The sequence below is a fragment of the Mesorhizobium sp. RIZ17 genome (genome assembly GCF_051127865.1).
GTDB lineage: Bacteria > Pseudomonadota > Alphaproteobacteria > Rhizobiales > Rhizobiaceae > Mesorhizobium > Mesorhizobium humile.
In genome coordinates, this window is the sequence record NZ_CP147861.1 from 1022501 (window position 1) to 1077818 (window position 55318).

Consider the following 55318-nt stretch of genomic DNA (forward strand, 5'->3'; position numbering starts at 1 on the left):
ACAGACGACACGTGCGCCGTGCGCAGAACGCATGATTGGGGATATCGGCCCCGGCATGCCGTTTCGTTGACTTCAACCGCCGTGACAGGCAAATGTCATGGCCGCAACGATAACGACAAGCCGTTCGCCCGGGGAAGAAGCAGCCTTTCTGGATGCCAGACACGGAAGATGTCATAGCCGAACTCGGCAACGAGCCGCCGCTGATCGCGGACGGCCGCAGCGGTCCGCCGGACCGCCGCGAGGTCTCGGCCCGCTGGCTGTCGGGCACGTTCCTCACCGGCGTTACATCCAGTGTTTTGATGGGCGTAGCCTTGTTCGCCGCGCTTGATGGCCGCCAGCAGCTGGCGACCCCGCCCGAAATCGCCGAGCTCATCAGCCTTGCAGGCGGCGGCGATGATTCCGGCGAGCAGGCAAAGACCACCAGGCTGGTCGCGCCGCGCCAGATCGCCCGCGCAAAGGACCGGCGGCGCATGGAAGTGTCGATGGTCACCAAGGTCGGCGATCGCGACGTTATCCACACCATGCCTTTCGTGCAGGTCAAGATGGCGCTCGCCGCCGGCCACACAACCAACCGCCCCTACCCGCCATTCGACCCGATGCAGGTGTTTGGCGACGACAGCGACGACAATGCGCAGCCGGCAATGGCCACCGCGGTCGCCGGGCAGATCTACGGCGCCAAGGTCGAAAGCGAGATGAGCCTGAAGACGGTCGATTTCCCGATCGAGACGGCATCCTTCGACGAAAAGAGCGACCTTTCCGCCGACGAGGTGGAAAAGGTGGTGCGGGACGCCCGCAACGGCTTGAGCGACGGCGCCGTCCAGGTGGCGGCGCTGCATTATGTCGATCCGCAGCGATTCGGCGATGCCTTCGCCGAATCGATGGCCGGTTCCTATGACGTGAAGATCACGCAGGAAAACGTCTCGGTCGCGCCGCGCGCCACGCCGGACGATCAGACCCCGGCCTTCGCCGAGGAAATCATCCCCTTCACCAAGGATACCGATATCGCCGAGGCCTATGCCGATTCGGGTTACACGGGCGATGACGCCACCGGCATGGCGGAGGCGATCGGCAAGCTCCTGAACGCCCCGGCGCTGAAGGCTGGAACCGTGCTGCGCGTCGGCCTCGAAGTGCGCGGCGATGTCGCCAAGGTCGTGCGCACCAGCGTTTACGACAAGACCACGCATATCGTGACCATCGCCCTCGACGACCGCGGCCAATATGTGCCGGCGCAGGAGCCGGAGGCCAATCCCGAGCTTTTGACGGCGTTCGACGATTCGCAGCCCGTCGTGGTCCGCGGCAACCTGCCCAATATCTATGACGGCATCTACCGCACCGCTTATTCCTACGGCATGTCGAAGGCGATGACGCAGAAGCTGATCAAGCTTCTCGCTTCCGACGTCGATTTCCAGTCGCGGCTTTCGCCGGCCGACCGCCTCGAAGTGCTGTTTTCGCAACCCGATGGCGACGACCAGACCTCCGACAATTCCGAGCTCCTCTATGTCTCGGCGACCTTCGGCGGCCAGACGCGCAACTTCTACCGCTTCCAGATGCAGGACGGCAGCACCGATTATTTCGACGAGAATGGCTCGAGCGCCAGGCAGTTCCTGCTGCGCAACCCGCTGCCCAACGGGCGCTTCACCTCTGGATTCGGCGCGCGTCGGCACCCGATCCTTGGCTATGTGCGCATGCATACCGGCACCGATTGGGCCGCGCCTATCGGCACGCCGATCATCGCCGCCGGCAACGGCGTCGTCGAAAAGGCCGGCTGGGCCGGCGGCTACGGCAAGCAGATCATCCTTCGCCATGCCAATGGCTACGAGACCTCCTACAACCACCAGAGCGCTTTCGCCAAAGGCATCGAACCTGGCGTTCATGTCCGGCAGGGTCAGGTCATAGGCTATCTCGGCCAGACCGGCCTCTCCACCGGCCCGCATCTTCACTACGAGCTGATCGTCAACGGCACCAAGGTCGACTCGATGCGTGTGCGTCTGCCGGTCGGCAAGGTGCTGAAGGGCGACGATCTCGTGGCTTTCAAGCGCGAGCGTGAGCGCATCGATGATCTTCTGAAGCAGGAAGACGGCAACTCGCTGAAAGTTGCCAGCGCCAAGACCGATTCGCAGCTTCCGAACTAAGGGTGTCTTGATATTCAGGTGATGCCGGCCTGACCTGAATCTCAATGCACCTTAATCACGCGAATCGTTTGTCTGCCTCGGCCAGGGCGATGCCTGTCCGGGAACCGTGAACCAGGCGGTGAGCGAAGAAAGCACGCAAAGCAGCGTCGTGATTGCCGCGACCGCGGCGAAAGCCGAATCGCTTGCCGCGACTCTCGCCGCGTCGAGATTGGCGGCAAGCCCGGATGCGGGCGGCTCGCCGAAACCGGGTATCCCGGAGACATTGCCGGTCATCCGAGCGTAAACCCAGGCCGCCAGCGAGCCCATGGCCGCCACCGCGATCAGGCCGCCGACGCGCGAGACCGCGTTGTTGATGCCGGACGCGGCCCCGGTATCCTTGTCCTCGACCGACGTCATAACCGCCGTCGACAGCGGCGACACGACCTGCGCCATGCCAAGCCCCATCAGCGCCATCAGCGGAAAGGTCCCAGCCCAGAAATCGTGGATGCCGAAATGGGTGAGCAAGGCCAGGCCGGCGAAGGCGATGGCCACGACCATGCTGCCGCTGGCGATCGGGAAACGCGGACCGATCCTATCGGACCACTGGCCGACCGGTCCGGACAAAAGCGCGATCGATGCCGACAGCGGCAGGAAGATGAAGCCGACCTCGGCCTCGCTCAGCCTCCAGCCGGCGATCAGAAGCATCGGCAGGTAGAACAGATTGGCCGACAGCGCGAAGTAAAGGAAGAAGGTCGCCAGATTGGCGCCGGCGAAGGCCCTGATTCGGAACAGGCCGAGATCGATCATCGGGTCGCGCCGCCTGAGCTCGTAAAAGATGAAGGCAAAGAGCAGCACCACGCCGGCGACGATCGCCGGGCCCGACATCAATCCCGCGCCTTCGGCATTCATCGCCGTCAACCCGTAGGCGAGCAGGCCGAAAGCAAGCGTCGCCAGCGCAGCACCCCCAAGGTCGAGGCTGCGTTTTTCGGTCGGCTTGTCGGCCGGCACCTTGGCCAAAAGCAGATAGATCGAGATCAATCCAAGCGGCAGGTTGATGGCAAAGATCGCGCGCCAGACCCCATCGCCGAAAGTCGAGAGCACGAAGCCGCCGAGCACGGGACCGAGCGCCGTGGTCAACGCCGAAGCGGCAGCCCAAATGCCGATCGCCCGGCCGCGCTCCTTCTTCGGATAGGCCTTGGCGATGATGGCGAGGCTGCCCGGCACCATGATCGCCGCTCCGATGCCCTGGATGGCGCGGAAGGCGATCAACACAGCCGGATCGGGCGCCAGCGCGCAGGCAAGCGAAGCCGCGATGAACAGCGCGATCCCGGTCACGAAAGCACGCCGCAGACCGAACCGGTCGCCCGCGGCGCCCCCGGCCAGGATGAGCGCCGACAGCGTCAGCGCATAGGCGTTGGAAATCCACTGCGCCTGCGCCAGGCTGGCGCCAAGATCCACGCGCAACGCCGGCATGGCGATCGCCAGGATCGAACCGTCGATGAAGCCGAGCGCCGAGGCGAGGATCGCCGCGACCAGCACGAATTTTCGCTGCGTCTGAGGACAGAACGTACCGTTCGCCCGCGCGGGCGAATGCGAATCGGTTGTGGTTTCGTTCGCGGATGACATGAAGCTCTGCTTAGCCCCCTCGCGTGAGCGCAACAACAAGCCAGAGTATCGCTGTTCTTGAAACCAGAGACACTAACCGGGTGGCGAGGTGGGCTCATTCCTGATGCAAACCGCCGATCGCGTGCTAGGTTCCATCACCACGCATGGAGGGGAAGCCATGAAGCGGCCGCTTGAACCGTCGGCGGAAGGACGCGGACGCATCGTCGGCATAACCGACGGCGTCTTCGCCATCGCGCTGACCTTGATCGTGCTGGAGATCAGGGTGCCCTCGCACGAGGCGGTGCATTCGGAAAGCGAATTGCTCGTCGCGATCCTCGCGCTGGCGCCACGGTTCCTGACCTATGCGCTAAGCTTCCTGACGTTGACCATCTTCTGGTTCGGCCAGCAGGCGCAGCATGGCCTGATCGCGAAATCGGACCGGCGGCTCGCGACGCTCAATCTGTGCTTCCTTGCCTTTATCGCGCTGCTGCCTTTCTCCACCGACCTTCTCGCCGATTTTCTGGATTTCAGGGTCGCGGTGCTGGTCTATTGGCTGAATCTGCTGATGCTGGGCGTCACGCTGTTTTCAAGCTGGTGGTATGCCGACAGGAACGGCATGATCGCCGAGGAGGTCGACGCCGAGACGCGCCGCACCGTCTACAATCGCATCGTCAAGGCGCAGATCCTTTGGGCGATCGGTGCAGCGCTGTGCCTGATCACGCCGCTGCTCGGCATCGTCTTCATCCTGCTGGTACAGTTGATTTACGCCACCGCGCCGCGCAGCGCACTGCTGCGCCACATAATCGGCTGAAGGGCCGCCGACAACTCCACCGCGGCGCCGGACGAAGGCGGCCTGGCTATCCGTGGCCGTCGCGAACGCGCTGTTCCAGGGCGAGCGTGCGCTTGGTGATATCGTCCAGTTCGAACCCTTGCGAGAGCATGAACGCTCCCGATCCGGTGTCCGGATCGGCCGCAAGGCGATGTGTTTCCTTGAGATGATGGCGGAGCCAGGCTTTCTGTTCCGTTTGCAGCCTTGTGCGCCCTGCACCGCTCTCGCGATGCAGCAGCGTCAGATAGGCGGCATTCAGCCTGGCATCCCACTTGCCGATTTCCGCCTTCCCGCAGTCCAGCATTTCATCCGTGGCGCCGTTTGCGCGATCGACGCATGCCGCCATCTCGTCGTCCGACTGCGCGTATGCGGATTGGCCGACCATCAAAAGCAGGCCGGCAAGCGCATATCTCGCGATCACCGGAGCTCCTCAGGTTTTGCACCGACGTCCACGTCGCCGGGCGGATCCTGCTGCGCAATGTTGTCGGCCGAAGGGCCGCCTAAGAACTCCACAGTGACGCCCGGGGACACCAGCTTGGCAAGCTCGCGCGCATCCCAGTTGGTCAGGCGCACGCAGCCATGGCTCTCGGTCTTGCCGATCTTGGAGGGATCGGGCGTGCCGTGGATGCCGTAGGTCGGCTTGTCGAGGGCGATCCAGACCGAGCCCACCGGACCGTTCGGCCCCGGCGGGACGGTCAGGATCTTGTCGTTCTGGCCCTGCTTGAAATTGATGTTCGGATTGTAGGTGTAGTTCGGGTCGAGCGCGATGCGCGAGACGGCATGAATGCCGGTAGGCGAAGGCGTGTCGGCCGAGCCGATGGTGGCCGGATAGGCCGCGACCAGCTTGCCCCCCGCATCATAGGCGTAGACTTCCTTCTTGGTCTTGTCGGCGACGATGCGCGCCACCGGCGTCGACACCAGCCTGCCGAAATTGGCGACCTTGATGATCGTGCCCGGGCGATTGAAGTCCAAGCCCTTGTTGATCGACTTCAGATAGGTCTCGTCCATGTGGAAGCGCTCGGCCAGCGCCTCGGTGACCGAGGTGTAGCACATGCAGTCGAGCTTGGCCTTCTGGCTGTAGTCCTCGGGGATCGAGGCGAGATAGTGGCCGGCCGCATCCTCCGGCGTGATCGTGTAGGAGGCAAAGGCGTCGCCGCCGGATTGGGCAAGCGCCGCCTGGATGCCGACTTCATCGGTCGATTTCAAACTGGTGCCGTTAATCTCGTTGTAGGCGGCCAGCGCCTTGTCGACATTCGAGCCGAAGCGCCCGTCGATCACGCCGGGCGAGGCGCCGCCGCGATCAAGCAGCACCTGAAGTGCCGCCACGTCCTGGCGCACCCCGAGCGACAACGACGGATCGACGGTGGCCTTGCCGCCGGTGTTCGGCGGCAGCGAAGGCTCGGCGTCCGGATTGGTTTGCAGCACTTCGCCCTGGCCCGGCTGCTCCGGGTCGATCGACGCCTCGTTTAGCGGCTGGCGCTTGATGGTGTTGGACTTCGGCGCCTCCGGATAAGTGGTCGCATAGCCCTCATCGTTGTTGGGCGCCGGCGGGTAGGCATCGACGGAATTGTCATCGTTGGGGTCGTACTCATCGACCGGCGGCGGGATGACGCGGCCGTTCTCCTCCAGCTGCCGGCGGCGGAAGCGGGCCATGTCCTCGGGATTGTCGAGATAATAGCGGTCGTCGCCCTCGGCCGGTGCGCGGCCGAGTTCCTGCATGCGCATCTGCCGGCGAAGCGCGCGGCGATCGAGCCTGCTGCCTGGCGGCTGGATGGCGATGACCTTGCCGGTATCGGCGTCGACCAGAACGCGGTTGCCCCTGGCGTCGTAGTAGATGTCGATATTGCCTTCCTGAGCCAGCATCAGCACGCCGCGCTCGGTCGGGCGCACACCCTGGGCGCCATCCACGCTCGGCATGGCGAACGCACTTGAAGACACCAGCCCGGCCGCGAGTGCCGAAAGGGAAAAGATCAAGCGCAGCATGAGGGTCAAGCTCTCCGGTCGACTGGGTTTCTGGCGGGCGAACCCCTTCGCCAGCAAACCAGTTACCCAAGTTAAGGTTCCAACATGAACCGGGCATGAAGATGGCGGTTTTCCGGTACCTTGAGGAATATCAGCTAATGCATGTCGCGCAAAAGTGCGCAGCGGTTTTGCGAGAACGACATGCATAAGATCTCTAAGTCACGGCAAGCCCCAATTCCTTACGTGCCTGTTTGGTCAGCTTGAGGACGACCAGGCGATGGCTCTCGCGCAGATAGTCCTCGAGCGCCGCATCATCCATGCTTTGGCTTTTCTGACGCTGGATCCATTTCATGCCGCGCGAGGCAAGATAAGGCGCTGGGCGGCAGCCCGGCTGATCCTTCAGCACGTCATAGGCCATCTCGGAACATTTGAAGGTGACGAAGAGCTGCCCACCCTCGTTCCAGCCGCCAATGGCAAACACCTTGCCGCCGACCTTCCAGACATGGGCCCCGCCCCACTGGACCACATGCGTCGTCGCGGGCAGCGAGGCGCAGAAGCCGTTATAGTCTTCGAGTTTCATCGAGTTCTTCCCAGCGGTTCGAATCGGCAACCGATTATGCGCTGTCGCCGGGAATAACAAAGCGCGCCGCACCAGTCCGATGCGACGCGCTCTTTCGTTTCAACTTGCCCGAGATCAGGCGGCGGCTTCCGTCGCCACCACGGTCGGCTTCGAGCGGAAGTTCAACCGATCCGAGCCAGCCGTGACCTTGACGGTCGAGCCGTCGAGGATCTCGCCGAGCAGGATCTTCTCCGCCAACGGATCCTGCAGCTCCTTCTGCATCACCCGCTTCAGCGGCCTGGCGCCATAGGCCGGATCGTAGCCCTTCGAGGCCAGCCACTCGATCGCGTCGTGATCGAGCGACAGCGCGATCTTGCGATCGACGAGCAGGTTCTCCAGCCGCTTGAGCTGGATCTCGACGATGCGGTCCATGTCCTGCCGACGCAGCCGGTGGAACAGGATCACCTCGTCGACGCGGTTGAGGAACTCCGGCCGGAACGAGGCCTTCACCACAGCCATCACTTCGTCGCGCGCGGCGTCGACATCCTGGTCGTCTCTAAGGTTGACCAGATATTCGGCGCCGAGGTTGGACGTCATGATGATCAGCGTGTTGCGGAAGTCGACCGTGCGGCCCTGGCCATCGGTCAGCCTTCCGTCGTCGAGCACCTGCAGCAGCACGTTGAACACGTCGGGATGCGCCTTCTCGATCTCGTCGAACAGCACGACCTGGTACGGCCGGCGCCGCACCGCTTCGGTTAGCGCGCCGCCTTCCTCATAGCCGACATAGCCGGGAGGCGCGCCGATCAGCCGGGCGACGGAGTGCTTCTCCATGAACTCCGACATGTCGATGCGCACCAGCGCCGTCTCGTCGTCGAACAGGAAGCTGGCCAGCGCCTTGGTGAGCTCGGTCTTGCCGACGCCGGTCGGGCCGAGGAACATGAACGAGCCGATCGGCCGGTTCGGATCCTGCAGCCCGGCGCGGGCCCGGCGCACGGCCTTGGACACCGCCTGCACGGCTTCGCCCTGGCCGACGACGCGCTTGCCGATCTCGTCTTCCATGCGCAAGAGCTTCTCGCGCTGCCCTTCCAGCATCTTGTCGACCGGAATGCCGGTCCAGCGCGACACGACATGCGCGACATGGTCGGGCGTGACCACCTCTTCCACCATGCTGGTCTTGCCGTCCTGCGCTTCGGCTTCCTTGAGCTTCTTCTCGAGCTCCGGGATCTTGCCATATGCAAGCTCGCCGGCGCGCTGGAACTCGCCCTTGCGCTGCGCGATCGCCAGTTCGTTGCGCGTCTCGTCGAGCTGCTTCTTCAGGTCGGCGGCAAGACCGAGCTTCTGCTTTTCGGCCTGCCACTTCGTGGTCAGCTCGCGCGATTCCTCCTCGAGGTCGGCAAGCTCCTTCTCCAGCCGGGCAAGCCGGTCCTTCGAAGCCTCGTCCTTCTCGACTTTCAAAGCCTCGCGCTCGATCTTGAGCTGCATGATGCGGCGGTCGATCTCGTCCAGTGCCTCAGGCTTGGAATCGACCTGCATGCGCAGCCTGGATGCCGCCTCGTCGACCAGGTCGATCGCCTTGTCCGGCAGGAAGCGGTCGGCGATGTAGCGGTTGGAAAGCGCCGCCGCCGACACGAGCGCGGAATCGGAGATGCGCACTTTGTGGTGCTGCTCGTACTTCTCCTTCAGGCCGCGCAGGATCGAAACCGTGTCCTCCACCGTCGGCTCGTCGACGAAGACGGGCTGGAAACGGCGGGCAAGTGCGGCATCTTTTTCGACATGCTTGCGGTATTCGTCGAGCGTGGTCGCGCCGACGCAGTGCAGTTCGCCGCGCGCCAGCGCGGGCTTCAACAGGTTCGATGCGTCCATCGCGCCATCAGCCTTGCCGGCGCCGACCAGCGTGTGCATCTCGTCGATGAACAGGATGATGTTGCCATTGGCCGAGGTGACTTCGTTGAGCACGGCCTTCAGCCGCTCTTCGAATTCGCCGCGATATTTGGCGCCGGCAATCAGCGCGCCCATGTCGAGCGCCATCAATTGCTTGTCCTTCAGCGATTCCGGCACGTCGCCATTGACGATGCGCAGCGCCAGGCCTTCGGCGATGGCCGTCTTGCCGACGCCCGGCTCGCCGATCAGCACAGGGTTGTTCTTGGTGCGCCGCGACAACACCTGGATGGTGCGGCGGATCTCGTCGTCACGGCCGATGACCGGGTCGAGCTTGCCGGCGCGGGCGTCGGCGGTGAGATCGCGCGCGTACTTCTTCAGCGCGTCATAGCCCTGCTCGGCGCTGGCCGAGTCCGCGGTGCGGCCCTTGCGGATATCGTTGATGGCCCGGTTGAGCGCCTGCGCGGTGACGCCCGCCTTGGACAGGATGTCGGCGGTCTTGGCCGACTTCTCCATGACAAGCGCCTGCAGCAGCCGCTCGACGGTGACGAAGCTGTCGCCGGCCTTCTTGGCCAGGTCCTCGGCGGTCGAGAACACCTTGGCGAGCGGCTGGGCAAGGTAGAGCTGGCCGTTGCCGCCCTCGACCTTGGGCATGGCCTCAAGCGCCGCCTCGACGCCGAGCTTGACGTCGCGGACATTGCCGCCGGCGCGCTCGATCAGGGACGCGGCAAGGCCCTCGTCATCGTCGACGAGCACCTTCAGCATATGTTCGGGGGTGAATTGCTGGTGGTTGCGCGAGAGCGCCATGGTCTGCGCGGACTGGATGAAGCCGCGCACGCGCTCCGAGTATTTTTCAAGATTCATGTCTGTCTCCTTCCATCACCGGCCCGCTTTGCGGCACCGGATCAGATTGCGGTGACGGACCCGCTCATTCGAGCCGGGCCCTGTTCAGCGCAGATATGGTGTATGGGCCGCGGTCCCTCAAGATGCCTTGATGTCGATCAAAGCAGAATATTCCAGGCGCGCACGAACGAAAACGGCGGAGATTGCTCTCCGCCGTCTGCAATGCCTGGAATGGTGTTTCGATCAGTTGTTCGCGTCGGCGACGACTGGCTCGCCGGGCGCTTCGCTGGCAACCGGCGCCGGCTCGCTGGCGACAGGCTCGCTCGCCGGCCTTGCCTCTTCGGCGGGCCTGGCATTGACCTCATCGCCATTGCTCACCGCGCTAGGTGCTTCGCCCGACTTTTCCGGGCTCGCGCCTTCAGGCTGGTCGCCCTGTTCGCCACTGGCCTGGTCGGCATAGCTGCCGCGGGGACGACGCGGACGCCGCGGGCGGCGGCTGCCGCTGTCCTGGGCGGCTTCATTGAGCTCGGCCTGAGCGGCAAGGGCTGCTGGCGAGAAACTGTCGAACTGCGGCGCCTGTTCAGGCGCGGCGCCGGCTTCCGCGGAAGCTTCGGGCTGCGCCTGCGCCTCATTGCGGCGGTTCTGGTCGAACTGCTGGCCGCCCTGCTCGCCACGCTGGCTGTTTTCACCGCGCTGGCCGCTCTGGCCATACTGACCGTAGCCGCCGTTGCGGCGGTCACGGTGCCGGTCGCGGCCATTGTTGTCGCGCTGCCCACCATCCCGCTGACCACTGTCGCGACGGTTGTTGTTGTCGCGGCCGTTTTCCTGGTTGTAGGCGAGTTCCGCCGGCGTGCCTTCGATCACCGGCTGCGGCCCTGAACCGTTCGCCGCGGCCGGCGCATCGGCACTGTTGTTGCCGGCATTGTCGAACTCCTCGCGATCCTCGTCGAGATCGTCGTCGAAGTCATCGCGGTTCTGCTGGACGTTCTGGATCGGCATCTGCGCCTGCGCTGCAGCGATGATGCGATTGTAGTGTTCGGCATGCTGGAGATAGTTCTCCGCCATCACCCTGTCGCCGGAGCTTTGCGCGTCACGGGCGAGTGTGGCGTATTTCTCGGCGATCTGCTGAGCCGATCCGCGGATTTTCACATCCGGGCCGTTGCTCTCGTAGGTGCGGGTCAGGGGGTTCGGCCCCTTGCGGTTGTTGTTGTTGTTGCCACCGCCGCCGCCATTGTTGTTGCGACCGCGCATGCGCCTGTTCTGCTGTTGTGGCCTCATTAGACTCTCTTCATAGTGAATTTTCGAAAAAAACTTCACGAACGGAGGCGCTCATGCAGCCAGCCGTTTCGTTTCTTCACCGGCGTTCGCCCGCATCAATTGCGTTGGCGCCACGTGCCATCCTGTTCCGGTTACATCACTTGCCGGATGATTCCCGCACGAAGCTTGGGCGTCGTTTGCGCAAGAAGGCAGCTATTTCCAAGGAAAACCGAATCGCTGGGAGCACTGCCTGCTTCGTCTCATCCGGTTGAGCCGGACCCTAACTGCATTCCCCGGTATTGCCAAGCGGTTTTTTCGCACTGCATCAGGGCTTTCGCCGCTCGAACACCAGAACCCTATCATTACCGGCGAGGTCGCAATGTGCGGCGTTTAACGTATAGCCGGCCGCCGCGAAGATCCCGCTGACCTCGTTTTTCTGCGTGTGGCCGATCTCGACCGCTACCTTGCCTTGCGCTTCCAGAAATGCTGCCGCTTCGGCGGCGATGACCCTATAGGGGTCCAAACCATCCACACCGCCATCAAGGGCCCGGTGCGGGTCGAAATCGCGGACCTCGTCCTGCAGATTTCCAATGTCTCGAGTGGGTATATAGGGAGGGTTCGAGGCAATTACATGGTAACGGCCCGAAACTTTTTCGAACCAGTTGGAATGCAAGGCTTTGAAGCGTTCGCCGAGCCCCAGATCCCGGGCATTTCCGGCCGCGGTCGCCAGTGCATCGAGCGAAATGTCGATGCCCGTCGCGGTGGCCACCGGGACGGCGCCGAGCAGGGCCAGCGCGATGGCGCCGCTGCCTGTGCCTAGATCGAGAATACGGCATTCGCCTAGCCTTTCGGCCGTTGCCCGGGCGAAAGGCAGGACGGCGTCGACCAGCGTCTCGGTGTCCGGCCGGGGCTCGAGCGTCTCCGGCGAAAGCGACAGGCGCAAGCCGTAGAATTCGCGGTAGCCGAGGATGCGATGCACCGGCTCGCCTGCGACGCGACGCCTCAGGGCCGCTTCGATGGCCGAAAGCACCGAAGAACTCACCTTTTGCTCCGGTTGGGCAATGGCCTGGGTGCGGCTCGCGCCGGAGAAATGCTCGACGATCAGCCGGGAATCGAGCGCCGGATCGGCAATACCGGCGGCGTCCAGGCACTCGCGCGCCGCCCTGAGCAGCGGCCCGAGCGCGGCGGGCAGTTGGTCAGCCATCGAGGCTCATGTCGGCAAGCAGCTTCGACTGATGATCGGCGATCAGCGCGTCGACCACCTCGTCGAGCTCGCCCATCATCACCCGGTCGAGCTTGTAGAGCGTAAGGTTGATGCGGTGGTCGGTGACGCGCCCCTGCGGGAAATTATAGGTGCGGATGCGCTCCGACCGGTCGCCCGAGCCGACCTGCGATTTGCGCGACTCCGAGCGTTCCTCGTCGGCCCGGCTGCGCTCCAGGTCGTAGAGCCGCGCGCGCAGGATCTGCATGGCCTTGGCCCGGTTCTGGTGCTGCGACTTCTCAGCCTGCACCACCATGATCCCGGTCGGCAGATGAGTGATGCGGACCGCAGAGTCGGTGGTGTTGACGTGCTGGCCGCCCGAACCCGAGGCGCGCATCGTGTCGATGCGGATGTCTTCGGGCCGGATCTCGATGTCGACCTCTTCCGCTTCCGGCAACACGGCAACGGTTGCCGCCGAGGTATGGATGCGCCCGCTGGCTTCGGTCGCCGGCACGCGCTGCACGCGATGCACGCCGGACTCGAACTTCAGATGGGCAAAGACACCCTTGCCGGAAATGGTGGCGATGATTTCCTTGTAGCCGCCGGCGTCGCCGTCACTGGCCGACACCGTCTCGAAACGCCAGCCGCGCTCCGCTGCGTAACGTTCGTACATGCGAAACAAATCGCCGGCGAAAAGCGCGGCTTCATCACCGCCGGTGCCGGCACGGATTTCGAGGATGGCGTTCTTGTCGTCGGCGGCATCCCTGGGCAAGAGCAGGATCTGGATGTCCTGTTGCAGCGCCTCGATACGTTCGTCCACGCCCGGCAGGTCCGCCTCGGCCAGCGCCCGCATCTCGGCATCGGTGCTCTTGTCGGCAAGCATCGCCTTGAGATCGGCCTGCTCCTGTTCGGCTGATCGCAACGCGCGGACCTTGGCAACCATCTCCTGGATCTCGGCATATTCCGACGCCATCCGAACATAGGCCTCGGGCGCCGGCCCGGCCGACATCTGCGCTTCGAGCATCTCGAAACGCTTGACGACTTGATCCATGCGGTCGCGGGGAAGGTTGATCATGGCGGGACGCTATAGCGGAATCGAACGGTCGTCGGCAAACGCCTGCAGCAAGGCTCGCATCGGCACTTTCTGGCTGGGCACCATCAGATTGTCGTCGAAAAAGGCCTTCAGTTCCTGCAGCGGCAGTTCGGTCAGCATTGCCTTGACCGGACCGATCGACGCCGGCGACATCGAGATCGAGCGGAAGCCGAGACCGATCAGCGCCATGGCAGATATGGGTTTTCCGGCCAGCTCGCCGCACAGCGTCACCGGCGTATGGTTGCGCGTGCCGGCATCGGCGATCGTCTTCAGCACCCTGAGGAAAGGCGTCGACAGATTGTCGAAACGGTCGGCCAGCTGGGTGTTGCCGCGATCGACGGCCATGACGAACTGGAAGAGGTCGTTGGAGCCGACCGAGACGAAATCAACCGCCTTCATCAATTCGTCGAGCTGGAACAAGAGCGAGGGCACTTCCAGCATCGCGCCGAGCTTGAGGCTGGTGGGCAGGTGGTGCGCGAAGCGCGACAAATGCCGAACCTCGCGGTCGATGATCTCGCGCGCCTGCGCGATTTCCGACAGCTCGGTGACCATTGGCAGCATCAGCTTCAGCTCGCGGCCGCCGCTGGCTTTCAGCATCGCCCGGATCTGCGTCCTGAGCAGCCCGGGACGATCGAGCGTCAGCCGGATCGCCCGCCAGCCCAGCGCCGGGTTCTCTTCCTGGATCGCTCCTTTGAAGTAAGGCAGCACCTTGTCGCCGCCGATATCGATGGTACGGAAAGTGACCGGCTTGCCGCGCGCGGCGTCGAGCACGTCGCGGTAAAGCCGCTCCTGCGCCTCGGCGCGCGGGAAGGTCGAGGCGACCATGAACTGCAGCTCGGTGCGGAACAGGCCGATGCCGGCGGCGCCCGACTCGGTCAGCTGCGGCAGGTCGACGGCAAGGCCCGCATTCATCAGGAGATCGACCGGAACCCCGTCCCTGGTCAGCGACGGCTTCTTGCGCAGCTCGCGATAGACTTCCTGCCGCCGGGCCCGGAACCGGACCTTCTCGGCATAGGCGGCTTCCAGGTCGGATTGCGGCCTGAGATGGATGGTGCCTTCCTCGCCGTCGACGATGATGGCATCGCCGTTTTCCGACATGGAAACGGCGCCTTTCACCTGTCCGGCGACCGGAATGCCCATGGCGCGCGCGACGATGACGACATGGCTGGTGGCGGCGCCGTCCTCCAGCACAAGGCCGCGCAGCTTGTCGCGCGGATAGTCGAGCAGCTCGGCCGCGCCCATCGAGCGGGCGACGATGATGGCGTCCTTGGGCAACGCGGCCGCGACATCCTCCGGCCCGCGCCCCATCAGCTGGCGCAAGAGCCGGTTGGCGAGGTCGTCGAAATCGCTCATCCGCTCGCGCAGATAGGGGTCGGTCATGTGCAGCATGCGCGCGCGCATGTCGCTCTGGACCTTTTCGACCGCCGCTTCCGCCGTCAGGCCGTTGCGGATCGCCTCTTCCAGACGACGCACCCAGCCGCTGTCATTGGCGAACATGCGGTAAGCCTCGAGGACCTCGCGGTGCTCGCCCTCGAAGGCGACCTCGCGCCGCTCCAGCATGTCGTCGATGGAGAGCCGGAGCGAGCCGAGCGAGGACTGCAGCCGGCGCACTTCCTCCTCGCTGTCCTCGTTGAACAGGTTGGTGACGACGATGCGCGGCTCGTGCAGCACGACATGGCCGAGACCGACGCCGTCGTTGAAGGAGACGCCGGTGAAGCTCGCCGGGCGGCGCAGGTCGAGCTCCAGCCCCGGCTTGGTCAGGCGGGCGAGATCGCCGGTGGCGATCATCTCGGCGATCACCATCGCCGTCGTTTCAAGCGCTTCGACCTCGTCGTCGCGATAGTGGCGCATGGTCTTGTTCTGCACCACCAGCACGCCCAGCGTGCGCCCTGCCCTCAGCACCGGCACGCCGAGGAAGGAATTATAGATCTCCTCGCCCGTCTCCGGCAGGTAGGCGAAGGCCGGATGTTCCTGCGCGTTGGAGAGGTTGAGCGGCCGCGCGCTGGCGGCGATCGTGCCGACAAGGCCCTGCCCGAGCCTGAGCTGCGCCAGGTGGACGGCGTTCGGGTTCAGACCCTCGGTGGCGTAGAGTTCGAGAACCGAGTCGGCGCGCAGCACATAGAGCGAGCAGACTTCGGCGACCATGTTGGAGGCGATGTCGCGCACGATGCGGTCGAGCCGCTCCTGCGGCTCCAGCGGCTCCTGCATGAGCTCGCGAAGCCGTTTGAGCAGAACGCGCGGGCCACTGGCCGTATCACGCATCGCGGCTTGTTCTCCAATGGGCATTTCGCCCGCCGCAGTTTCTCCCGCGGCCGGCGCTCACGCAACAACTGACTCAGTTCCTGCTATTGCTTATCCAGACCGTAGACGGAATGCAAAGTGCGAACCGCGAGTTCCGTGTAGGGACCATCGATCAGTATCGAGATTTTGATCTCGGAAGTGGTGATGGCGCGGATGTTGATCGCCTTGTCGGCCAGCGCCTTGAAGGCAGTGGCGGCAACGCCGGCGTGGCTCCTCATGCCGATGCCGATGACCGAGACCTTCGACATGCCGGCTTCCGACTGCACGACATCGTAGCCGACTTCCGGCTTGAGCTTCTCCAGAACCGCAAGCGCCTTGTCGACGTCGCCGGATGGCACGGTGAAGGTCATGTCGGTGAACTTGCCGTCCTCGGAGATGTTCTGGACGATCATGTCGACATTGATGTTGGCCTCGGCCAGTGGGCCGAAGATGCCGGCGGCGACGCCTGGACGGTCGCCGACGCGGCGCAGCGAAATCTGCGCTTCGTCCTTGGCGTAGGCAATTCCGGTGACGACCTGCTGTTCCACGATCTCTTCCTCGTCGCAAATGAGCGTTCCGGGCGGATTGAGCAAATCCCCCATTCCGGGCGCATCGGGATCGTCGAAGGACGACCGCACGAAGGTACGCACCCTGTGTACCATGGCAAGCTCGACCGAGCGCACCTGCAGCACCTTGGCGCCGAGCGACGCCATTTCGAGCATTTCCTCGAAGGAAATCTTGGCCAGACGCCTGGCTTTCGGCTCGATGCGAGGGTCGGTCGTGTAGACGCCGTCGACATCGGTATAGATGTCGCAGCGGTCGGCCTTGACCGCCGCCGCGATCGCCACGGCGCTCGTGTCGGAGCCGCCGCGGCCGAGCGTGGCGATGCGGTTGTCCGGCCCGATGCCCTGGAAACCGGCGATGACCGCCACCTGGCCCTCGCCGAAGCGCTTGATCAGGAAGGCGCCGTCGATGTCGAGGATGCGCGCCGCGCCATGGGCGCTGTCGGTCTTGATCGGGATCTGCCAGCCCTGCCAGGATCGTGCATGGATGCCCATATTCTGCAGCGTGATCGCCAGAAGACCGGCCGTGACCTGCTCGCCCGAAGCGACGACGGCGTCATATTCGCGCGCATCGTGCATGGGCGAGGCTTCGCGGGTCCAGCCGACCAGCTCGTTGGTCTTGCCGGCCATGGCCGAGACCACCACGGCAACGTCGTGGCCGGCATCGACCTCGCGTTTGACATGGCGCGCCACATTGCGGATGCGGGCGATGTCGGCGACCGAGGTTCCGCCGAATTTCATCACGATACGCGCCATGGAAGCGAAATGCCTTTGACTGAAGCCGGCTCAAGGCCGGCACCGGAGGAAACGCCAGGGCGACCCGGCGCGGAAATGCGCGGCCTCCTTAGCCAAAACAGCAAGGCTTCGCAAGCGAGCGCGCTTATAGCCGCCCCGGCGCCGCTCATCCTGACGGATACCCGTCGCCCGTCATGCCATAAGGCTGCCGAAACCGGGGCTTTGGAGATTCTGATGACCGAAACGCTGGAAATCGTCACCTTTCGCCTCAAGCCCGGCACCGAAGCCGGCTTTGTCGCCAACAATGGGCTCATGACGGATTGGCTTGCCCGGCAGCCTGGCTTTCTAAGCCGACAGCTCGGCAGGCGCGAGGATGGGGTGTGGGTCGACGTCGTGCGCTGGCAGAGCCTGGAACAGGCAAAGGCCGCGGCGGACCGCATCATGGCCGAGATTGGCGGCAGCGAAGCGGTGCAGGCGATCGACCCGGCCAGCGTCAACATGATGCATGCCGAGGTTGCGCTGTCTATGCCTTAACGCGACGGTCGACGCCCGATGCGGCTCAATTCAGCACAACGGCTTTCCAAAGGCCTGGATAGTCGACAATGAAGCCGACCGGCGAGGCCTCCAGCACCTGGTCGTAGCCGAATTTCGGCGCGGCATAGGCGTAGCGGCCGTCGTCGAGGCGACGGTAGCTCTGGTCCAGTCGTTCAAGCCTCAACTCCGGAAAGGCCAGATAGGCCGCCGGGGCAGGCGTCGCCTCGCCGACGGCAAGGTCGAAGCGGCGGATCGCCAAGAGGTTCGTCGCCGGCGTGAAGCCTAAATCGATATCGACAAGCCCGGCAACCTCCGCCTGCTCCGCACCATTCAGTATCCATCGGCCATCGGCCAGCCGTTCGACCTCATAGCGCAAGGTTTGCGTGCCGAGAAAGCCCTCGACGCCTGCGGAACATGTGCGCCAGTCGGCATCGCACTCCGCCGAATAGGCCAGGCTGCAGGGCCGGCCGTCATGTAGGAACAGCGCGTGACCGTTGAGCCGCCAACCGCTCTCGGTCGCGCAAAGCAGGCAGGCATCGTGGCCTTCGAGGTCGAGACGGCGCCAGAGGATCGAGGGCTGCATGATCGAGCTCCTTTCGAACAGTCTATGGCGTCCCATTCGTGCGAAGTCGTGATTCCGTTTCAGCGTTGGTCCGACCAAGCTGCCACGTGCTGACAGTGTGGGCGCGTGGCAACAACCGAAAAACCCTGCCTTGACTTTTGGCGCCAAGGACCCGACTTCCTAACGCCTGCAGCGCCGCGCGTCCTTTGGGACGCGCAAGGGACGCTGTAGCACTTTGACTTTACGCATGATCCTTCCCGAAAATCGATTCCGGTTTTCGGGGGCATGCGCTGGAGACCCGCTATGCCAGAGCCCCGCCGATCGACCATCGATGCCGGAGAAGTCGAGCGCTTCTCCGCCCTTGCCGCCGAATGGTGGAACCCGAACGGCAAGTTCCGTCCGCTGCATAAGTTCAATCCGGTGCGGCTTGCTTATATCCGCGACCAGGTGGCGGCGCGTTTCGGCCGCGATCCGCGCGCCGCGCGGCCGTTCGAAGGCCTGCGCTTCCTCGACATCGGCTGCGGCGGCGGGCTTTTGTGCGAGCCGATGGCCAGGCTTGGCGCCGAAGTGGTCGGCGCCGACGCTTCCGCGACCAACATTGAAGTGGCAAAGCTGCACGCGGCGGAGGCCGGCGTCAGCGTCGACTATCGCGCCACGACGGCCGAGGCGCTGGCCGACGCCGGCGAAACCTTCGACGTCATCCTCAACATGGAAGTGGTCGAGCATGTCGCCGACGTCGACCTGTTCGTCGCCAAATGCGGCCAGATGGTCCGCCCCGGCGGCATCATGTTCGTCGCCACCATCAACCGCACGCTGAAGGCGCTCGGCCTTGCCATTATCGGCGCCGAATATGTGCTGCGCTGGCTGCCGCGCGGCACGCATCAGTTCGGCAAGCTGGTGCGGCCGGAGGAGCTTGGGAAGGCGCTGGGCGCCGCCGGGCTCACGGTGATCGACCGCACCGGCGTCATCTATCATCCGCTGGCCGACCGCTGGCAGAAGTCCAGGGACATGGATGTCAACTATATGGTGCTGGCCGAGAAAGCTTCCGTCTGATCTCGACAGCCGGTCAGGCTTCCAAGGGCCGATAACCGCCCCGCCAGTAGATCAGCGCCTGACCGGTATCCTGCGTCCTGACCGCCTCGACCGAGCCGATGACAATCGAGTGCGTGCCGCGGTCGATCATCTCGTCCAGGCTGCAGTCGAAGGCGGCGACCGCCTCGGCAAGCAGCGCTGCGCCCGTCTTCAGCGTCGTCCATTCGGCGCCCTCGTAGCGGTCCTTGCCCTTGATTCCGCCGAAACCCGAGAACCGCTCGGCGACCCGCTGGTGCTGTGGCCCGAGCGAGTTGACGCCGAAATGCCGGTAGCGTTCGATGATGGGCCAGGTCGACGAGGAGCGGTTGACGCAGGCGATCACCTTCGGCGGCTCCGCCGACAGCGACACCACGGAAATGACGACGAGACCGGTACGGTCGTCGCCGACGCCGGCGGTGATGACGCTGACATTGCCGACGATGAGCCGCATGGCGGCGCGGAAATCCGCGACGCTGACCGGACCTTCTGCGTTGGGCATTGCCATCTCCTCGCTAAGCCGCCGACTGCATCGCGGCCGGCGCGATGCGGATGCCCCTCTGTTCAAGGATAGGCAGGACCGTGTCGCGGAAATAGGGGAATTCCTCGACATAGTCGACGAAAGACAAGGTCGAGCCGCGGAAGCCGGCTTCGTGCAGCTGGGTGATGCCGTCTGCCACCTGCTCGGGCGTGCCGGTCAGCGGGAAACCGCCATGGCCCGCCGCCATGCGGTCGCGGATGAGCGCCAGAAGATCGTGCGGGAAGGATTGCGCATGGGCGAATTGCAGCCGCACCAGATTGTCCACGGCCGCCCAATCCGCGTTGGCGCGGCCGAAATGCTCAAGATAGTCTTTTGCTTCCTTTTCCGTGGGCCGGCACACGACATGCGCGAAAGTCAGCACATCGACGTCGCTGCCCGCCACTTTACCCTGCTCCTTCAGCGCCGCGATCTCGTCCTTCGAGCGCGAGAGGTCGATGGCCGGCGTAAACAGGAAATCGGCGTTGCGGACAGCGAATTTGCGCCCTTCCTCCGAGCCGGCCGCGTTGAGGATCGGCGGCGGCGAGGACGGACGCGGATCGCCGAGCACGTTCTTGAGCTTGAACCAGGTGCCGTCCCAGTCGAAGGCTTCCGTGCGGCTCCACAGGGCGCGCACGATGTCGAACCATTCCTGCGCATAGCCATAGCGTGTGATGTGGTCGTCGGGCAGCGTCAGCCCAAGCGCCTCGTATTCCGGCTTGTTCCAGCCGGCGACGATGTTGAGGCCGATGCGACCGCGGCTGATCTGGTCGATGGTCGCCAGTTGCTTGGCCACGACCACCGGATGATTGGCCGCCGTGTGGGTGGTGGCAAAGACTGTGAGATTGCGGGTGAGCGCCAGCAGCCCAGCCGCCCAGGTGATCGTCTCAAGCACGTTGCCATGAAAATTGGTTTCACCGCCGTAACCGATCCAGCGGGCGATCGGCAGCATGAAGTCGATGCCGGCTTCGTCGAGAAGCCGGGCGAGCTTGACATTGTTGTCCCAGGAATTGTCCCAGCGCTCGTCGACCTTTGTGACGGTCATGCCGCCGGAGCAGTTGGACGCGAATGTGCCGAGAAAGAAGGGCTGCGTGCCGGTCGCGGACTTGTCGAGCATGCTCATGACGATGTTCTCCTCCGTTTTTCGTTATAATTTATAATAGAAAGTCTATCATAAATTCATGTAGACGCAATCGCATGGATCGGCGCATCCTTGGCGCGGAGGGACAGGCGGATGAACGAGCGTCGCAAATCTTTGGAAACACAGGAAGAACTGCTCGACCGCGGCTGGCATCTGGCGCGCACGCCGCTGGAGATCGACGTCACCGAGGTCGAATACGCGCTGATGCGGTCATATGAGGCGTTCGGCCACTGGCAGGCGGAATGTCTCGCCACGGTGATAGAGTTTTCGGCCAGCGGGCCCGAAAACGCGCTGCTCCACGTCATCAGGATGAACGATCGGCCCAAAAGCGTCCGCGATCTCGCCCAGATGACCAATCGCGACGACATTCCCAACATCCAGTACAGCCTGCGCAAGCTGTTGAAGGGCGGGCTGATCACGCGCACCGGCAGCGGCAGGGCGGGCGTGACCTATGAGGTGACGCCGCTCGGTCATCGGGTGACGGAGCGCTATGCCGATATCCGTTCGGTCCTGCTCATCGAGGCGGTGAAGCGCATTCCCGAGATGGCCGAGAAGCTCGAGGACGTCGCGCGCACGTTGGAGTTGATGACGGGCATCTATGAGCAGGCGGCGCGCGCCGCCGCCACCCATCGCCGCCGCCATCCGCAGCCGGAATCCTCCGGCAAAGCGGATTAGCTCGTGGACGATGCCGGCTCGATCCGGACCGGCGTCGGCGCGCCGGCCTGGCTTTGTGCCTTGGTCGTGATGAAAACGCCGGCGGTGATGATGGCGGCGCCCAGCCAGGTCAGAAGCTGGTAGTGCTCGCCGAGGAAGATCGTGCCCGCGAACAGGCCGACGGCCGCCGCCACATAGCCGATCTGGCTGAGATAGACCGGGCCGCCGACCGCCTGCAGACGGAAGAAGAAGGCGAACATCGCCGAGGCCGACGCAACCTGGCCGACCACCACCAGCGGCACGGCGCCGAGCGGGGCGAAGGCATGCGTGCCCAGAAGGCCGAGGATGCCGACGAGAAGCAGCGTGGCCGAGGCCAGATGGCTGCCGACGGCAAGCTCGATCGGGCCGGTGCCTTCCGGCCAGTCGACGGTGCGATAGATGTTGCCGGCGGCGAGGCTGACCGGAATGAGCAATCCTATGGCAACCCAGAAATAGTCGGCTGGCTGGCCGGCCTCGCCGCGCGTCAGCGCGACCATCGCCGCGCCGACGAAGCCGACGACGATGCCGATGACACCGAGCAGATTGGGACGCCTGACGCCGAGCAGGATCGAGAACACCAGCGTGATCACCGGCGACAGCGTGAACATGATGCCGGTGTAACCGGCGCCGAGATGCGGGATGGCCGAGAACATCAAAAGATTGGGAATGGCATAGGAAATCGCCGCGGTGACGAAGAAATAACGCAGCTTGCGCGGCGTCAGCCGGATGCGTTCGCCGCGCAAGAGAAGCGCCAGCAGCAGCACACCGCCAGCGCCCAGCGAAATAACGAAGGCCCAGACCATGGCCGGCACGCCGGCGGCGGTAGCGAGCTTGCCGAACGGCAACGTCATGCCGAGCAGCCCGCCCGTCACCACCAGAAGGCCGATCGCCGAATCCCAGATAAGTTTCATCGGGCTGTCCTGTCTCCGCGAGACCGCTTGGCGGCCGGTTCTCATTGCGATAAGATAGCGCAAAGATTCTTTACGTCAAGATACTTCACGGTGAGCGATATGGATCGAGCGGGCAGGGCCATGGAGCAGTGGCGACGTGAGCGGCCGGACCTGGATGTGTCGCCGATGGGCGTCATCGGGCGGCTCAACGAGGCCTCGTCGCTGATCGCGCGCGACCGGCTGGCGCCGGTCTTTGCCCGCTTTGGGCTGCAGTCCGGCGAATTCGACGTGCTGGCGACGCTGCGCCGGTCCGGCGCGCCCTACGCGCTGACGCCGACCGAGCTCTACGAGGCGACGATGGTGACGTCGGGCGCCATGACCGCTCGCCTCGACCGCCTGGAGAAGGCCGGCCTGACACGGCGCGCGCCGCACCCCAGCGACCGGCGTGGCGTCGTCGTCGAGCTCACCGCGAAAGGCCGTGAGCTCACCGACGAGGCGCTCACCGCCCACGTCGCCAACGAGCATGAGATCCTCGCCGGCCTGACGCACGAGGACCGGGAAATGTTGGCGAAACTGCTGAAAAAACTGATCGGAAGCTTGAGGTCGCCGTCCTAATTCCGGTCGTCCGGAAAGCTCGGGATCGGCATGAATTCGACGCCGTCCTCGGCGAGGCTCTGCGCTTCTTCGGGCGTCGCTTCGCCGTAGATGCCGCGCGGATCGGTCTCGCCGAAATGGATCTTGCGCGCTTCCTCGGCGAATTTGTCGCCGACATAGTCGGCATTCTCGCGCACCTTCTCTGCCAGAGCCTTCAGCTGCGCCAGCGCCTGCTTCTGCGCCTCGCCCATGGCCAAGGCGACCTTCTCCTGTTTGCGCGACGTGGAGACGGCGGGCGCCATCAGCGCTTTCTCGACCTTGTGCGAGCCGCAGCGCGGGCAATCGACGAAGCCGCGCTTCTTCTGGGTGTCGAAATCATCATTGCTGCGGAACCACGCTTCGAATTCGTGCTCGTGTTCGCAGATCAGTGAAAAACGGATCAAGAAGCGGCACCCCTGAGACGCGGCGCTTCGCTTGTCCCGGCATTGACGGTGAAATCCCGCGCGTTCTTCAGATTGGGAATCTTGCGGCGCGCGGCCAACGACTGGGCCGGATCGATCTCGGCGACGATCACGCCGGGCTCGTTATGCGATGCCTCGGCGATGATGCGCCCCCATGGATCGACGATCAGCGAATGGCCATAGGTCTCGCGCCCGTCCTCATGCAGGCCGCCTTGCGCTGCGGCGACGACATAGGCGCCGTTCTCGATGGCGCGGGCGCGCAGCAGCACATGCCAGTGGGCCTCGCCGGTCTGGCGCGTGAAGGCGGCAGGCACCGTCAGCACTTCGGCCCCGGCCATCGCCTCGGCGCGGAACAGCTGCGGGAAGCGCAGGTCGTAGCACACGGCAAAGCCAAGCTTCGTCCCGTTGATATCGGTCACGGTAGCTTCCGTCCCCGGCTCGTAGGCCGCGGATTCGCGCCAGCTCTCGCCATTGTCGAGATCGACGTCGAACATATGGATCTTGTCATAGCCGGCAATCGCGGCGCCGTCGGGCGAAAACAGGAACGCGCGGTTGGCGAGCTTGCCGTCGGCGCGGCGAATCGCCGTCGAGCCGATATGCAGGTAAATGCCGAGCTCCTTCGCCAACCTGCGCGCGGTGGCGACGACGATGTCCTTGTCCTCGGTGGTGAAAGCGGCCGCGCCGGCTTCCTTGTCGCGCACCAGCGCTCCGGTCATTTCCGGCGTCTGGACATAGGTGGCACCCTGGCCGGCGGCCTGGCGGACCAAAATCTCCATGTCGGCGGCGTTGCGCTCCGGACTGGTGCCCGAACACATCTGCACGGCGGCGGCCTTGAAACTACCCATGGTCATCTCCCGTTGGCGAGCAGCGCGTCCAGCCGGCCCTGCGACTCCAGATCGTGGAGGTCGTCGCAGCCGCCGACATGCGTGTCGCCGATGAAAATCTGCGGAAAGGTGGCTCGCCCATGCGCCTTCGAAATCATTTCCTGGCGCAATTCCGGCGAGAACGAGGCGTCGTGCTCGGTATAGGGCACCCCCTTGCGGTCGAGCAACCGCTTGGCGGCGCTGCAGTAGCCGCACATCATGCGGGTGTAGATCGTCACATCAGCCATTGGCCGGCAGTCCTCATGCATGCCGTCCAATCAGGTACGAAAGCGACATGCGGCAAACAACAAACTCAAACCTATATAGTCGCGGACTCATCGGGCCGAAAGTCCCCGGGCAGGACGCGCGCGAAAGTGAGGATGTCGACGGCTCCGGCGCCGCCCCTCTTCAGCGCCTTGGCGACCGCCCGCACCGTCGCGCCGGTGGTGTAGACATCGTCGACCACCAGCACCCGGCGCCCCGCTATCTCGATCTCGGCGTCCGGCGGCACGCGGAATGCGGCGCGCACATTCTCCTCGCGCTCGTGCCGTTCGAGCCCGACCTGCTGGCGCGTCAGCTTCACGCGCCGGATCGCGGATGGCGAGAAGGGCAGCCCGCCGAGCTTTGCAACGGCCCGTCCAAGCTCCGCCGACTGGTTGAACTGGCGCCGGAAGAAGCGCCGCCAGTGCAACGGCACCGGCATGACCAGGTCGGCCTCCGCGATCAGCTCGGCGCCGGCGCGCATCATCCAGTTCGCCATCCAGGGCGCGAGGTCGGTTCGATCCTGATATTTCAGCCCCTGCACCATCTGCCGCGCGACGCCTGAATAGACGACGGCCGCCCGCGCCCGCTCGAAGGGCGGAGGATCGGCGATCGCCTCGGCCGACAAAAACCCCTCGCCCATGTCGTGGGTGAAGGGCGTGCCCATCACCGGGCACCACGGCTTCTCCAGCAGTCTCAGCTTGGGCCAGCAGGCGCCGCACAGCACGCCAGGCTGCGACACATGGCGACGGCAGCCGGCGCAAACCGGCGGAAACAACAGGCGCGCCGGCCAGGCCAGCGCCTGCCGCGTCATATCCTGGACCGCTGTGGTCTTGATCTTGTGCACCGGATCGGCCACGTGAAAGGAACCTCGCGCCACCTTAACACCACTGCGGCACGCGCGGACAACAGGAAGCTTTTCATTGCAGCCCTTGATCGACACCGAGCTCTGGCTCGCGCGCAAGCGCAGGGCTCTCGCCCGCCCCGTCGAAGGCGCCGATTTCCTGATGCGGCGCGCCGCGGAAGACCTTGCCGACCGGCTGGGCGCCGTCGAACGCCGCTTCGGCAAGGCGGCCGCGCTGTTCTGCCAGACGTCGGCGGCGGCGGACGTGCTTGCCGGCAGCGGCAAGGTCGGCGAGATCGTGCGCGTCGAGATGGACGAAGCGCTTCTGGCCGGCGGCCCCGGCCTGGTGGCGCCGCCGGAGACCGTGCCGTTCGAGGAAGGCAGCCTCGATCTCGTCGTTTCCCTGCTCTCGCTGCACGCGATGAACGACATTCCCGGCGTGCTGGCGCAAATCCGCCGGGCGCTGAGACCGGACGGGCTGTTCCTCGGCGCTTTCGCCGGCGCAGGCACGCTCACGGAGTTGCGCGAGAGCATGCTTGCGGCCGAGACGGAGCTTTTTGGCGGCGCGAGCCCGCGCATCCTTCCTTTCACCGACGTGCGCGACGCGGGCGCGCTGTTGCAGCGCGCCGGCCTGGCTTTGCCTGTCGCCGATGTCGAAACGGTCGCGGTGCGCTACGATACGCTGTTCGATCTTGTCGCCGATCTGCGCGCCATGGGCGAAACCAGCGCTCTCCTCGATCGCAGCCGGCGGCCAGCCGGCAGACGCCTGTTTGCCCGCGCCGCCGAAATCTATGCCGAGCGATTCTCGGATCCGGATGGCCGTATCCGCGCAAGTTTTTCGATTGTCTGGATGTCGGGTTGGGCGCCCGACGCCTCGCAGCAAAAGCCGCTCAAACCCGGATCGGCCAAGGTTTCGCTGAAATCCGTCCTGGAGAACCCGCCTAAGACTTAACTGCCTCAGCTGCGATGGCGGTTGGCCCACGTCAGTGGGAAAAGGCCTGGACCAATCTGCTGTTGTTGTCGCTGAACAACCACTGGAGCGCACTGGAGGCTTGGCTGACCCCGCCGACAATGACGAGCGACAACACCACGACGATCAGGCCATATTCGACGGCCGTGGCGCCTGTTTCATCTTCAATGAATTGTTGCAGCAGGTTTTTCATGGTCATCGATCCCTTATGCGGGAACTCTAATGTCCTACCCGTTAAGAAAGGTTAACGGTAAAAGCTTAACAGCGAGTGAAACGCCGCCCTGCCGCCAAATCATTAACCAAGTCAGCACTCGCCGCTGCGGCTGCCGTCATTGCGGATGACGCAGATTGAACTGGGCAAAGGCTGCAGCACGCTTCGGCGCACAGTATATGTATTGGGGCGATGGCCGATCGATCCGGTCGCCGTCATGTCGAGCCCGCTGGAGAAGCCGTCACGGGCGCTCTGCGGCCGGGTCTGGCTGTCCAGGAAAGGCGTCGCGATCAGCGCCAGCGCCACTGCGGCCGAGCCGAAGAGAAGCGTGATCCGCAGGATGCCCATGCCGGCGTCCACCGCGCGGAAGCCTCGGTCGGGCCGAATCGAGTCCCAGTCTCTTTCAAGGCTCATGCCGTGTTTCCCAGTCATCGACGATATCGCCGCGCGAAACGGCCTCGCGCAATTTTTCACGTCGAGATAAATCTTCCATTAACGCTGGCTAAAGCAGCTCCGGAAAAAGCGTGAAATGTCACCGCGCCCGAGAAACGATGAACTGCCGCTAAGGCGACCGTGAAACTACAAAAGGTCGATGAGGAACTGGATCAGCGGCGCGTCGGCCGGCGGCATCGGATAGTCGCGCATCTGCCGGGGCCTGACCCATTTGAGCCCCTGCCCTTCCCTCGGCTGCGCGATCCCGCGGAAGCGGCGGCAGACATAAAGCGGCATCAGGAGATGGAAATCGTCATAGGAATGGCTGGCAAAGGTGAGCGGCGCCAGGCACGGAATCTCCGTCTCGATGCCGAGCTCCTCATTGAGTTCGCGAACCAGGCATTCCTCCGGCGTTTCGCCCGGCTCGACCTTGCCGCCCGGAAACTCCCACAGACCGGCAAGCTGCTTTCCTTCCGGGCGCTGCGCCAGCAGCACGCGCCGGTCGGTGTCGACCAGCGCGCAGGCAGCGACCAGCAACAGGCGCTTTCCGGTTGGCTTGACCTCGCTCATGCGCCCGGCGGCCGTCGATAGTGGTAGCGATAGACTTCCTCGAAGCCGAGCGACCGGTAGAGCGAGAGCGCCGGTAGATTGCCGGCCTCGACCTGTAGCCAGGCCTCGCGCGCGCCGCGCAGCCGCGCCCATTTCAGCGCCGACAGGATAAGATTGCGGCCATGGCCCTTCTTGCGCGCCGACTTTTCGGTGGCGACCTCGAACAGGCCCGCGAGATCGCCGTCATGGACGCAGATTAGCGTCGCCAGCGGCTCGTTGCCGTCCTCGAGCGCGAACAGCCCGGCTTCCGGCTGGATGGCGCCGATGACCTCCGACAGGCCGGGCCGCAACGAGGCGTCCGAGCCGCTCGTCCTCAGCGACGCGCCGATGAAGCGGCTGATGTCCTTGAGCGGAATCTGGTCCATGGCCGCGCCGAGCTCGACCTCTTTCAGTGGCAGCCGCATCACCAGGGATTCGTCGAACCTGTTCCAGCCGGCCTTGTCGAGATGCGTGGACAGAACCTGTCCCGACAGCGGCGACATGCGAAAGGTCAGCGGCCGGCCATAGGCATCGAACCGCCTTGCGGCGCGGCCGATGCGCTCCTCGATGGCGTGCGTGTCGCCCGGATCGAGTGGATTGACGGAGTTCAGGCGCTTGGCGGGGTGTCCGGCCGTGAGCCGCACCACCCAGGTCCCGTCATAATGGACCGCGGCCGCCGGCCAGGCACGAAAGCCCGCCGCCTCGTAGCGGCGCACGACCGCCAGCACGCTTGCCGGATGCCCGGACACCGGCGCCATCAGCTCCGGTAATCGCCGTTGATGGCGACATATTCCTTGGTGAGGTCGCAGGTCCACACCGTCGCCTTGCCGCGACCGATGCCGAGATCGGCGCGGATGCGGATGTCGTCGCGCTTCATATAGGCCGAGGTCGCTTCCTCCGAATAGCCTGGGTCGCGCTCGCCCTCATGCGCGAGCCGATTGTCGCCGAACCAGATCGACAGCCGGTCGCGGTCGGCAGGCTCGCCAGCCTTGCCGACGGCCATGACGACGCGGCCCCAATTGGCGTCCTCGCCCGCAACCGCCGTCTTCACCAGCGGCGAATTGGCGATCGAAAGCGCGACCCGCTTGGCCGAACGTGCCGATTTGGCGCCGGTCACCGTGACCTCGACCTGCTTGCGCGCGCCCTCGCCGTCGCGCACCACCTGCAGCGCCAGCGACTTCAGCACCTTGCCGAGCGCCCGACGGAACGCGCCGAGCCGCGCATCCTTGGGATCGCTGATCGCCGGCGCGCCACGCGCGGCGGCCTTGCCGGTGGCGAAGATGAGCAGCGTGTCGCTGGTCGAGGTGTCGCTGTCGACGGTCACCGCATTGAAGGTCTTGGCCGTGCCGCGCGAAAGCAGATCCTGCAGCACGGGGGCGGCGATCGGCGCGTCGGTGGCGATGAAGGAAAGCATCGTCGCCATGTCGGGCGCGATCATGCCGGCGCCCTTGGCGATGCCGTTGATGGTGACGTCGGCGTCGCCGAGCTTGACCGTCGCCGTCGCCACCTTCGGATAGGTGTCCGTGGTCATGATCGCCTTGGCCGCCTCGGTCCACAGATCCGGCCTGCCGTCCCTGACCAGGCCGGCGAGCAGATGGCTGAATTTGGTGGTGTCGAGCGGTTCGCCGATGACGCCGGTCGAGGCCAGGAAGACTTCCGCTTCCGAGCATCCGGCGGCCTTGGCCGCCGCCTCGCCGGTCAGCGCGGTCGAAGCCTTGCCCTTCTTGCCGGTGAAGGCGTTGGCGTTGCCGGAATTGACCACCAGGACGCGCGCCTTGCCGGCAGGCAGGTTCTGACGGCAGAAGTCGACCGGCGCCGACGGGCATTTCGACCGGGTGAACACGCCGGCGACAGCCGTGCCCGGATCAAAGACCATGGCGAGCAGGTCGGTTCTGTTCTTGTATTTGATGCCGGCTTCGGCGGTCGCGATGCGTACACCCTCGATGACCGGCATCTTCGGATATTTCTTCGGTGCGAGCGGCGAAATCGTAGCGGACATCGGAACCCCGGAGCGGCAAGAACACGAAAAGAAGGCCGGTTTGCCCGATAGCGCGCGTCGGCGCAAGGGGCGTTCTGGCCGCGCCCTCCCGGCCTGGCCGGCGGCTTTGCAATTGGAAACGCGTCGTTTCGCTTCATCGCCGAAGTCAATATGATCGGCACCAGATTCACCGGCTAAGGAAGACCTCGATGGACGAAGCCGCCGCTCGCGGGCGCAAGTCGATCGGCGCGAAACGCAACCCCGAGAGCGCCGATGCCATCGTCAAGGCCGCCGAGGCGGTGTTGCGCGAGGCGGGCTATGCCGGTTTCTCGATCGAGGCTGTCGCCCGGCGGGCGCGGGCGGGAAAGCCGACCATCTATCGCTGGTGGCCGAGCAAGGCGGCGCTGCTGATCGAGGTCTACCAGCGCCAGAAGCGCGTCGAGACGCCCGACACCGGAAACATCGAGGACGATCTGGCCGGCTTCCTCGAGAATCTGTTCGCGCATTGGCGCGACACCCCGTCAGGCAACATCTTCCGCTCGCTGATCGCCGAGGCGCAGTCGGACGAGACGGCCGCGGCCGCGCTCGCCGAATATTCAAAAGGGCGCCGCGGCCATACCGGTCGGATGATCGAGCGCGCCAAGGCGCGTGGCGAGGTGGCGGCCGATGTCGATGCCGGGATCGTCGCCGACCTGATCGCTTCCTTCGCCTGGCGGCACCTGCTGGCCGGACGGCTCGACGAGGACGACGCGGCGATCCGCGCCGCCGTGCGCTACATCACGCGGGGAATCAGAGCAATTCCAGGAAAAGTGTGAAGCGGTTGGGCTCGGCGCCTCGCCGTAGCCTTCCGTCCGGAATTGCGTCAAAACAAGGAGATAGAGGGGTTCGCCGTTTCCGTGAAACGGTGAAACGCTCTAAAGCGCGTCGCGCCGAATCGGATTCAGGCGACGCGCTTTAAGTCTTTGTTTTGATGCATGTCGTTGTCCCAGAACCGCCGCACACTTCTGGGCGACATGCTTTAGCGACCGCTTGACTCCCGAATGCGAAAGGGCGCCCGAAGGCGCCCTTTGCAGGATTTCCAGTCGGCAGCGGATTACTTGCCGGCTTCCATCGTATCGACGTCCTTCTTGAGCTTCTCGTCCGGGATCTCGACCTTGGCGGCCGCGCGCAGCTCCTTGACCATGGCGAAATACTTGTCCCGGATCACCGCCTGCTTGGCCTGGTCCTTGACGTCGTCGAAGGCCGGCGGCTGCTTGGCGCGCTTGTCCTCGACCTTGATGACGTGCCAGCCGAACTGCGACTGCACCGGCTCCTTCGAATATTTGCCGACGTCGAGCGCGAAGGCCGCCTTGTCGAATTCCGGCACCATCTGCCCCGGGCCGAACCAGCCGAGGTCGCCGCCGCTGGTCTTGCCGCTCGGATCGCTGGTGTGTTCGTTGGCGAGCTTCTGGAAATCGGCGCCGCCGTCGAGCTGCTTGATGATCGCCTCGGCTTCTTCCTTCGTCTTCACGAGGATGTGACGAGCGTGGATTTCGTTGACCGGCGGCGTGTTGGCGATCTCCTGGTCGTAGCGGGCGCGCACTTCGGCGTCCGTCACCTTGTCGACCACTTCCTTCTCGACCACCTCGCCATGCAGGGCGCGTGCCTGCAGGAAAGCCATGCGGCGCAGGAAGTCGGCGTCCTTGTCGAGGCCGCTGTCGACCGCCTTCTTGGCCATGACGCGGATTTCGATCGCGGCCGAGAGGGCAGCCGCGCGGCGCTGTTCCGGCGGCATCTGCGCGAACTGTTGCGACAGTTCGCCTTCGGCGAGCTGAAGGTCGGCCTCGGTCAGCTTCTCGCCATTGACGGTGGCGACCACGGCATTGGGATCGACCGGCGCCGCCGGAGCGGCCGCGGGTGCCGTGGCGTCCTGGGCGGGCTTGGTCTCCTGCGCCATCAGCGGCGACAGGCAAAGAGCCGAGAGCCCGAGGGCCAGACCGAGGCTGGCGAGCGAGGCGCGGCGGAACGACAGGGACATCAAGATAAACTCCAAGGGGATTGCCAATGAGGATCGCGTAAGCGCAAGGGTTCCAGATCAGTCGGATTGTGGCGGAATTTGGCGCTGCCCTTAGGGCTAACGCGGCGTTGACATCGATTGAGCCCCCTCTTATCTGTCCAACGACTTGGCGTCCAGAACCGTTTTCCGGGCGCTTTTTGCGTTTGTCCGCATTCACGCGGATTTGATGGGCCCGCCAGGCGTCTGTCGCAAGCGGCTAAAATTGCTATCGAAAGGACCATTGGATGGTCAGTCTCGGCGGTCTCGCCCGTAAGGTTTTCGGTTCTTCCAACGACCGCCGTGTCAAGTCGACCCGGCCAAGGGTCGAAGCCATCAACGCCATGGAAAACGAGATGCGGGCGCTTTCCGATGCCGAGCTTGCGGGGCGCACGGAAAAATTCCGCCAGGATCTCGCCAACGGCGCTGCGCTCGACGATCTGCTGGTTCCCGCCTTCGCCACGGTGCGCGAAGCGGCCCGCCGCGTGCTTGGCATGCGTCCCTTTGACGTACAATTGATCGGCGGCATGGTGCTTCACAATGGCGGCATCGCCGAGATGCGCACCGGCGAGGGCAAGACGCTGGTCGCCACTCTGCCGGTCTATCTCAATGCACTTGCAGGCCAAGGCGTCCATGTCGTCACCGTCAACGATTATCTGGCCACCCGCGACGCCGAGTGGATGGGTCGCGTCTATAAATTCCTCGGCCTGACCGTCGGCGTCATCGTCCACGGTCTCTCCGACGACGAGCGCCGCGAGGCCTACGCCTCCGACGTCACCTACGCCACCAACAACGAACTCGGTTTCGACTATCTGCGCGACAACATGAAGTATGAGCGCGCCCAGATGGTGCAGCGCGGCCATGCCTACGCCATCGTCGACGAGGTCGATTCCATCTTGGTCGATGAAGCGCGCACGCCGCTGATCATTTCCGGTCCGCTCGAGGACCGCTCGGAAATGTACAACACCATCGACACCTTCATGCTCAAGCTCAGCCCGGCCGACTACGAGATCGACGAGAAGCAGAAGACCTCGATCTTCACCGAGGAGGGCACCGAGAAGCTGGAGAACATGCTGCGCGACGCCGGCCTGTTGAAGGGCGAGTCGCTCTACGACGTCGAGAACGTCGCCATCGTCCATCACGTCAACAACGCGCTGAAGGCGCACCGCCTGTTCCAGCGCGACAAGGACTACATCGTGCGCAACGGCGAGATCGTCATCATCGACGAGTTCACCGGCCGCATGATGCCGGGCCGCCGCTATTCGGAAGGCCTGCACCAGGCGCTTGAAGCCAAGGAGCACGTGGCGATCCAGCCGGAGAACCAGACGCTCGCCTCCGTCACCTTCCAGAACTATTTCCGCCTCTACAAGAAGCTGTCCGGCATGACCGGCACGGCGCTGACCGAGGCCGAGGAATTCGGCAACATCTACGGCCTCGAAGTCACCGAGATCCCGACCAACCTGCCGGTCATCCGCAAGGATGAGGACGATGAGGTCTACCGGACGGTCGAGGAGAAGTACAAGGCGATCGTCAAGGAAATCCGCGAAGCCAGCGCCAAAGGCCAGCCGACGCTGGTCGGCACAACCTCCATTGAAAAATCCGAGCAACTGGCCGAGCGCCTGCGCAAGGAGGGCTTCAAGGATTTCGAAGTCCTGAACGCCCGCCACCACGAGCGCGAGGCGGCCATCGTCGCCCAGGCCGGCAAGCCCGGCGCCATCACCATCGCCACCAACATGGCCGGCCGCGGTACCGACATCAAGCTCGGCGGCAATGCCGAGATGCGCATCGCCGAGGAACTGGGCGACATGCCCGAGGGCCCCGAGCGCGAGGCCCGGGAAAAGGAAATCCAGGCCGACGTCGAGCGCCTGAAGGAAAAGGCGCTGGCCGCCGGCGGCCTCTATGTTCTGGCCACCGAACGCCACGAATCGCGCCGCATCGACAACCAGCTGCGTGGCCGCTCCGGCCGCCAGGGCGATCCCGGCCGCTCGAAATTCTTCCTGTCGCTGCAGGACGATCTGATGCGCATCTTCGGCTCCGAGCGCATGGACGGCATGCTGCAGAAGCTCGGCCTCAAGGAGGATGAGGCGATCATCCATCCCTGGATCAACAAGGCGCTCGAAAAGGCGCAGAAGAAGGTCGAGGCGCGCAACTTCGATATCCGCAAGAACCTCCTCAAGTATGACGACGTCGCCAACGACCAGCGCAAGGTGGTGTTCGAGCAGCGCATCGAGCTGATGGACGGCGAAGGCCTGTCGGAGACGATCGCCGAGATGCGCGAAGGCGTCATCGAGGAGATCGTCGCCAAGAACATCCCCGAAAACGCCTATGCCGAGCAGTGGAATGTCGCCGGCCTCAAGGAGGAAGCGGCGCAGTATCTCAATCTCGACCTGCCCATCGAGGAATGGGTCAAGGAAGAGGGCATCGCCGAGGACGATATCCGCGAGCGCATCACGGCCGCGGCCGACGCCGCCGCCAAGGAGCGCGCCGATCGCTTCGGCCCCGACGTGATGAACTATGTCGAACGGTCGGTGGTGCTGCAGACGCTCGACCATCTGTGGCGCGAGCACATCGTCAATCTCGACCACCTGCGTTCGGTGGTCGGCTTCCGCGGCTACGCCCAGCGCGACCCGCTGCAGGAATACAAGAGCGAGGCCTTCGAGCTGTTCCAGGGCATGCTCGGCAACCTTCGCCAGGCCGTCACCGCGCAGCTGATGCGCGTCGAACTGGTCCGCCAGGCGGCGGACGCCCCGCCGCCGGAAGCGCCCGACATGTTCGGCAGCCACATCGACGGCACTACCGGCGAAGACGATTTCCAGGGCGGTGAGACCGCGCTTCTCATGCGTCAGGACACCAACGCCGTCGTGGCGTCGGAAAACCGCGACCCGAAGAACCCCTCCACATGGGGCAAGGTCGGCCGCAACGAGCTCTGCCCCTGCGGCTCCGGCAAGAAGTACAAGCACTGCCACGGCACCTTCGCCTGACCCCTTTTTCCCTTCTCCCCGTTCAACGGGGGTGAGGCCTGGTCCGCGCAGCGGACGAAAAGCCAATTGCTTGGCTTTTCAAACGACGAACGCCCGGAGCGATAGCGAAGGGCCGGCGGTGCCCGCAGGGCCGGATGAGGGGCAGCGCCGGCGCCGGCAATTCCAGCAGAACGCCGTTCCGGGCTCCCTATCAACTGATCGTCATAACAGCCCCGAACTCCGCGCCGCGGCCGCCGCCTCGCCGCGCGAGATGACTTCCAGCTTCTCCAGCACCGCCGAGACGTGGTGATCGACCGTCTTGGGCGAAATGGTCAGATGCGCGGCGATCTTCTTGTTGGAAAAGCCTCGCTCGACAAGCTCCAGGACCTCCATCTGGCGCTGCGTGAGGCCGGCTTGGTTGGCGCGCGTCGCCTGCCGCGGTCCTCTCGCGATATGGCTGACGCCGCTTTCCCGCATTAGGCCGCGGGCATACTGCGCGACCGCCCTCGCGCCAAGGTCCTCGAAAATGGCGAGCGCCTCGCGCTGCGCCGATTCGTCGCCGAGCAGCAGGGCCATTGCCTGTTCGAAAGGCGCCCCCATTTCGGCCCATAGCGCTGCGGCGGCGCGCCAGTCGCCGGTCAGTTGCAGGCGGTGCGGCTCGGCCATGCCGCCCGTGTCGCCGGGTTCGGATCCCGGCGACAACAGCTCCCGCCAGATGGCAAGTTCGCCGAACACGGCCGGCGTCGGCGCGAGGCTTTCGGCAACCGCGATCAGGCGCAGGGCTTCCTGGCTGTCGGCTTGCCCGAGCCAGGCCAATTCGGCCAGCACCCCGGCAAACGCCACGAGCCGCTGCAGCTCCATGCCCTTGTCCAGGAACCGCCTCATCTCTTCGACGATCGCCTCGGCCGACGGGTCGCCACGACGGATGCGCAACCTTGCCAGCGCCACCAGCGACGGATAGCGCACGAGCGGCGTCGTTGCGTCGTCGTCGACAACCTCGTGCGCGACCGTCGCCGCGTCGTCCCAAAACCCGCGGCGAAGCAAAAGCTGCGCCTGCACGCCGCGCATGTAATCGCGCCATGTCGCGAGATCGTTCTCGACGCAGTAGCCGATGCCGCTATCCAGGAACGACGCCGCTTCCTTGAAGTTCAACCTGTTCATCTCGACGCAGGCGCAGTTGGTGAAGGCGCGCGCCGCATGCTCCTGGAAGTTGCCCGACAGGGCAATCCCGAGGCTGCGGGCGAGATCGCGCCGTCCCTTGGCGAAGTCCAGCCATTGTCCGGCGGCGCCGACATTGTTCAGCGCATGACAGAGGATGTCCGTCCGGTTGAGCCGCTCCGCCAGCTCGACCGCCTTGCCGCCGAGCGAAAGCGTGTCCTCGAGCCGCTCGGCGAGCATCGCCAGTTGCGAGAGGTTCGAGTAGGCCATCGCCAGCTCGGCGCTGTCGGGCGCGGTTTCCAGAAGCTCTACGGCCTGCTCGCCGAAACGGTCCGCCGCCTCGCGATCGCCGAGCAGATAGGCAAAGCGCGACAGGCACCTGAGGCTGTCGCCTTCCTTGAGCCGGTCGCCGAGCGCCTGGCGCAGCTGGCGCGCCCGGCCCTGCGCTTCCATCGCCGCGTCGATGCGGCCGATCAGGTGGCACTCGAAGGCATGGCCTTCATAAAGCTCCGCCCGCTTCTCGATCGGCAGGATATCCGCGTAGCGCAGGGCGACCTCGTAGTAGCCCGCCGCATCGCGATGCGCGCCGACGCGGGAAGCCTCGCGCGCGGCGACTGGCGCGAGCTCGCGCACCACGTCCAGGCTTTGGGCTTCCACCGCATGATGCACCAGCCTTGCGGTGGCGACTTGCGGATTTTCCCGCAAGGCTGCCAGGGCGCGCTCGTTGTACTCGCGCCGTTTGCTGGGCGTCAGCGCCATCTCGATCGCCGTGCGGGCGATCTCGTGCCGGAAGGCATAGCCGTCGCCGAAATCCTCGAGCAGGCCGTTGGCGACGCATTCGGCAAGCTGGCCGGCGGCGGCGATTCCGCAAAGGCCGCTCAGCGCCCAGGCATCGGCGCGGCGCGGGAACACCGAAACCGCGTCGAGCATCGAGCGGGCGCCGGGCGAGAGCTGCTCGGCGCGCGCGAGCACCGCGTCGCGCACGCTGACCGGCAGCAGGCTGTCTTTCTCGCCGGCCAGCAACTCCGTCACGAAGAAGGCATTGCCCGCCGTGGCGCGGTAGATGGCGCTACCGTCGCGACCGGCGGCCTCGGCGAGCGACAGGACGGCCGTCTCGCTGAGCAAGGGGACCTCGATACGATGGATGTTGCTTGCCGGAATCTCGCCGAGCGCCCGCCGAACCCGCATCTGGCCCTCGCTGCGGTCGGTCCGCGCGGTGATCACGAGCAGGATATGGGTGCTTGCGATGCGCCGGCCGAGGAAACGGACGAAGTCGAGCGTCGCGTCATCCGCCCAATGCAGATCCTCGATGACCAGGACGCTTGGGCCTCTCGTCTCGAAGACCTCGAGCGCGTCGGAGAAAAGCGGCAACCTTTGCCCCTCGCGGGCGTCGATCGCCTGCGGCAACTCCCATCCCGCCTCGCGCGCGAGATCGTAGAGCGCGCCGAGCGGATCGGGGATCGAGAGGTCCTCGCAGGCGCCGCGCAACAGCGTCACGCCGTCCATCATCCGCTCCATGAAGGCCTCGACCAGTGTCGTCTTGCCGGCGCCGGCTTCGCCCGACAGCGCCACGACGCGGCCGTGCCCGTGCACGGCGCCGGCCAGCGCCGCGTCCAGTTGCTTCAGTTGCGTCTGCCTTTCCAGAAGCATCGTCACTCTCGCGAATGGGATTGTCGGCGCGGCGGATGCCGCTGGATAGTCGGTACGAACGAGCGGAAATGTGACCTTCCACACATTGAAGTGCCTACTTCCACATAGAACGCTGCAAAGATAGGGAATCGTCCCGCCAAATATGGGGAAAGGTTCCGATGCGCGCCTTTCGCGAAGGTGATTTCTGCCGGGACGCGCTTGAACCGAGCGCGATTCATCAACGAAAGGAAAAACGATCGTGCCTCGCTACCTTGTTGAACGCACCTTCCCGGAAGGCCTGAACGTGCCGATGAACGATGCCGGCGCAACCGCGATGGGCGGCGTCATTGCCCGCAACGCCGAGAAAGGCGTGACCTGGGTGCAATCCTTCGTCTCGCCGGACAAGTCGAAGAGCTTCTGCATTTACGATGCCCCCTCGCCGGAGGCGATCCGCAGCACTGCGCAGAAGAATGCGCTTCCCGTCGACAAGATCACGGAGGTGCGGGTCCTCGACCCCTACTTTTATCGCTGATCGGGCAGACCGTGTCGGTCAGATGTTACCCGTCGCCGGCGGACCTGACGCCGTGCCACACGACGCGAGTTTATCCGCCCCAGCGGGTACCTTCGCGCCACGGCCCGGCTACATGCGACGGGCCGTGTCGGCGCTGTTTTCGCCCTTGCGGAAACGGCGCCGCCTTCTGCCTCCGCAGGACGACTACCTGAGGCGCGACATCGGCCTCCATGAGCGGGAAAACCCGCGCGAATACTGGGAATATTGGTGGCATCACAGCTAATCCCGCTTCGTCGGGGTCAGCATACATCCTTTTTGACGACAAGCGTCGCCGGCGCCCGGAGTTGGCCTTGGCGGCCGGCCCGCCGTTTGCGCGCCTCAACCGCATTGGAGACATGAAATGACCATCCACAATTGGACCAGATGCCTTATCGGCGCCTCTGCCCCGCTCATGATGCTGATAGCGGGCGCGGCCACGGCCGAAATCGTCAACCCGCTCGCCGAAAAGGTGCGGGCGCTGGACAGCCGCTTCGAGGACGTCGCGGTTGCCAAGGCCGAAGGCTACGCGCCGATCCCTTGCGCCAGCGGCCTCACCGGCGGCGCGATGGGCATCCACTACGTCAACGCCGCCTATCTGAAGGACGACGCCGTCGACGTCGCCAAGCCGGAAGCCGTGATGTACGAGCCGATGGCCGACGGCACGCTGAAGCTGATCGCGGTCGAATACATCACCGCGAAGGGCCCGGCTTCGCTCGAGGGTCATCTGTTCAACTTCAACACGGCGCCCAACCGCTACGGCCTCGGCCCGTTCTACGAGCTGCATGTCTGGGCCTGGAAGCAGAACCCGACCGGCGCCTTCGCCGACATGAACCCGAACGTCTCCTGCGACGCTATGCAAGGGATGTAGCAGCGCCTCTTCCTTCTCCCCTTGTGGGAGAAGGTGGATCGGCGCGCAGCGTCGAGACGGATGAGGGGTGCTCCAGCGGAGTGGGACGTCGGCTTTCCCTGGAACACCCCTCATCCGGCCGCTGCGCGGCCACCTTCTCCCACAAGGGGAGAAGGCAAGTCCCCGCACCCCACCCACCCTTTCTTAAGGTGTTTCGGATAGACCGAAACCTTGAAAAGAGGCGGAAAACGGAGAGTATTCGGGGTGCGCTTTTCCGCGGCGACGACTGCCGGGCGGTTCCTGCCGCAGCGCTGGGCGCTGCGCATGCGTCCGTTGCTTGGCCGCATCGACGCCGTGCTGTTCACTGCCGACGAACGCGGCGAAGCCGGGCGCATGTCGCTGATCGCCTTTTCCATCCGCATCATCAGCGCCTTCATCGCCTTCGTCAGCCAGGTGCTGATGGCGCGCTGGCTGGGCTCGTTCGAATACGGCATCTCGGTGCTGGTCTGGGTGACGATGGTCATCGTCGGCAACCTCGCCTGCCTCGGCTTCCACACCTCGGTGATCCGTTTCATTCCTGAATATCGCGAGCGCGGCATGCTGGCCGAGCTGCGCGGCATCGTGCTGGCCAGCCGGCTGTTCGTGCTCGTGGCCTCGACGCTGATCGCGGGCCTCGGCGCCCTTGGCGTGTGGCTCGCCTCGGACTGGATCGAGAACTACTACGTCATCCCCTTCATCCTCGGCGTCATCTGCCTGCCGATGATCGCGCTCGGCGATCTCCTGCAGGGGCTGGCGCGCGCCAATTCCTGGGCGCTGCTGGCGCTGTCTCCCACCTATCTGGTGCGGCCGGTACTGATCCTGGCGTTCATGGCGCTGATGCTTGGCCTGCACTACGAGCCCGACGCCAAGACGGCGATCTTCGCCTCGATCGCCGCCACCTATGTCACGACGCTCGGCCAGCTGATGGCCGTCACATCGCGCATGGAGAAAAAGATACCGGCCGGGCCGATGGCCGTGCATTTCGGCCAATGGATCCTCGTTTCGCTGCCGATCTTCCTGGTCGAGAGCTTCTTCTTCCTGCTCACCAATGCCGACGTGCTGATGGTGGGCGCCTATCTCCAGCCCAACGACGTCGCCGTCTATTTCGCCACGGTGAAGACGCTGGCGCTGGTGCATTTCGTCTATTTCGCGGTCAAGGCCGGCGTTGCCCAGCGCTACGCGCAGTTCACCCATGGCGATCCCGACAGGCTCGCCGCCTTCGCCCGCGAGACCGTCACCTGGACCTTCTGGCCCTCGCTCTTGATGGCGCTGCTGGTGCTGGCGCTGGGCGAGCCGATGCTGGTGCTGTTCGGCCCCGAATTCACCGCCGGCTATCCGCTGCTCTTCCTGCTGGTGCTGGGCGTGGTCGCGCGCGCCGCCGTCGGCCCCTGCGAGAGCCTGCTCACCATGAGCGGCAACCAGAACATCTGCGCCGCCGTCTATGCCATGACGCTTGCGCTGAACATCGGCCTCAACGTGCTGTTGATCCCGCTGTTCGGCCTCTGGGGCGCGGCGATCGCCACCAGCCTCGCCATGGTCTTCGAGGCCAGCGCGCTCTCCTTCACCGTCTGGCGCAAGCTCGGTATCGTGATGGCGATCTTCGTGCCTGCAAAGAAGGAAGTCGCCTGATGGCCGCCGTCCCGTTGCTCGAAGAGACCAGCGGCGGCCCCGCCGGCGCCATGGTCTCCAACCTAGCCGGCCTGGCGCGCGAGGCGGACCCCGCCCATATCGAGCTGTTCGCCAGCAACAGGCCGGAGCGCAAGCTCGCCATCTACCCGGCCTCGGCCGGCTTCGACCTCGTCGAGGAGCTCGACTATCTCAGCGCCCGCACGATCGAGCCCAACGTCTTCTTCAACCCGCGCTTCCTGGCGCCGGCGATGCCCCGGCTGGAAGACCGCGAGGTGCGGCTGGCCGTCATCCGCGACGGCGACGAGTACCGCAACCGGCTGCGGCTTCTGGTGCCGTTCTCGGTCGAGCGCCCGGCGATCCCGCTCGGCGTCCCGGTCATGCGCACATGGTCGAGCCCGTTCGGCCCGCTCGGTACGCCGCTGGTCGACCGCGACGATCCGGTCGGCGTCATCGAGGACTTCTTCTCGATGCTGTCGAGGCCGCATCTCAAGCTGCCCAAGGTCTTCGTGCTGCCCGACATGAGGCTCGACGGTCCGGTGGCGAGCCTGCTCACCTCCTTTGCCGACAGCCGCGGCCTGACGATGGTGACCACCGGCAAGGTCGAGCGCCCGGTGCTTGAAAGCGATGCCGACGGCGAGGACTATCTCAAGGCCTCGCTGAGCGCGCACCATTATCGCGAATTCCGCCGCCTGAAGCGGCGCCTCGCCGATCAAGGCAAGCTCGAGCACATCGTGGCGCGCGGACCGGACGAGATCCGCCATGCCATCGAAAGCTTCCTGACGCTGGAAGCGGCCGGCTGGAAAGGCCGCGAGCGCACCGCGATGGCGATCGACCGCTACCGCGCCGCCTTCGCCCGCGAAGCCGTGCACAGGTTGGCCGAGCAGGACATGTGCCGCATCCATCTGCTGACGCTGGACGGCCGCACCATCGCCTGCCTGGTCGTCTTCGTCGAGGCCGGCGTCGCCTACACCTGGAAGACGGCCTATGACGAGGCGCTCGCCACCTATTCGCCGGGCACGCTTTTGATGATCGAGGTGACCAAGCAGCATCTCGACGATCCCAACATCGTCATGACCGATTCCTGCGCGGTGCCGGACCACCCGGTGATGAGCCGCCTGTGGAGCGAGCGCAAGCCGATGGGCACGCTGGTGGTCGGACTGACGCCGGATGCCGACCGGCTGGCCCGCCAGGCGGCCTCGCAACTGCATCTCTACCGTGAGACCCGCAACATGGCGCGCATCCTGCGCAACCGCATGCGGAGCCTGCTGAAGCGTCGCTAGAAAGGCAGCGGGTACAAGGGTATGCATCTTGAGATCGGAAGGCGCGCGCTACGGCGCATCCTGGCTGGCGCCACGCTGCTGTTGTTCTTGCCGGCGATCAACCCGGCAAACGCTTCGGTCTTCCTGGAAGATCTGACCTGGACCGAGTTGCGCGACCTGGTCGCGGCGGGAACGACCACGATCATCGTTCCGATCGGCGGCACCGAGCAGAGCGGCCCGGCAATGGCGCTGGGCAAGCACAATGTGCGGGTGAAGGCCCTCGCCGAGAAGATTGCCGCGACACTGGGCAATGCGCTGGTCGCGCCGGTCATCGCCTATGTGCCGGAAGGCAATATCGATCCGCCTACTGAGCACATGCGTTTTCCGGGAACCATCTCCGTCGATGACGGGACTTTCGAGCAATTGCTCGAATCCACGGCCCGCAGCTTCAGGCATGCCGGCTTCAAGACCATCGTGCTGATCGGCGATCACGGTGGCTACCAGGCCGACGAACGCCACGTGGCCGACCGGCTCAATGCCGAATGGAAGAGGACGCCGGTGCGGGTCTTTGCCGCGCTCGATTACTATCGGTTCACGCAAGGGCCCTACACCGACAAACTGCTGGCCGCCGGCGCCACACGCGCCGAAATCGGAACGCATGCCGGCCTGGCCGACACCTCGCTGATGCTCGCCGTCGACCCGTCGCTGGTGCGCAGGGATCGTCTTGCAGGCCCGCCGAAGCTCGGTGCCGGGGATGGCGTTTACGGCGGCGATCCGGCAAGGTCCTCCGCCCAATTCGGGCAGCTCGGCGTGGATCTCATCGTCAACGGGACGACGGATGAAATCCGCGCCTTCATCGCAAGTCAGCCAAAATGATCGAGACTTCCCTGCGCTTCATCCGTCTTTGCGTGCCGCTGGCGCTGCTTGTCTCGCTGCAGCCCGGCGCGTCGCAAGCCGGCTCCTGCCCCGAGGATTGCAGCGATCCGCCACCACCGCCGGTCAACATCTACAAGCACACCGCCGCCGGCCATCTGAGCCCGGTGACGACCGGAGCGCTGCCGCGCGTCTACGTGCCCAACCGTTCCTCGAACAGCGTCTCGGTGATCGACACGACGACGCTGAAGGAAGTCGACCGCTTCACGGTCGGCAGCAAGCCGCAGCATGTCGTGCCGTCCTGGGATCTGAAGACGCTGTGGGTCGCCAACAACGGCACCGGCAGCAACGGCAGCCTGACGCCGATCGACCCGATGACGGCCAAGCCCGGCAAGCAGATTCCAGTCGACGATCCCTACAATCTGTACTTCATGCCGGACGGCAGCGCCGCAATCGTCGTCGACGAGGCGATGCAGCAGCTCGATTTCCGCGACCCGCACACCATGGCGCTGAAATCGAGCCTGCCGACACCGACCTGCCCCGGCATCAACCATGCCGATTTCTCAGGTGACGGCTCCTATGCGATCTTCACCTGCGAATATGGCGATGGCGGCCTGGCCAAGATCGACCTGAAGAACCAGAAGGTGCTCGGCCACCTCGACCTCTCCAAGATGGGCATGCCGCAGGACATCCGCCTCTCGCCCGACGGCAAGGTCTTCTACGTCGCCGACATGATGAATGACGGCGTGTTCCTGGTCGACGGCGACAGTTTCAAGGAAATCGGCTTCATCCCGACCGGCATCGGCACGCATGGCTTCGTCGTCAGCCGCGACGGCAAGCGCCTCTATGTCTCGAACCGCGGCTCGCACAAGATGGAGCAGGGCAAGGCCAAGGGCCCGGGCAGCGTGACGGTGATCGACTTCGCCACCCGCGCCGTGGTCGCGCAATGGCCGATCCCCGACGGCGGCAGCCCCGACATGGGCAATGTCAGCGCCGACGGCAAGCAGCTCTGGCTCTCCGGCCGCTTCGACAGCGACGCCTACATGATCGACACCACCAGCGGCGCGGTGACGAAAATCCGCGTCGGCGTCGAGCCGCATGGGCTGACCGTGTGGCCGCAGCCGGGGCGCTACTCGCAAGGCCATACGGGGAATATGCGCTAAGGCGCTTCTGGATGGCCCGCCATCCGAAGCTCGCAGAGCGAAGGATGGTGCCCCTAGCCGGGATCGAACCAGCACTCCTTGCGGAACTCGATTTTGAGTCGAGCGCGTCTACCAATTCCGCCATAGGGGCTCAGGCCGGGCGGCCTGGATGGGCGCGGACTATACGGGCGGATGGGTGTTCGTCAACTGGCCTGTTGCGGATTTGCCGGTGGAACCGGCGGCATTGCCTCACCCTTCGGCCTCGCGCCGACGCAGACATTGTGCGGCGCGGAAATTCTTTTTAGACAGGCTATGCGTTGAGCGCCTCGCTTCCGGAAGCTGGATGCGGCGCTTTGGGTCCTTGTCTTCCTGCCTGTCGTTGCCCAAAACCGCCAAGCGCCTCGGGGCGCCAAGGATTAGGAGAGCCGATGCTTCGCGGACTTTACGACTGGACCCTGTCGCTGGCGGCGAGGAAATCGGCCGAATGGTGGCTGGCCTTCATCGCCTTCGTCGAAAGCTCGGTGTTCTTCATCCCGGCCGATGTGCTGTTCCTGCCCATGGCGCTGGCGCGGCCCGAACGCGCCTATCGCTACGCGCTGACCGCCACGGCTGCTTCCGTGCTGGGCGGCATTGCCGGCTGGCTGATCGGTTACTATGCCTACGACACGATAGCACGGCCGATCCTGGAGCATTTCGGCGGCATTGCCACATTCGAGAAGTGGCAGTCGTCCGGCGCCGGGCTGATGCTGGTGCTGCTCGTCACATCCGGCGCCGCTCACCTGCCGCCGATCAAGGTGGTCACCATTCTGGCCGGCGCGCTTCACGTCAATCTTTTGGTCTTCATCGTCTCGGCCATCGTGGCGCGCGGCGCCCGTTTCCTGCTGCTTGCCTGGCTGCTGCGCCGCTATGGCGAGGAGATCAAGGAGTTTATCGAAAAGCGTCTGGGATTGATTGTCGGCGCCGGCGCCGTTGCCCTGATTTTGCTCTATATCCTCGTCAGATACGCCCACGGATAGCGACGCAACAACGGATCTCCATCGATGACAGCGACCATGAATGCCGACACCGGACGCCAGCGCACCCGCGCGGCGCTCTTTCTCGCCGTCGCCATGGCCGCGACCGTCGGCTCGGCATTGGCCTTCCAGTATATCGGCGGCTACATCCCCTGCCATCTCTGCCTCGAGCAGCGCACCCCCTATTATGTCGGCGTGCCGCTGATGGTGCTGGCGGTGATCGCCTCGATGCTGCGCGCGCCGGCCTGGGTGACGCGCGGCCTGCTCGCGATCGGCGGCCTTTTGATGCTCTACGGCCTCTATCTCGGCGTCTACCATTCGGGCGTCGAGTGGGCGTGGTGGCAAGGTCCGGCCGACTGCACCGCCGGCGCCGGCCCGGTCGACACCGGCGGCAAGGGCGTGCTCGACGCGCTCGACAAATTCGTGCCGCCGTCCTGCGACAAGGCGGCGCTTCGCATCCTCGGCCTGTCGCTCGCCGGCTGGAACGCCATCGCCAGCCTCATCCTCGCCGCCGTCGCCTTCCGCAGCGCGCTCGCGCGGGATTGAACTATCCGGTGGCGGCTTCAGGCTTGCTCGACACTGAGAATGCGCATCTCTCCGTGCTCACCGAGATACGCGGCGAGACAGTCCCAGAACTCGTCGAGAAGCGCCCTGCCATCGACGTCAAAGTCGTTGCGCGCAACGAGTAGGAGTTTTCCATCGTCGTAGGCACAGCTTGGCTCCTTGTGCCAAGTCCTGTGGATGCGAAACTCTTGCTCGATGTCGATGGCCGCCTGCGGACCCAAATGAGGCGGCACATCGAGGCACTCGATTGTTGTCCTGTACATGGGTGACAGCCAACCAGCCCCAATCGTTGAAAGCGGCCCTATGGCTCCAACTCGACATCCCAGTAGAGATAATCCATCCAGCTTTCATGCAGATGGTTGGGCGGGAACAGGCGGCCATTGTTGTGCAGGTCGTGCACCGTCGGCTGGTAGGGTTTTTGCAGCGGCCACATCTTGGCCTGCGCCGGCATCATGCCGCCTTTCCTGAGATTGCAGGGCGAGCAGGCGGCGACGACATTCTCCCACGTCGTCGCCCCGCCGCGATGGCGCGGGATGACATGGTCGAACGTCAGATCCTCCGGCGTGCCGCAATACTGGCACTGGAAGCGGTCGCGCAGGAAAACGTTGAAGCGGGTGAAGGCGGGATGCCGCGACGGCTTCACATAGGCTTTCAGGCTCACCACGCTCGGCAGCTTCATGGAGAAGGTCGGCGAGGAGACGGCGTGCTCGTATTCGGCGACGATGTTGACCCGGTCGAGGAAGACAGCCTTGATGGCGTCCTGCCACGACCAGAGCGACAGGGGGTAATAGCTGAGCGGACGGTAGTCCGCGTTCAGCACCAGCGCGGGAAGCCCATCCGGAGATACGGCGACCGTCACGTCCTTTGCCTCCTTCGTTCCAGAACCGAACGGCGCGGATACTGTAAGCCTGACATGACAGGGATGTGAAGCGGATTGTCTCTCGCTGAAGCCGCTAAAAACGCATGATTTTCATGCTTTTTTGGCCAATTCGACAGGTGGCGCCGCATCCCTGCCCTTCAGTTCCCGATAGTAGGCCCAAAAAAGCCGCGACGCGACACCCCGATACGGGCTCCATGATTCGGCCAGTTGGATAAGCATTTTCTCCGGCGGACGCGGGTCGATGCCGAGCGCATGGCCGACCGCCGTCTGCAGCGCGACGTCGCGCGCGGGGAACACATCGGGATGGCCGGCGGCAAACAGCAGGTAGCATTCGGCGGTCCACGGGCCGATGCCGGGCACCGCCGTTATCGCCGCGATCGCCTCGCCTGCATCCAGCGTGCACAGGTGATCGAGATCGAGCCCGCCGGCCACGGCTTGCGCGACCGCGAGCAGTCCGCGCTGCTTCGGCCGCGACAGCCCGGCCTCGCGAAAAATGTCCTCGCCGGCGGCAAGGATCCCCTGCGGCGTCAGCGGGTCGACCAGCTTGACCAGCCGGCCGAAGATGGCGTCGGCGCTCGCGCGGGACACTTGCTGGGAAACGATGATCGAGGCGAGGCTTTGAAACCCCGGCTCCGACAGCCGAAGCGGCACTTCGCCCGCTTTGCCGCGCACGGTCTCCAGCCGCGGGTCGATCCGGCAGAGCGCGTCGAGCCCTGCCGCAATGTCGTCAAGCGAGGCGATGCGTTGCACGTTGCTTGTTCCCAGGGCGACAAATGATGGCTAACTATCAACCGGCGGAAGCACCTGACAACCTGAATGCCGCCTGAAAGATGACGCTCCTGACATTCCGCTTCGCGCCGAGCCCCAATGGCGAACTGCATCTCGGCCACGCCTATTCGGCCCTGCTCAACCAGCAGATGGCGGCGCAGGCCGGCGGACGCTTGCTGCTGCGCATCGAGGATATCGACGTCACTCGCTGCACACCGCAATTCGAGGCCGGCATTTTTCGCGACCTCGAATGGCTGGGATTGAGCTGGGAACGGCCGGTGCGCCGCCAGTCCGAGCATTTTGCCGAATACCGGGAAGTGCTCGACCGGTTGATCGCCGAGGAGCTCGTCTATCCTGCTTTCATGAGCCGCGGCGAGATCCGCGCCTTCATCGCCGAGACCGGCGGCCGCGACTGGCCGCGCGATCCGGACGGCGTGCCGCACTACCCGCCGCTCGACAAGGCCTTGCCGGCCCGGGAGCGCAAGCGACGCATTGCCGAGAACATGCCTTTTGCCTGGCGCCTCGACGTCGAAGCGGCGATGGCGCGTGTCTCAAGCGCCCTGTCATGGACCGAATTCACCGACGAGACGATGTCGGCGACGCGAGCGATCGAGGCGCGGCCGCAGGTCTGGGGCGACGTCATCATCGCCCGCCGCGACATCCCGACCAGCTACCATCTCGCCGTCGTTCTCGACGACGCGCTGCAGGGCATCAGCCATGTCGTGCGCGGCCAGGACCTCTATTCGGCGACCGGGGTGCAGCGCCTGCTGCAGGACCTTCTCGGCCTGCCGCAGCCACGCTATTTCCACCACCGCCTGATCCTTGGCCCGGACGGCAGGAAACTGTCCAAGAGCTTCAAGGACACCGGTCTTGCGGCGCTCCGAGAGACAGGCGTGTCGCCGCAAGGCATCAGGCAGTTGTCCGGATTATGATCCGAGCCGCGCCAGACCGGCCTTGATCAGCGCCAGCACGCTGATCAAGGCAAAGGCGCCGCCAAGCCCCCAGGCAACGGCGAGCCTGAGATCGCTCAGGCTGATGCCATGCTTATGGGCGACCACCACCGCAACGAAAAAGCCGACGATGAACAGCAGCGTATTGCCGCTCGGACCGAAGGCGCCCTCCTTCATGATCGCATCGAGCAAAGTGCCGAAGAAGAATCCGAAGGCGGCGATGATCGCGAAGGCGAACAGAAGCCAGGTCGTGTCGAGATGCAAAAACATGCCTCACCATGGCGCGTCCGCGCGCCATGCCCCTCTTGGCACGGTTTGTTGAATTCGACTTAGCTTATGGATCAACCGTTTCGTTTTGCTTGCGGGATTGAACGGCTTTAGAGCAATTGCCGTCATCAACCGTTCATCCTGGCAGCCTCCCCCAATGCAGAGCATCAAGCGGTTCATTCCCGCCTCCTTCGTCGTTCTGTGGGCGACCGGCTTCATCGGCGCGCGCTACGCCATGCCCTGGGCGGAACCCTTTACTTTCCTTGCCATCCGCTTCGTGATAGCGGCGATCCTGTTTGCAGGGCTGGCCGTTCTGCTCGGCTCGCGCAAGGCGACGCGCGAAGAAGCGCTGCACGCAACGGTGGCCGGCGTCCTCATGCACGGCGTCTATCTCGGCGCCGTCTTCTGGGCGATCCACAGGGGCATGCCCGCCGGTCTATCGGCGCTGATCGTCGGCCTGCAGCCGCTGATCACCGCCGTGCTCGCCGGAAAGTTCCTCGGCGAAGCGATCCTGCCGCGCCATTGGGCCGGCCTTGCCGTCGGGCTGCTTGGCGTCGTCATCGTGCTCTGGCCAAAGCTCGGCGCACTCGGCGGTGGCGTCACGCCGGCGACGCTGACGGCTTCGCTCGTCTCCGTGCTCGGCATGAGCGCAGGCACCATCTGGCAGAAGCGCTATGCCTCCGGCGGCGATCTGGTGTCGGCGACGATGTGGCAGTATGTCGGCGGCTCCGCCGTGATGATCCTCGGCTCGCTCGCCCTCGAGACGCGCGCCGTTACCGTCAATGGCGAGCTGATCTTCGCCATGGCCTGGCTGGTCCTGGTGCTGTCGGTCGGCGCCATATTCCTGTTGATGGTGATGATCAGGGACGGCGAGATGTCGAAGGTCGCCTCGCTGTTCTACCTCGTGCCGGCCGTGACAGCGGTCATCGCCTGGCTGCTTTTCAACGAGCAGCTCAACCTGCTGCAGATCGCCGGTATGGCGATCGCCACGCTCGGCGTCGCCCTCGCGACGGCGCGGCAGGCCGGAAGAGGAACTGGAGAATTGAAGAACTGAAGAATTGAAGAAGAAGCGCAGAGCCAAGTGCTGGCGCCTTTTCCCCAATTCCTCAGTTCTCCAATTCCTCATTTCCTCTGTTCGACTCAGCCGACGCGCGCCCGCGCTTCCAGATACCGGCTGATCGCGGCGTTGAGCTCGCCGCCGAGGATGAAGATCGCCGAGATGATGTAGAGGAACACCACCGCGATCATGATTGAGGCGAGTCCCGCATAGGTCGTCACGTAGGACGAGAAATGGTCGAGATAGGTGGCGAAGATGGTCGAGCCAGCGAGCCAGGCGACCAGCGTGAAGACGATGCCCGGTATGATCGAGACAAAGCGGCGCTTGCCGGCCGGCAGCCAGATATGCACGGAGAACAGCCCGATGACGATGACGGTCGAGGCGACGACGTAGCGCCACAGCGTGATGGTGCCCATATAGGGCTTGATCCATTCGAGATGCGCCTCTGCCAGCCTGGCCAGCAGCGGGGCGAACACCAGGAGCACGCTGACGGCCAGGAAGCAGGCCGTGGCGATCAGCACGAAAATGATGCTTTGCACCCTGCGATAGATGATGCCGCGTGTTTCGATGACACGATAGGCCCGGTTGAGCGAGGTGCGCAGCGCCTCGATGCCGTTCGATGCGAAGTAGGCGGCAAGCACGACGCCGTAGGTCAAAAGATCGCTTCGTCGAACGGTGAGCACGTTCTGCACCTCGCGCGCGATCGGCTTGGCGATCTGCTCCGGCCAAGTGTCGAAGACGAGATGCACAGCCGTATCCGAGAACGCCTGCGCGCCGAGAAAGCTTGCCAGCGTCGTGGCGAAGATCAGGAACGGAAACAGCGCCATCAGCGAGGTGATGGCGAGATGGCTGGCCATCGCCCAGCCGTCATCATTGGTGAAATGGCCGATCGCATCGTAGAGCACGCGTTTGACGGCGACGATATTCCTGAGCAAGGACCCGCGCTCCGCTCGATTGTGTCGACGTCGCGAATATGGGAAGTGATTGCGGCAAATGGCAACCCCGGTTCAGACAACGTCCACCGTCGCGAAACAGTTGCGCACCGTCATCGTCACCGGGGCCTCGTCCGGCATCGGCGCCTATTGCGCGCGGGCGCTGAAGGCGGAAGGCTGGCGGGTCTTCGCCACGGCGCGCAAGCCGGCCGACATCGCAGCCCTCGAGGCCGACGGCTTGGAGGCCTTTTATCTCGACTATCGTGAGCCCGAATCCATCGCGGCATTGGTCGAGGCGGTGCTTGAACGCACCGGTGGCACGCTTGATGCGCTGTTCAACAATGGCGCCTACGCCCAGCCCGGCGCCGTCGAGGACCTGCCGGTCGCCGCACTTCGCGAACAGTTCGAGGCCAATGTCTTCGGCTGGCACGATCTCACCCGGCGCGTCGTGCCGGTCATGCGCCGCCAGGGGCACGGCCGCCTCGTCCACTGCTCCTCGATCCTCGGCCTGGCTCCGGTTCGTTTCAGGGGCGCATATTCGGCCTCCAAGCACGCCATCGAAGGCCTGATGCTGTGCATGCGCCAGGAGCTCGAAGGCAGCGGCATCCACCTTTCGCTCATTGAACCCGGACCGGTGATATCGAAGATCGCCAGCAACGGCCTGCCCTGGTTCCTGAAAAACATCGATGTCGAAAATTCCGTCCACCGCGCCGACTATCAGGCGCAGCTCGCAAGGCTTCAGGCAGGCGGCAGCGTGTCGAAGCTGAAGCCGGGACCGGAGATCGTGCACAGGGCGCTCCGCCACGCGCTTCTGTCACAGCGCCCGCGCCCGCACTATGTGGTAACGGTGCCGGCTAAGATCGGCGCGGCGCTGAAACGCGTCCTGCCGGCGTCCTTGCTCTACCGCGTGCTCGCCAGGCGCGCCTGACCGAACCCGAACCGGAGCCAGCCAGATGCTCATCGCCTTGAAGATCCTCGCTGTCATCGCCATGGCCGCCGTGGTGATCGTGCTGGTCCGCGGCCTGATCAACATGATGCGCGGCGGCTCGGGCATGACCTCGAACAAGCTGATGCAGGCGCGCATCATGCTGCAGGCCGTGGCCTTGGGGCTGCTGTTGCTGGTGGTCTATTTCACGCGCAAATAGGGCGGTTCAGGGGGATCGCGTGGTCAAGCTCAACAAGATCTACACCCGCACCGGCGACGACGGCACGACAGGGCTGGGCACCGGCGAGCGGCGGCTGAAATCCGACCTGCGCGTCGATGCCTACGGCACCGTCGACGAGGCCAATGCCTGCATCGGCATGGCCCGCATCCATACCGGCAGCCAGCATCCGGCGATCGACGCCATGCTGTCGCGCATCCAGAACGATCTGTTCGATCTGGGAGCCGACCTCGCCGTGCCGGACGACGGCAAGCCGCTGGAATACGAGCCGCTGCGCATCGTCGCTGCCCAGACCAGCCGCGTCGAACAGGACATCGATCTCATCAACAAGGAGCTGCAGCCGCTGAAATCCTTCGTGCTGAACGGCGGCACGCCGGCAGCGGCCGCGCTCCATCTGGCCCGCACCGTGGCGCGCCGCGCCGAGCGCCTCATGGTGGCGCTGGCACAGGATCCGGCCGAGCAGGTCAACCGCGAGGCGCTCAAATACATCAACCGTGTCTCGGACTTTCTGTTCGTCGCCGCCCGCGCGGTCAATGACAATGGAAAGGCCGACGTGCTATGGGTGCCCGGCAAGAACCGCTGAATCTAGGGGCGGGAGGGTCCGATGTTCATCCCGCTTTACGACACCAACAGGCTGCGCCACATCCGCCTGCAATATGTGACGATCGGCCTGATCGTGGCGAATGTGCTGGTCTATCTGGCGACCACGATCGGCGGTGAAAACTTCAACAATGCCGCGGTTCTCGGCCTCGGCTTCATCCCGTCGGTGGTTCACGACAAGGTCGAGCTGTCGCCCGAATTCGTCATCATCCCCGAAAGCCTCAGCTATCTCACCTACTCGTTCCTGCATGCCGATATCTTCCATCTCGGCGGCAACATGCTGTTCCTCTGGGTGTTCGGCGACAATGTCGAGGATGCGCTCGGCCACATACGCTATCTGATCTTCTATCTCGCCTGCGCCGTCGCCGGTGCCTTCTTCCAGGGGCTGGTGGCCTGGGATTCGGAAACGCCGCTGATCGGCGCCTCGGGCGCCATCGCCGGCGTCGTCGCCGCCTATCTGATCCTCTACCCCCGGGTGAAAGTCTGGGTGTTGGCCTTTGCCCGCATTCCGTTGCGTATCCCGGCCTTCATCCCGCTGATCCTGTGGATCCTGTTCCAGGTCGTGATGTTTGCCGCGGGCGGCGAGGACCAGATCTCCTGGGCCTGCCATATCGGCGGCATCATTGCCGGATCGATCCTGGTTCTGGTACTGCGCAGCCGGGGCGTACCGCTGCTGGCCGGCGCCGACGGCGAGCCGGTCCCGACGCCCAACGTCCAGCAGCCGCCTGTTCCCGTCGAACCGGCCGCTGGCGATCCGACGCAGCCGGCGTCGCAATGGGGCCGTGGAGCAGCAACGCCCCGCGACTGAACCGATTTGGGTGTGTCGTGGGATATTGACGCGCCGATTTGCCGCCACTACGGAAACGGCACCGCTGGGCGGATATTCCGCCCGTAATGTCGGCTTTCGACAACTCTGACAGGGCGCACGCTGGTATAGCGCCCCGACTATCTCAGGAGAGGTGACAGGAAAATGAAGATCCTTGTGCCCGTGAAGCGGGTTGTGGATGCCAACGTCAAGGTCCGGGTGAAGGCCGACGGATTGGGCGTCGAGCTTGCCAACGTCAAGATGGCGATGAACCCGTTCGACGAGATCGCGGTAGAGGAAGCGATCCGCATCAAGGAAGCCGGCAAGGCGGAAGAGATCATCGTTGTTTCGGTCGGCCCGCAGCAGGCGCAGGAGACGCTGCGCACCGCCCTCGCCATGGGCGCCGACCGAGCCATCCTGGTCAAGACCGACGAACAGACCGAGCCGCTGGGCGTCGCCAAGGTGCTGAAGGGCGTGGTCGAGGCGGAGAAGCCCGGCCTCGTCATCCTCGGCAAGCAGGCGATCGACGACGATTCGAACCAGACCGGCCAGATGCTGGCGGCGCTGCTCGGCTGGGCGCAGGGCACCTTCGCCTCCAAGATCGTGCTTGAAGGCGACAAGGCCAAGGTGACGCGCGAAGTCGATGGCGGCCTGCAGACGGTCGAGCTGAAGATGCCGGCGATCGTCACCGCCGATCTTCGCCTCAACCAGCCGCGCTATGCCTCGCTGCCCAACATCATGAAAGCCAAGAAGAAGCCGCTCGACGAGAAGAGCCCGGCCGATTACGGCGCCGACGTCAAGCCGCGCCTCAAGGTGATCAAGACCGAGGAGCCGGGCGGCCGCAAAGCTGGCGTCAAGGTCAAGAGCGTCGCCGAGCTCGTCGAGAAGCTGAAGAACGAAGCCGGCGTGCTCTGAGCGGTCAGGAAAGGACAAAGAAAATGGCAATTCTCCTCATCGCCGAACACGACAACGCAACCCTTTCCGACCAGACGGCCAAGGCGCTGTCGGCCGCTCTCCAGATCGGCTCCGACGTCGACGTGCTGGTGGCCGGCAAGGGCGCCAAGGGCGCGGCCGACGCCGCCGCCAAGCTGAAGGGCGTCCGCAAGGTGCTGCTGGCCGAGGCCGACGAGCTTGCCGAGCGTCTCGCCGAGCCTACGGCGGCTCTCGTAGTGTCGCTTGCGGGCGGCTACGACACGATCATCGCGCCCGCCACCTCGTCGGGCAAGAATGTCGCGCCGCGCGTGGCCGCCCTGCTCGACGTCGCCCAGGTGTCCGAGATCATCGAGGTCGTCTCGCCGGATACCTTCAAGCGGCCGATCTATGCCGGCAACGCTATCCAGACGGTGCAGTCGACCGACGCAAAGAAGGTCATCACGGTGCGCACCGCGTCCTTCTCGGCAGCGCCGGAAGGCGGCTCGGCCTCGGTCGAAACGGCCAACGCCGCCGCGAACCCCGGCCTCTCCTCCTTCGTCGAGAACAAGCTTTCCGAGAACGATCGTCCCGAGCTGACCTCGGCCAAGATCATCATCTCGGGCGGCCGCGCGCTCGGCTCTTCGGAGAAGTTCCAGGAAGTCATCCTGCCGGTCGCCGACAAGCTCGGCGCCGCTGTCGGCGCCTCCCGCGCAGCGGTCGACGCCGGCTACGCGCCGAACGACTGGCAGGTCGGCCAGACCGGCAAGGTGGTCGCGCCCGACCTCTACATCGCCGTCGGCATCTCCGGCGCCATCCAGCACCTGGCCGGCATGAAGGATTCGAAGGTCATCGTCGCCATCAACAAGGACGAGGAAGCCCCGATCTTCCAGGTTGCCGACTACGGCCTGGTCGGCGATCTCTTCGTCATCCTGCCGGAACTGCAAAAGGCGCTTTGACGTCGCCAGTCCTGGCATATTAAAATCCGAAGGGTGGGGTAGACGAAGTCGCCCCGCCCTTTTAGTTTGCACTGCACAAAAAGCGGGCCATCAAGGCCCGGAGCTAATCCGGCGGTTTTGCGCCCGGATTGCGGGAAATAAACAAATAGGAGCGTTTCCGCGCTTCAAAGAAGCGGAAAATGCTCCGGACGGGATCGGGGTAATGAGCAAGATCGAGACGATCGGCATTGTCGGCGCGGGTCAGATGGGTGGCGGTATCGCCCATGTCTCGGCGCTGGGTGGCTACAAGGTGCTGATCCACGACGTGTCGCCCGACCGCATCGAGAAGGGCATCGCCACCATCAGCGGCAACATGGCCCGCCAGGTCGGCTCCGGCAAGCTCGAGGAAAAGGCTCGCAACGAAGCAATGGCGCGCATCTCCGCCGCACCGGCCATGGCCGACCTCGCGGCCGCCGACCTGGTGATCGAGGCGGCGACCGAGGACGAGACGGTCAAGCGCAAGATCTACGCGCAGCTCTGCCCGCAGCTCAATCCGGAAGCGATCCTGGCGACCAACACCTCGTCGATCTCGATCACCCGGCTAGCCGCCCAGACCGATCGTCCCGAACGCTTCATCGGCATTCATTTCATGAACCCGGTGCCGGTGATGAAGCTGGTCGAGCTGGTGCGCGGCATCGCCACCGAGGACCACACCTTCGAGACCGCCAAGACCTATGTGAAGCACCTCGACAAGACGATCACCGTTTCCGAGGATTTCCCGGCCTTCATCGTCAACCGTATCCTGTTGCCGATGATCAACGAGGCGATCTA

Annotated in this window: 56 protein-coding genes and 1 tRNA gene (1 of these 57 only partly in view); 26 read left to right on the top strand and 31 right to left on the bottom strand. The window is 64.7% G+C overall.

Translation table 11 applies throughout. The features are described 5' to 3' along the window. Positions 1-152: 152 nt before the first annotated feature. Positions 153-2132, top strand: coding sequence for a M23 family metallopeptidase (locus WDX12_RS05000; RefSeq protein WP_434724140.1), 1980 nt, complete (start codon positions 153-155; stop codon positions 2130-2132). A 51-nt stretch (positions 2133-2183) separates the two neighbouring features. Here the strand turns inward: WDX12_RS05000 and WDX12_RS05005 are convergent, their stop codons facing one another. Continuing rightward, on the bottom strand, positions 2184-3737 hold the full coding sequence (locus WDX12_RS05005; RefSeq protein WP_434724141.1) for an MFS transporter: 1554 nt from the start codon (positions 3735-3737) through the stop codon (positions 2184-2186). A gap of 157 nt (positions 3738-3894) precedes the next feature. Between WDX12_RS05005 and WDX12_RS05010 the strand changes: the two genes are divergently transcribed. Beyond that, entirely contained in the window at positions 3895-4527 is a 633-nt protein-coding gene (locus tag WDX12_RS05010; RefSeq protein ID WP_434724142.1) for a TMEM175 family protein, read from the top strand. A gap of 46 nt (positions 4528-4573) precedes the next feature. On the opposite strand, the gene WDX12_RS05015 is transcribed toward WDX12_RS05010, so the two are convergent. From WDX12_RS05015 to WDX12_RS05055, 9 genes are all read right to left on the bottom strand, one after another. Then, positions 4574-4966, bottom strand: coding sequence for a lysozyme inhibitor LprI family protein (locus WDX12_RS05015; protein ID WP_434724143.1), 393 nt, complete (start codon positions 4964-4966; stop codon positions 4574-4576). Beyond that, on the bottom strand, positions 4963-6528 hold the full coding sequence (locus WDX12_RS05020; protein ID WP_434724144.1) for a L,D-transpeptidase family protein: 1566 nt from the start codon (positions 6526-6528) through the stop codon (positions 4963-4965). The genes WDX12_RS05015 and WDX12_RS05020 overlap by 4 nt, the downstream gene beginning before the upstream one ends. 193 nt (positions 6529-6721) lie before the next feature. Then, entirely contained in the window at positions 6722-7087 is a 366-nt protein-coding gene (locus WDX12_RS05025) for an MmcQ/YjbR family DNA-binding protein (protein WP_434724145.1), read from the bottom strand. A gap of 114 nt (positions 7088-7201) precedes the next feature. After that, positions 7202-9808 carry an ATP-dependent chaperone ClpB gene (gene clpB, locus WDX12_RS05030; protein ID WP_434724146.1) on the bottom strand — a complete coding sequence of 869 codons (2607 nt, stop codon included), beginning with the start codon at positions 9806-9808 and terminating at the stop codon, positions 7202-7204. A 222-nt stretch (positions 9809-10030) separates the two neighbouring features. Then, entirely contained in the window at positions 10031-11065 is a 1035-nt protein-coding gene (locus WDX12_RS05035) for a DUF4167 domain-containing protein (protein ID WP_434724147.1), read from the bottom strand. 304 nt (positions 11066-11369) lie between these two features. Continuing rightward, complete coding sequence (gene prmC / locus WDX12_RS05040; RefSeq protein WP_434724148.1) at positions 11370-12248, bottom strand: peptide chain release factor N(5)-glutamine methyltransferase; 879 nt, start codon at positions 12246-12248, stop codon at positions 11370-11372. Next, a complete protein-coding gene (gene prfA / locus WDX12_RS05045) occupies positions 12241-13320 on the bottom strand; it encodes a peptide chain release factor 1 (protein WP_320296756.1) in 1080 nt (359 codons plus the stop codon). Before prfA ends, prmC begins: the two co-directional genes overlap by 8 nt. Positions 13321-13329: 9 nt before the next feature. After that, positions 13330-15600 (bottom strand): phosphoenolpyruvate--protein phosphotransferase, encoded by a 2271-nt coding sequence (gene ptsP, locus WDX12_RS05050; RefSeq protein ID WP_320296755.1) that lies wholly within the window; start codon positions 15598-15600, stop codon positions 13330-13332. Between the two features lie 83 nt (positions 15601-15683). Beyond that, positions 15684-16937: an aspartate kinase gene (locus WDX12_RS05055; RefSeq protein ID WP_320296754.1), complete on the bottom strand. Its 1254-nt coding sequence runs from the start codon at positions 16935-16937 to the stop codon at positions 15684-15686. A 213-nt stretch (positions 16938-17150) separates the two neighbouring features. Here WDX12_RS05055 and WDX12_RS05060 point away from each other — a divergent pair, with 213 nt between their 5' ends. Next, entirely contained in the window at positions 17151-17450 is a 300-nt protein-coding gene (locus WDX12_RS05060) for an antibiotic biosynthesis monooxygenase family protein (RefSeq protein ID WP_434724149.1), read from the top strand. A 25-nt stretch (positions 17451-17475) separates the two neighbouring features. Here the strand turns inward: WDX12_RS05060 and WDX12_RS05065 are convergent, their stop codons facing one another. Beyond that, the gene (locus WDX12_RS05065) at positions 17476-18033 is read right to left on the bottom strand and encodes a putative glycolipid-binding domain-containing protein (RefSeq protein ID WP_434724150.1); all 558 of its coding nucleotides are present in this window, start codon (positions 18031-18033) and stop codon (positions 17476-17478) included. A 282-nt stretch (positions 18034-18315) separates the two neighbouring features. Here WDX12_RS05065 and ubiG point away from each other — a divergent pair, with 282 nt between their 5' ends. Continuing rightward, positions 18316-19065: a bifunctional 2-polyprenyl-6-hydroxyphenol methylase/3-demethylubiquinol 3-O-methyltransferase UbiG gene (ubiG, locus tag WDX12_RS05070; protein WP_320296751.1), complete on the top strand. Its 750-nt coding sequence runs from the start codon at positions 18316-18318 to the stop codon at positions 19063-19065. Between the two features lie 13 nt (positions 19066-19078). On the opposite strand, the gene WDX12_RS05075 is transcribed toward ubiG, so the two are convergent. Then, complete coding sequence (locus WDX12_RS05075; protein ID WP_434724151.1) at positions 19079-19582, bottom strand: flavin reductase family protein; 504 nt, start codon at positions 19580-19582, stop codon at positions 19079-19081. A gap of 13 nt (positions 19583-19595) precedes the next feature. Beyond that, the gene (locus tag WDX12_RS05080) at positions 19596-20720 is read right to left on the bottom strand and encodes an LLM class flavin-dependent oxidoreductase (protein WP_434724152.1); all 1125 of its coding nucleotides are present in this window, start codon (positions 20718-20720) and stop codon (positions 19596-19598) included. A 111-nt stretch (positions 20721-20831) separates the two neighbouring features. On the opposite strand from WDX12_RS05080, the gene WDX12_RS05085 reads away from it, so the two are divergent. After that, the gene (locus WDX12_RS05085) at positions 20832-21413 is read left to right on the top strand and encodes a winged helix DNA-binding protein (protein ID WP_320296748.1); all 582 of its coding nucleotides are present in this window, start codon (positions 20832-20834) and stop codon (positions 21411-21413) included. Here WDX12_RS05085 and WDX12_RS05090 read toward each other — a convergent pair. After that, positions 21410-22342: a DMT family transporter gene (locus WDX12_RS05090; protein WP_434724153.1), complete on the bottom strand. Its 933-nt coding sequence runs from the start codon at positions 22340-22342 to the stop codon at positions 21410-21412. The two genes, WDX12_RS05085 and WDX12_RS05090, sit on opposite strands and share 4 nt — an antisense overlap. Positions 22343-22441: 99 nt before the next feature. Here WDX12_RS05090 and WDX12_RS05095 point away from each other — a divergent pair, with 99 nt between their 5' ends. Then, a complete protein-coding gene (locus WDX12_RS05095) occupies positions 22442-22936 on the top strand; it encodes a MarR family winged helix-turn-helix transcriptional regulator (RefSeq protein WP_434725572.1) in 495 nt (164 codons plus the stop codon). On the opposite strand, the gene WDX12_RS05100 is transcribed toward WDX12_RS05095, so the two are convergent. The 4 genes from WDX12_RS05100 to WDX12_RS05115 all read right to left on the bottom strand — a co-directional run bounded on the left by WDX12_RS05100 (position 22933) and on the right by WDX12_RS05115 (position 25359). Beyond that, a complete protein-coding gene (locus WDX12_RS05100; RefSeq protein ID WP_434724154.1) occupies positions 22933-23358 on the bottom strand; it encodes a DUF1178 family protein in 426 nt (141 codons plus the stop codon). The two genes, WDX12_RS05095 and WDX12_RS05100, sit on opposite strands and share 4 nt — an antisense overlap. Then, on the bottom strand, positions 23355-24221 hold the full coding sequence (locus tag WDX12_RS05105; RefSeq protein ID WP_434724155.1) for a carbon-nitrogen hydrolase family protein: 867 nt from the start codon (positions 24219-24221) through the stop codon (positions 23355-23357). Before WDX12_RS05105 ends, WDX12_RS05100 begins: the two co-directional genes overlap by 4 nt. A gap of 2 nt (positions 24222-24223) precedes the next feature. Further along, positions 24224-24487, bottom strand: coding sequence for a glutaredoxin 3 (gene grxC / locus WDX12_RS05110; RefSeq protein WP_320296744.1), 264 nt, complete (start codon positions 24485-24487; stop codon positions 24224-24226). A gap of 71 nt (positions 24488-24558) precedes the next feature. Further along, the gene (locus tag WDX12_RS05115) at positions 24559-25359 is read right to left on the bottom strand and encodes a ComF family protein (protein WP_434724156.1); all 801 of its coding nucleotides are present in this window, start codon (positions 25357-25359) and stop codon (positions 24559-24561) included. A 64-nt stretch (positions 25360-25423) separates the two neighbouring features. Between WDX12_RS05115 and WDX12_RS05120 the strand changes: the two genes are divergently transcribed. Then, positions 25424-26296 carry a methyltransferase domain-containing protein gene (locus WDX12_RS05120; protein WP_434724157.1) on the top strand — a complete coding sequence of 291 codons (873 nt, stop codon included), beginning with the start codon at positions 25424-25426 and terminating at the stop codon, positions 26294-26296. Between the two features lie 31 nt (positions 26297-26327). Here the strand turns inward: WDX12_RS05120 and WDX12_RS05125 are convergent, their stop codons facing one another. The 5 genes from WDX12_RS05125 to argJ all read right to left on the bottom strand — a co-directional run bounded on the left by WDX12_RS05125 (position 26328) and on the right by argJ (position 29544). Next, entirely contained in the window at positions 26328-26507 is a 180-nt protein-coding gene (locus WDX12_RS05125; RefSeq protein WP_320296741.1) for a Flp family type IVb pilin, read from the bottom strand. A gap of 111 nt (positions 26508-26618) precedes the next feature. Beyond that, complete coding sequence (locus WDX12_RS05130; protein ID WP_320296740.1) at positions 26619-26939, bottom strand: hypothetical protein; 321 nt, start codon at positions 26937-26939, stop codon at positions 26619-26621. Positions 26940-27104: 165 nt separating this feature from the next. After that, entirely contained in the window at positions 27105-27527 is a 423-nt protein-coding gene (locus WDX12_RS05135) for a (deoxy)nucleoside triphosphate pyrophosphohydrolase (RefSeq protein WP_434724158.1), read from the bottom strand. Beyond that, positions 27524-28303, bottom strand: a complete 780-nt coding sequence (locus tag WDX12_RS05140) for a GNAT family N-acetyltransferase (protein ID WP_320296738.1) — start codon at positions 28301-28303, stop codon at positions 27524-27526. The genes WDX12_RS05135 and WDX12_RS05140 overlap by 4 nt, the downstream gene beginning before the upstream one ends. Then, complete coding sequence (gene argJ / locus WDX12_RS05145) at positions 28303-29544, bottom strand: bifunctional glutamate N-acetyltransferase/amino-acid acetyltransferase ArgJ (protein ID WP_434724159.1); 1242 nt, start codon at positions 29542-29544, stop codon at positions 28303-28305. The genes WDX12_RS05140 and argJ overlap by 1 nt, the downstream gene beginning before the upstream one ends. 188 nt (positions 29545-29732) lie before the next feature. On the opposite strand from argJ, the gene WDX12_RS05150 reads away from it, so the two are divergent. After that, the gene (locus WDX12_RS05150; protein WP_320296736.1) at positions 29733-30338 is read left to right on the top strand and encodes a TetR/AcrR family transcriptional regulator; all 606 of its coding nucleotides are present in this window, start codon (positions 29733-29735) and stop codon (positions 30336-30338) included. Between the two features lie 278 nt (positions 30339-30616). Here the strand turns inward: WDX12_RS05150 and WDX12_RS05155 are convergent, their stop codons facing one another. After that, entirely contained in the window at positions 30617-31540 is a 924-nt protein-coding gene (locus WDX12_RS05155; RefSeq protein ID WP_320296735.1) for a peptidylprolyl isomerase, read from the bottom strand. Between the two features lie 263 nt (positions 31541-31803). Here WDX12_RS05155 and secA point away from each other — a divergent pair, with 263 nt between their 5' ends. Beyond that, positions 31804-34536 carry a preprotein translocase subunit SecA gene (gene secA / locus WDX12_RS05160; RefSeq protein WP_320296734.1) on the top strand — a complete coding sequence of 911 codons (2733 nt, stop codon included), beginning with the start codon at positions 31804-31806 and terminating at the stop codon, positions 34534-34536. 201 nt (positions 34537-34737) lie between these two features. On the opposite strand, the gene WDX12_RS05165 is transcribed toward secA, so the two are convergent. Continuing rightward, positions 34738-37323 (bottom strand): ATP-binding protein, encoded by a 2586-nt coding sequence (locus WDX12_RS05165; RefSeq protein WP_434724160.1) that lies wholly within the window; start codon positions 37321-37323, stop codon positions 34738-34740. Positions 37324-37561: 238 nt separating this feature from the next. On the opposite strand from WDX12_RS05165, the gene WDX12_RS05170 reads away from it, so the two are divergent. The 6 genes from WDX12_RS05170 (at position 37562) to WDX12_RS05195 (ending at position 43662) form a co-directional block, all read left to right on the top strand. Further along, entirely contained in the window at positions 37562-37834 is a 273-nt protein-coding gene (locus WDX12_RS05170) for a DUF4242 domain-containing protein (RefSeq protein ID WP_112131409.1), read from the top strand. Between the two features lie 430 nt (positions 37835-38264). After that, on the top strand, positions 38265-38720 hold the full coding sequence (locus tag WDX12_RS05175; protein WP_320296780.1) for a hypothetical protein: 456 nt from the start codon (positions 38265-38267) through the stop codon (positions 38718-38720). 243 nt (positions 38721-38963) lie between these two features. Then, positions 38964-40367, top strand: coding sequence for a lipopolysaccharide biosynthesis protein (locus tag WDX12_RS05180; protein ID WP_434724161.1), 1404 nt, complete (start codon positions 38964-38966; stop codon positions 40365-40367). Then, positions 40367-41647, top strand: a complete 1281-nt coding sequence (locus tag WDX12_RS05185; protein ID WP_434724162.1) for a GNAT family N-acetyltransferase — start codon at positions 40367-40369, stop codon at positions 41645-41647. Before WDX12_RS05180 ends, WDX12_RS05185 begins: the two co-directional genes overlap by 1 nt. 21 nt (positions 41648-41668) lie before the next feature. Further along, positions 41669-42502, top strand: coding sequence for a creatininase family protein (locus WDX12_RS05190; protein WP_434724163.1), 834 nt, complete (start codon positions 41669-41671; stop codon positions 42500-42502). Next, positions 42499-43662, top strand: coding sequence for a hypothetical protein (locus tag WDX12_RS05195; protein ID WP_434724164.1), 1164 nt, complete (start codon positions 42499-42501; stop codon positions 43660-43662). Before WDX12_RS05190 ends, WDX12_RS05195 begins: the two co-directional genes overlap by 4 nt. Before the next feature lie 45 nt (positions 43663-43707). On the opposite strand, the gene WDX12_RS05200 is transcribed toward WDX12_RS05195, so the two are convergent. Continuing rightward, positions 43708-43792 (bottom strand) — tRNA-Leu (locus WDX12_RS05200). Positions 43793-44069: 277 nt separating this feature from the next. On the opposite strand from WDX12_RS05200, the gene WDX12_RS05205 reads away from it, so the two are divergent. Further along, a complete protein-coding gene (locus WDX12_RS05205) occupies positions 44070-44657 on the top strand; it encodes a YqaA family protein (protein WP_320296728.1) in 588 nt (195 codons plus the stop codon). Between the two features lie 24 nt (positions 44658-44681). Then, on the top strand, positions 44682-45200 hold the full coding sequence (locus WDX12_RS05210) for a disulfide bond formation protein B (protein ID WP_320296727.1): 519 nt from the start codon (positions 44682-44684) through the stop codon (positions 45198-45200). A gap of 17 nt (positions 45201-45217) precedes the next feature. Here the strand turns inward: WDX12_RS05210 and WDX12_RS05215 are convergent, their stop codons facing one another. The 3 genes from WDX12_RS05215 to WDX12_RS05225 all read right to left on the bottom strand — a co-directional run bounded on the left by WDX12_RS05215 (position 45218) and on the right by WDX12_RS05225 (position 46848). Continuing rightward, complete coding sequence (locus tag WDX12_RS05215) at positions 45218-45481, bottom strand: hypothetical protein (RefSeq protein ID WP_434724165.1); 264 nt, start codon at positions 45479-45481, stop codon at positions 45218-45220. A gap of 38 nt (positions 45482-45519) precedes the next feature. Continuing rightward, positions 45520-46077 (bottom strand): HNH endonuclease, encoded by a 558-nt coding sequence (locus WDX12_RS05220; RefSeq protein WP_027167440.1) that lies wholly within the window; start codon positions 46075-46077, stop codon positions 45520-45522. 111 nt (positions 46078-46188) lie between these two features. After that, complete coding sequence (locus WDX12_RS05225) at positions 46189-46848, bottom strand: DNA-3-methyladenine glycosylase family protein (protein ID WP_434724166.1); 660 nt, start codon at positions 46846-46848, stop codon at positions 46189-46191. 80 nt (positions 46849-46928) lie between these two features. On the opposite strand from WDX12_RS05225, the gene gluQRS reads away from it, so the two are divergent. Beyond that, complete coding sequence (gene gluQRS / locus WDX12_RS05230) at positions 46929-47798, top strand: tRNA glutamyl-Q(34) synthetase GluQRS (protein ID WP_434724167.1); 870 nt, start codon at positions 46929-46931, stop codon at positions 47796-47798. On the opposite strand, the gene WDX12_RS05235 is transcribed toward gluQRS, so the two are convergent. Continuing rightward, complete coding sequence (locus tag WDX12_RS05235; RefSeq protein ID WP_320296724.1) at positions 47793-48086, bottom strand: hypothetical protein; 294 nt, start codon at positions 48084-48086, stop codon at positions 47793-47795. The genes gluQRS and WDX12_RS05235 overlap by 6 nt on opposite strands. 154 nt (positions 48087-48240) lie before the next feature. On the opposite strand from WDX12_RS05235, the gene WDX12_RS05240 reads away from it, so the two are divergent. Then, positions 48241-49137 carry a DMT family transporter gene (locus WDX12_RS05240; protein WP_434724168.1) on the top strand — a complete coding sequence of 299 codons (897 nt, stop codon included), beginning with the start codon at positions 48241-48243 and terminating at the stop codon, positions 49135-49137. Positions 49138-49223: 86 nt separating this feature from the next. On the opposite strand, the gene WDX12_RS05245 is transcribed toward WDX12_RS05240, so the two are convergent. Next, a complete protein-coding gene (locus WDX12_RS05245; RefSeq protein WP_320296722.1) occupies positions 49224-50075 on the bottom strand; it encodes a YihY/virulence factor BrkB family protein in 852 nt (283 codons plus the stop codon). Between the two features lie 58 nt (positions 50076-50133). Here WDX12_RS05245 and WDX12_RS05250 point away from each other — a divergent pair, with 58 nt between their 5' ends. From WDX12_RS05250 to WDX12_RS05280, 7 genes are all read left to right on the top strand, one after another. Further along, complete coding sequence (locus WDX12_RS05250) at positions 50134-51000, top strand: SDR family oxidoreductase (protein ID WP_434724169.1); 867 nt, start codon at positions 50134-50136, stop codon at positions 50998-51000. A gap of 25 nt (positions 51001-51025) precedes the next feature. After that, positions 51026-51217 (top strand): twin transmembrane helix small protein, encoded by a 192-nt coding sequence (locus tag WDX12_RS05255; RefSeq protein ID WP_320296720.1) that lies wholly within the window; start codon positions 51026-51028, stop codon positions 51215-51217. Between the two features lie 19 nt (positions 51218-51236). Continuing rightward, the gene (locus tag WDX12_RS05260) at positions 51237-51818 is read left to right on the top strand and encodes a cob(I)yrinic acid a,c-diamide adenosyltransferase (protein WP_434724170.1); all 582 of its coding nucleotides are present in this window, start codon (positions 51237-51239) and stop codon (positions 51816-51818) included. A 21-nt stretch (positions 51819-51839) separates the two neighbouring features. Further along, complete coding sequence (locus tag WDX12_RS05265; protein WP_320296718.1) at positions 51840-52643, top strand: rhomboid family intramembrane serine protease; 804 nt, start codon at positions 51840-51842, stop codon at positions 52641-52643. Positions 52644-52805: 162 nt separating this feature from the next. Then, positions 52806-53555 carry an electron transfer flavoprotein subunit beta/FixA family protein gene (locus WDX12_RS05270; RefSeq protein ID WP_434724171.1) on the top strand — a complete coding sequence of 250 codons (750 nt, stop codon included), beginning with the start codon at positions 52806-52808 and terminating at the stop codon, positions 53553-53555. Positions 53556-53578: 23 nt separating this feature from the next. Beyond that, complete coding sequence (locus tag WDX12_RS05275) at positions 53579-54508, top strand: electron transfer flavoprotein subunit alpha/FixB family protein (protein WP_434724172.1); 930 nt, start codon at positions 53579-53581, stop codon at positions 54506-54508. A 202-nt stretch (positions 54509-54710) separates the two neighbouring features. Further along, on the top strand, positions 54711-55318 hold the 5' portion of the coding sequence (locus tag WDX12_RS05280; RefSeq protein WP_320296715.1) for a 3-hydroxybutyryl-CoA dehydrogenase. 271 nt of this gene lie beyond the right edge of the window; 608 of the gene's 879 nt are visible here — the first part of the coding sequence; the start codon lies at positions 54711-54713; the stop codon falls past the right edge of the window.

Bases quoted from the DNA above. Each gene is read 5' to 3' on its own strand.
- WDX12_RS05000 (WP_434724140.1), top strand. From the start codon at position 153: ATGCCAGACACGGAAGATGTCATAGCCGAACTCGGCAACGAGCCGCCG.
- WDX12_RS05005 (WP_434724141.1), bottom strand. From the start codon at position 3,737: ATGTCATCCGCGAACGAAACCACAACCGATTCGCATTCGCCCGCGCGG.
- WDX12_RS05010 (WP_434724142.1), top strand. From the start codon at position 3,895: ATGAAGCGGCCGCTTGAACCGTCGGCGGAAGGACGCGGACGCATCGTC.
- WDX12_RS05020 (WP_434724144.1), bottom strand. From the start codon at position 6,528: ATGCTGCGCTTGATCTTTTCCCTTTCGGCACTCGCGGCCGGGCTGGTG.
- WDX12_RS05025 (WP_434724145.1), bottom strand. From the start codon at position 7,087: ATGAAACTCGAAGACTATAACGGCTTCTGCGCCTCGCTGCCCGCGACG.
- clpB (WP_434724146.1), bottom strand. From the start codon at position 9,808: ATGAATCTTGAAAAATACTCGGAGCGCGTGCGCGGCTTCATCCAGTCC.
- WDX12_RS05035 (WP_434724147.1), bottom strand. From the start codon at position 11,065: ATGAGGCCACAACAGCAGAACAGGCGCATGCGCGGTCGCAACAACAAT.
- prmC (WP_434724148.1), bottom strand. From the start codon at position 12,248: ATGGCTGACCAACTGCCCGCCGCGCTCGGGCCGCTGCTCAGGGCGGCG.
- prfA (WP_320296756.1), bottom strand. From the start codon at position 13,320: ATGATCAACCTTCCCCGCGACCGCATGGATCAAGTCGTCAAGCGTTTC.
- ptsP (WP_320296755.1), bottom strand. From the start codon at position 15,600: ATGCGTGATACGGCCAGTGGCCCGCGCGTTCTGCTCAAACGGCTTCGC.
- WDX12_RS05055 (WP_320296754.1), bottom strand. From the start codon at position 16,937: ATGGCGCGTATCGTGATGAAATTCGGCGGAACCTCGGTCGCCGACATC.
- WDX12_RS05060 (WP_434724149.1), top strand. From the start codon at position 17,151: ATGACCGAAACGCTGGAAATCGTCACCTTTCGCCTCAAGCCCGGCACC.
- WDX12_RS05065 (WP_434724150.1), bottom strand. From the start codon at position 18,033: ATGCAGCCCTCGATCCTCTGGCGCCGTCTCGACCTCGAAGGCCACGAT.
- ubiG (WP_320296751.1), top strand. From the start codon at position 18,316: ATGCCAGAGCCCCGCCGATCGACCATCGATGCCGGAGAAGTCGAGCGC.
- WDX12_RS05075 (WP_434724151.1), bottom strand. From the start codon at position 19,582: ATGCCCAACGCAGAAGGTCCGGTCAGCGTCGCGGATTTCCGCGCCGCC.
- WDX12_RS05080 (WP_434724152.1), bottom strand. From the start codon at position 20,720: ATGAGCATGCTCGACAAGTCCGCGACCGGCACGCAGCCCTTCTTTCTC.
- WDX12_RS05085 (WP_320296748.1), top strand. From the start codon at position 20,832: ATGAACGAGCGTCGCAAATCTTTGGAAACACAGGAAGAACTGCTCGAC.
- WDX12_RS05090 (WP_434724153.1), bottom strand. From the start codon at position 22,342: ATGAAACTTATCTGGGATTCGGCGATCGGCCTTCTGGTGGTGACGGGC.
- WDX12_RS05095 (WP_434725572.1), top strand. From the start codon at position 22,442: ATGGATCGAGCGGGCAGGGCCATGGAGCAGTGGCGACGTGAGCGGCCG.
- WDX12_RS05105 (WP_434724155.1), bottom strand. From the start codon at position 24,221: ATGGGTAGTTTCAAGGCCGCCGCCGTGCAGATGTGTTCGGGCACCAGT.
- grxC (WP_320296744.1), bottom strand. From the start codon at position 24,487: ATGGCTGATGTGACGATCTACACCCGCATGATGTGCGGCTACTGCAGC.
- WDX12_RS05125 (WP_320296741.1), bottom strand. From the start codon at position 26,507: ATGAAAAACCTGCTGCAACAATTCATTGAAGATGAAACAGGCGCCACG.
- WDX12_RS05130 (WP_320296740.1), bottom strand. From the start codon at position 26,939: ATGAGCCTTGAAAGAGACTGGGACTCGATTCGGCCCGACCGAGGCTTC.
- WDX12_RS05135 (WP_434724158.1), bottom strand. From the start codon at position 27,527: ATGAGCGAGGTCAAGCCAACCGGAAAGCGCCTGTTGCTGGTCGCTGCC.
- WDX12_RS05140 (WP_320296738.1), bottom strand. From the start codon at position 28,303: ATGGCGCCGGTGTCCGGGCATCCGGCAAGCGTGCTGGCGGTCGTGCGC.
- argJ (WP_434724159.1), bottom strand. From the start codon at position 29,544: ATGTCCGCTACGATTTCGCCGCTCGCACCGAAGAAATATCCGAAGATG.
- WDX12_RS05150 (WP_320296736.1), top strand. From the start codon at position 29,733: ATGGACGAAGCCGCCGCTCGCGGGCGCAAGTCGATCGGCGCGAAACGC.
- WDX12_RS05155 (WP_320296735.1), bottom strand. From the start codon at position 31,540: ATGTCCCTGTCGTTCCGCCGCGCCTCGCTCGCCAGCCTCGGTCTGGCC.
- secA (WP_320296734.1), top strand. From the start codon at position 31,804: ATGGTCAGTCTCGGCGGTCTCGCCCGTAAGGTTTTCGGTTCTTCCAAC.
- WDX12_RS05165 (WP_434724160.1), bottom strand. From the start codon at position 37,323: ATGCTTCTGGAAAGGCAGACGCAACTGAAGCAACTGGACGCGGCGCTG.
- WDX12_RS05175 (WP_320296780.1), top strand. From the start codon at position 38,265: ATGATGCTGATAGCGGGCGCGGCCACGGCCGAAATCGTCAACCCGCTC.
- WDX12_RS05185 (WP_434724162.1), top strand. From the start codon at position 40,367: ATGGCCGCCGTCCCGTTGCTCGAAGAGACCAGCGGCGGCCCCGCCGGC.
- WDX12_RS05190 (WP_434724163.1), top strand. From the start codon at position 41,669: ATGCATCTTGAGATCGGAAGGCGCGCGCTACGGCGCATCCTGGCTGGC.
- WDX12_RS05195 (WP_434724164.1), top strand. From the start codon at position 42,499: ATGATCGAGACTTCCCTGCGCTTCATCCGTCTTTGCGTGCCGCTGGCG.
- WDX12_RS05205 (WP_320296728.1), top strand. From the start codon at position 44,070: ATGCTTCGCGGACTTTACGACTGGACCCTGTCGCTGGCGGCGAGGAAA.
- WDX12_RS05210 (WP_320296727.1), top strand. From the start codon at position 44,682: ATGACAGCGACCATGAATGCCGACACCGGACGCCAGCGCACCCGCGCG.
- WDX12_RS05215 (WP_434724165.1), bottom strand. From the start codon at position 45,481: ATGTACAGGACAACAATCGAGTGCCTCGATGTGCCGCCTCATTTGGGT.
- gluQRS (WP_434724167.1), top strand. From the start codon at position 46,929: ATGACGCTCCTGACATTCCGCTTCGCGCCGAGCCCCAATGGCGAACTG.
- WDX12_RS05235 (WP_320296724.1), bottom strand. From the start codon at position 48,086: ATGTTTTTGCATCTCGACACGACCTGGCTTCTGTTCGCCTTCGCGATC.
- WDX12_RS05240 (WP_434724168.1), top strand. From the start codon at position 48,241: ATGCAGAGCATCAAGCGGTTCATTCCCGCCTCCTTCGTCGTTCTGTGG.
- WDX12_RS05250 (WP_434724169.1), top strand. From the start codon at position 50,134: ATGGCAACCCCGGTTCAGACAACGTCCACCGTCGCGAAACAGTTGCGC.
- WDX12_RS05255 (WP_320296720.1), top strand. From the start codon at position 51,026: ATGCTCATCGCCTTGAAGATCCTCGCTGTCATCGCCATGGCCGCCGTG.
- WDX12_RS05265 (WP_320296718.1), top strand. From the start codon at position 51,840: ATGTTCATCCCGCTTTACGACACCAACAGGCTGCGCCACATCCGCCTG.
- WDX12_RS05270 (WP_434724171.1), top strand. From the start codon at position 52,806: ATGAAGATCCTTGTGCCCGTGAAGCGGGTTGTGGATGCCAACGTCAAG.
- WDX12_RS05275 (WP_434724172.1), top strand. From the start codon at position 53,579: ATGGCAATTCTCCTCATCGCCGAACACGACAACGCAACCCTTTCCGAC.